Genomic DNA, 57117 nt, shown 5'->3' on the forward strand with positions numbered 1-57117 from the left:
TGGGTCAATTTTCCATCAGCGCCAACAACTGACGGGCAGCAAGTACAGGCCGCTTGCCGAAAAGCAAGCGCCCAGCGGACAGCCGGCCAAGGGGGATTAGCTGCATTGAGCCGTTTCTGATGCCAACGACCTTCAGCCAGACCAACCCTGACCTTGGCTCTGAGCGTCATCGTTATGGGCGGCGCTAGATGTCACGACAGGTAGTTCGGCCAGATGAGCCGGCTTCCACAGTCCGCTTTTGGCCGAAAGCAGCCAAAGCAGATTCGTCAGAGATGTAGCCACGACTGAAGGAGCAAGCCCAGCACAAACGGTCACCAAACGGTCACCAGAAACAGCCTTTTTGAGTTGCGACCAAAATAATCGCCCATAAAAAAATCCAGCCACCGCTAAGTGACTGGATTTTTTAGGGCTTTTTGGTCGGGACGGAGTGATTCGAACACTCGACCCCTTGCACCCCATGCAAGTGCGCTACCAGGCTGCGCTACGCCCCGACATTGCTTTCGTTATGCCCGAAAGCGGATCGCACTATACATTAAGCATCTGAATGTGTGAAGGTTTTTGTCTGTTTCAGCTCAGGTCTTGAGCACCTGAAGAACATCCTCCAATTCAGTGATCATCTGGCGGATGAGTTGCTTGTATTGCGTGGTATCGTCGCGCGCTTCGTCGCCTGACATTCGCTGCCGAGCGCCACCAATGGTAAAGCCTTGCTCGTACAGAAGCGAACGTATCTGCCGGATCATCAGAACGTCCTGACGCTGGTAATAGCGCCGGTTACCGCGACGCTTGACCGGATTCAGCTGCGGAAATTCCTGCTCCCAGTAACGAAGCACGTGGGGCTTCACTGCGCATAACTCGCTAACTTCCCCGATGGTGAAGTAGCGTTTGCCTGGTATCGCGGGCAGCTCGTCGTTATGACTTGGTTCCAGCATAGGCTTCGACTCTGGCTTTAAGTTTTTGCCCTGGCCGGAACGTCACGACGCGACGCGCCGTGATCGGAATTTCCTCGCCGGTTTTCGGGTTGCGTCCGGGGCGCTGACGCTTGTCGCGCAGGTCGAAATTGCCGAAACCGGACAATTTCACCTGCTCGTTGTGCTCGAGCGCCTGCCGAATCTCTTCGAAAAACAGCTCGACCAACTCCTTGGCCTCACGCTTATTCAAGCCTAGCTCTTCATATAGACGTTCCGCCATTTCAGCTTTCGTCAGAGCCCCCATACGCTATTTCCTTAACGTGGCATCGAACCTTTTTTCCAGGGAGGCAAGGATCTGCTGCATTGCAGTGCTTACCTCGTCGTCGTTTAGAGTGCGCGAAGGGTGCTGCCAGGTCAAGCCAACTGCCACACTTTTGCTAAGCGGATCAATACCTTTACCCTGATAAACATCAAAAAGCTTGAGGTCCGTCAGGTGTTCACCTGCAGCTTCGCGAATGCAGCCAAGCACCGCCTCGGCAGAAATCTCCCGAGCAACGAGTATCGCCAGATCCCGGCGAACCTCAGGGAAGCGCGACAGCTCGCAGAATACCGGCAACCGACCTTCTCTAATTTCGGATAGGAGCAGCTCGAACAGGTAGACAGGCTGATCGATACCCAGGTCCGACGCCAGCTGCGGGTGCAGGCTGCCAACGAACCCAACAAGCCGCCCCGCTCGATCGATACGTGCAGACTGCCCTGGATGCAACGCTGAGTGTTCGCCAGCGATGAATCGGTATGCGTTTTTATCTCCAGCGAACCCGAGCAAAGCCTCGACATCCGCTTTCACGTCGTAAAAGTCGACCCCTTCTTTCCCGTTGCCCCATGCCTCGGGAAGCCGACTACCGGTAACCACGCCTGCAAGCATCGGCTCCTGCTTCAAGTCCTCCAGCTGACCTACAAACCGCAGGCCACTCTCGAACAACCGCACTCGATTCTGCTGGCGGTTCAGGTTGTACTGCAGCGCCTTGACCAGGCCAGGCCACAGGGTGGATCGCATGGCCGCCATGTCGGATGAAATCGGGTTGGCCAACTGCAGCGGTTGGACGCCCGGGCTGAATTGCTCGAAAAGTTTGGGATCGATGAAACTGTAGGTGATCGCCTCCTGATAACCACGAGCGACGAGCAAACGGCGCAACGCTGGGAGTTCCGCCCTCGCCTCCGGGTTGGCCTCTGGAGCCAGACGGGCCTGGGGGTAACGCACCGGTAATTGGTCGTAGCCGTAGAGTCGCCCCAACTCCTCGATGAGATCGACTTCCAGACTAATGTCGAAGCGATGGCTGGGCACGGTGACGCACCAGCACCCAGGTCCCTGTTCGGTAACGCCAAGCTCCAGCGCTGACAACAGAGCCACAATCTGCTCGCCGGGCAGGCGCAGCCCGAGCATCTGCTCCACGCGCTCGGCACGCAGCAATATCGGATCAACCGTTGGCAGGCACTTTTCATCGACCGATTCAACAATAGGGCCGGCCTGCCCCCCTACGATTTCAAGCAGTAATGCCGTGGCGCGCTCCATCGCTCGGCGTGCGAGATTCGAATCAACGCCACGCTCATACCGATGCGATGCATCAGTATGCAAACCATAAGACCGAGCCGTCCCCGCCAGAGCGATGGCATCGAAGAAGGCGCTTTCAAGGAACAGATCCTGAGTCGACGCGTTCACGCCACTGTGCTCACCGCCCATGACACCGGCAATCGCCAGCGCCCGGTGATGATCGGCGATGACCAGCGTATCCGGTCGCAAGACCACCTCCTGCCCATCGAGCAGGACGAGCCGCTCCCCTTCCTCGGCCATCCGCACCCGAATGCCGCCCTTGATCTGCGCGAGATCGAATGCGTGCAATGGCTGCCCGAGTTCCAGCATGACGTAGTTGGTGATATCCACTACCGCATCGATGCTGCGAATATCGGAGCGGCGCAGACGCTCCACCATCCATTGCGGTGTCGCGACGGTGAGGTCGACGCCGCGGATGACGCGACCGAGATAACGGGGACAGGCATTCGAAGCCAATACGTCGACGGACCGCACCTCATCGTGCCCAAGTGCGACGGGCTGAACCTCAAGCGCCTTGACTGGGGCGCCATATATTGCACCCACCTCGCGAGCAAGACCAGCGATCGATAAGCAATCGCCGCGATTCGGGGTTAGCCCAATTTCGATGGTCGCATCATCAAGACCAAGACAATCCCGCAGGTCCGATCCCGTTACCGCGTCTGCGGCCAACTCCAGTAGTCCGCTGTCATCATCACTGATCTGTAATTCGGAAGCCGAACAAAGCATGCCGTTCGACTCAACTCCTCGCAGTTTGGCCTTTTTGATCTTGAAGTCGCCCGGCAATTGCGCACCAACCATTGCGAACGGGACCTTCAATCCGGCCCTGACATTCGGCGCACCACAAACGACCTGGAATACCTCGGCGCCGCTGCTCACCTGGCAAACGCGCAGTTTGTCCGCATCGGGATGGGGCTCGGCGCTGAGCACCTCCCCCACCACCACTCCGGAAAATTCGCCGGCCACGGGCGTCACGGCATCGACCTCGAGGCCCACCATCGACAGCCGCGCCACTAATTCGTCACGAGAAACCTGCGGGTTGACCCATGCACGCAACCACTGCTCACTGAACTTCATCCTGCTCTCCTAGAATGCGTTGACTGGACCGGCCTTAGCGAAATTGCGCCAGAAACCGAAGGTCGTTATCGAAGAACAGGCGCAAGTCATTCACACCGTAGCGCAGCATCGCCAGACGCTCAGCGCCCATGCCAAATGCGAACCCTTGGTATTTTTCCGGATCGATTCCGGACATACGCAGCACGTTTGGATGCACCATGCCGCAGCCCATGACCTCTAGCCATCCTGTCTGTTTGCAAACACGGCAGCCTTTGCCACTGCACATGACGCATTGCATATCAACTTCTGCCGATGGCTCGGTGAAAGGAAAGAAAGACGGACGGAAGCGGACACCGAGTGGCTTCTCGAAGAACACCCGCAAGAATTCTTCGATCGTCCCTTTGAGGTCGGCGAAGCTGATGCCTTCGTCGACCAATAGCCCTTCGACCTGATGAAACATCGGAGAATGCGTGATATCCGAGTCACATCGATACACGCGCCCAGGACATACGATCCGGATCGGAGGCTGCTGCGATTCCATGGTGCGCACCTGAACCGGAGAGGTATGGGTACGCAGCAACATGTTTGCGTTGAAATAGAAGGTATCGTGCATCGCACGCGCGGGATGGTGCCCTGGAATATTCAACGCTTCGAAGTTGTGGTAATCGTCCTCAACTTCCGGGCCTTCAGCGACGCGATAACCGATATGACTGAAGAATTGCTCGATGCGCTCAAGGGTACGGGTAACCGGGTGGAGGCCCCCTGAAGTCTCGCCACGCCCTGGCAGAGAGACGTCGATCCGCTCGGCTGTTAGCTTAGCGTCCAGTGCGGCTTTTTCGAGCTCGTTCTTTTTCGCATTCAAGGCGTCCTGAACCTTACCCTTGGCGGCGTTGATCAACGCGCCAGCTCTGGGCCGCTCTTCAGCGGAGAGCTTACCCAAGGTCTGCATGAGAAGGGTCAACTCGCCTTTCTTACCGAGATACTGAACGCGCATCTGCTCGAGCGCATTGACGTCTTGACTATGTTGCACCGCCTCAAGCGCTTGCGAGACCAATGCATCCAGGTTTTCCATGTACAACCTCCAGAGGTTCTTGCAGAACCGCACCCGGCGGGATGTGCCGCTCAGCCAGATGCACTTTTGCAAATGCCCCTTCAGATACGAAATAGGGGAAGAGCACTAGGCTCTTCCCCTATCGGTGACGCTACGAATCCGAAGATTCGATTGTCGATGGGCTTAGGCCAGAGAAGCTTTGGCTTTTTCGACAATCGCAGCGAAAGCTGCTTTTTCGTTCACTGCCAGCTCGGCCAGAACCTTGCGGTCGATCTCGATGGCTGCTTTTTTCAGACCAGCGATCAAACGGCTGTAGGACAGACCGTTTACACGCGCGCCGGCGTTGATACGAGCGATCCACAGAGCGCGGAACTGACGCTTGCGCTGACGGCGGTCACGGTAGGCATACTGGCCAGCCTTGATTACCGCCTGCTTGGCAACACGGAACACGCGCGAACGAGCGCCGTAGTAACCTTTGGCGAGTTTCAGGATTTTCTTGTGACGGCGACGAGCGACGACGCCACGCTTAACACGAGCCATGAGTAATTCCTCTCAATCTTGACCGAATTAACGAACGCGCAGCATGCGCTCTACTTTTGCGTTATCAGACGGGTGCATCAGGGATGTACCACGCAGCTGACGCTTACGCTTGGTAGACATTTTGGTCAGGATGTGGCTCTTGAAGGCGTGCTTATGCTTGTAGCCATTCGCCGTCTTCTTGAAGCGCTTCGCAGCGCCACTTTTGGTTTTCATCTTTGGCATGTTCGGTACTCCACACAGTGGTGATTGCAAATAACCGCAAGGCCTGCCAGTGCCCTGGTGGTTACTTTTTCTTCTTGGGAGCGATGACCATGATCAGCTGGCGTCCTTCCATCTTTGGATGCTGTTCGACCGATCCATATTCTGCGAGGTCAGCTTCGACCCGCTTCAACAGATCCATCCCCAGCTCCTGATGGGCCATCTCACGACCACGGAATCTCAACGACACCTTGGCCCTGTCCCCGTCACTCAGGAAACGTACCAGGTTACGCAGCTTGACCTGGTAGTCGCCCTCTTCCGTCCCTGGACGAAACTTTACTTCTTTGACCTGAACCTGCTTTTGGTTCTTTTTCGCTGCCGCCACCTGCTTCTTCTTCTCGAAGAGGTGCTTGCCGTAATCCATGATCCGGCAAACGGGCGGAACGGCATCGGCGGAGATTTCCACCAGGTCCAATTTGGCTTCTTCAGCTATACGAAGCGCTTCATCAACAGAGACGATGCCAACCTGCTCGCCATCAGCACCAATCAAACGGACCTCACGAGCCGAGATATTCTCGTTGATCGGGGCCTTGGGTGCAGCTCGTTTATCCTGTCTCATTTCACGCTTAATAGTCATTACTCCAATTCTTGGCGACCACGCCGGGAAACCGCCTGTGCCAGCAACTGGGCGAACTCATCCAGGGGCATGGACCCCAAATCAACGCCTTCACGGGTGCGCACAGCAACGGCTCGTGTCTCGACTTCCCGATCTCCAATAACCAGGAGATAAGGAACCTTGAGCAAGGTATGCTCGCGGATTTTAAAGCCGATCTTCTCGTTTCTCAAGTCGCACTTGGCACGGAAGCCGCGCTGATTCAGCGTCCTTTCAACTTCTGATGCGAATTCGGCCTGCTTGTCGGTGATATTCATGATCACCGCCTGGGTCGGCGCAAGCCAAGCAGGGAAGGCTCCCTCGTAGTGTTCGATGAGAATACCGATGAAACGCTCGAACGAACCCAGGATGGCCCGGTGCAGCATCACAGGATGCTGTCGGTCATTGTTTTCGCTGACATATTCGGCACCCAGGCGAATCGGCAAATTGAAGTCGAGTTGCAGCGTACCGCACTGCCAGACGCGACCCAGGCAATCTCTCAACGAAAATTCGATCTTCGGCCCGTAGAACGCGCCTTCGCCCGGCTGCAGCTCGTAGGGAAGCCCAGCACTATCGAGTGCGGCGGCCAGCGCAGCCTCAGCGCGATCCCACAGGTCATCGGAACCGACCCGCTTTTCCGGTCGGGTCGACAGCTTCAGCTCGATGTTGTCGAAACCGAAGTCGGCGTAGACGGCCTGGGTCAGCTTAATGAACGCTGCGGACTCGGACTGCATCTGCTCTTCGGTACAGAAGATGTGCGCGTCATCCTGAGTAAAACCGCGCACACGCATGATGCCGTGCAGCGCGCCAGATGGCTCGTTACGGTGACATGCTCCGAACTCCGCGAGACGCAACGGCAGTTCCCGATAACTCTTGAGCCCCTGGTTGTACACCTGCACATGGCAAGGGCAATTCATGGGCTTGATGGCATAGTCCCGGCTTTCGGACTCGGTGGTGAACATGTTTTCCGCATAGTTCGCCCAGTGGCCCGACTTCTCCCACAGACTACGGTCAACGACTTGCGGCGTACGAATTTCCTGGTAGCCATTGTCTCGTTGCACGCCGCGCATGTACTGCTCGAGCACTTGATACAGCGTCCAGCCGTTGGGGTGCCAGAACACCATGCCGGGCGCCTCTTCCTGCGTATGGAAGAGGTCCAGGCGCTTGCCGATCTTGCGATGGTCGCGCTTTTCCGCCTCTTCGATGCGCTGGATATAGGCAGCCAGCTGCTTCTTGTCCGCCCAGGCGGTGCCATAGATGCGCTGGAGCTGCTCATTCTTTGCATCGCCGCGCCAGTAGGCACCGGAAAGCTTGGTCAATTTGAACGACTTCAGGAAGCGCGTGTTCGGCACGTGCGGCCCGCGACACATATCCACGTATTCCTGATGGTAGTAAAGACCCATGGCCTGCTCATCAGGCATGTCGTCGACCAGACGTAGCTTGTAATCCTCGCCGCGCGAACGGAATACCTCGATGACTTCCGAGCGCGGCGTGACCTTCTTGATCACGTCATATTCGGTATCGATGAGCTCTTTCATCCTCGCTTCGATCGCCGCCATGTCATCCGGCGTAAAGGGGCGCTCGAACGCGATATCGTAATAGAAGCCCTCGGCAATCACCGGGCCGATGACCATCTTGGCCGAGGGATACAGCTGCTTGACGGCGTGCCCCACCAAGTGAGCGCAGGAGTGACGAATGATCTCCAGCCCCTCTTCATCCTTCGGCGTGATGATTTGCAGGCTCGCATCCTTTTCGATCAGGTCGCATGCATCGACCAGGCGACCGTCAATCTTGCCGGCAAGTGTCGCCTTGGCGAGACCAGCGCCAATGGACTGGGCGACTTCGGCTACAGTGACCGGCTGATCAAATGAACGCTGGCTGCCGTCGGGAAGAGTAATGATGGGCATGGCGCCTCCTCTCCTAGTGGTGACCCCTACCAAAGGCCACGTGGGTTGGGATGAGCCAGGAAAGCGACCCGCCGATTGACCCACCGTACGATGGCAGGAGCCCTGAGGCTGATCGACCAGGCCGAAGTCACTGGAAACATGGGAAAGCCCGAAATGCTTTCAGAAAGCCACCGGACTGACAAGCGATGCATAAAAAAAGGGTCGCTATTGCGACCCTTTTCGGAATTGGTAGGCACAATTGGATTCGAACCAACGACCCCCACCATGTCAAGGTGGTGCTCTAACCAACTGAGCTATGTGCCTCCGATGGACGCGCATTCTAGAGATACGACCGGGAGAGTCAAGCACTTTTTTCAGCTAAGCCACTGAATATTTGTAATTTTTGCAAAGCGCACGAATCAAGGTCCGTCGGGCAGTGGTAACGGGACAGGCTGAGCGCTAGCATCTGCGTTGAATATTCAGAACGGATGCCACCGAAATGCCGAACACCTCGTACCCAGCCTCCTATTACGCCGCGTCTGCGACCCCTACGCCAGAACGCCCACCACTTGCGAGCTCGGTCGAGACAGATGTCTGCATCATCGGTGCTGGCTATACCGGCCTATCCACGGGACTCTTCCTGGCTGAGCAGGGTTTTCGGGTCGTGGTGCTGGAAGCCGCCAGGGTCGGCTTTGGTGCATCTGGTCGCAACGGTGGACAAATCGTCAACAGCTACAGCCGTGACATCGACAGTGTCGAGCGCAGCGTTTCCGCCAATGATGCGCAACTGATTGGAGCAATGGCATTCGAGGGTGCCCGCATCATCCGAGAACGGGTATCCCGTTACCACATCGATTGCGACCTCAAGGATGGCGGAGTCTTTGCAGCGTTCAACGACAAGCAGATGCGCCACCTCGAAGCCCAGCGCAGCCTCTGGAACCGCTACGGCTACGATCAGCTTGAGCTGCTTGACGCGACAGGCATTCGCAATGTGGTTGCAAGCGAACGTTATACAGGCGGAATGCTCGACCACGGCGGCGGCCACATCCATCCACTCAACCTTGCATTGGGCGAGGCTGCCGCACTGGAGTCGCTGGGCGGAACCATATACGAACAGAGTCCAGCGATCAGGATCGAGCGCAGCGCCACACCGTGCGTTCATACCGCAGCGGGCCGGGTTACGGCCAAATTTGTCGTTGTAGCCGGTAACGCCTATCTAGGCGATCTCGTACCTGAACTTGCCGCGAAATCCATGCCCTGCGGCACTCAGGTCATCGCCACCGAACCACTGGATGACGCCCTCGCGGCGAGCCTTTTACCGCAAGATTACTGCGTCGAGGATTGCAACTACCTGCTCGACTATTTCCGCCTTTCGGCAGACAAGCGGCTCATCTATGGTGGCGGTGTCGTGTATGGGGCCAGGGACCCGTCCGACATCGAAGCGATCATCCGCCCCAAGATGCTCAAAACCTTTCCCCAGTTGGCAGCGGTGAAGACCGAATTTGCCTGGACAGGTAATTTTCTTCTCACGCTGTCCCGGCTGCCTCAAGTCGGGCGCATCGGTGACAACATCTATTATTCACAAGGCTGTAGCGGGCATGGCGTCACCTACACCCACCTCGCCGGCAAGGTCATCGCCGAAGCCTTGCGAGGGCAGGCCGAGCGCTTCGACGCATTCGCTCACCTCCCCCACTACCCCTTCCCGGGCGGACAGCGTTTCAGTGCGCCACTGAGTGCGCTCGGCGCCCTCTATTACAGCCTGCGGGACAAGATCGGCTTCTAATTCGGACAGGGCGGCAGAGGCCCGCATACACCCGGCGGCTCTCCAGAATCTGGCAGCTCGCCGGAAGCAAACCGAGCATCGCTCGGCGACAAGCGTGCCGCGCAGGCTTTCGCCGCGTGAGCCTGCCGTTTGCAGCCTCGCTCCGCCAGCACATGCGACAGGTTGAACCAGCCTGCCGCAAATTGACCCTCCCGCTCGATGCTCTGCCGCAACGCACGCTCGGCGCCGGCTTTGTCGCCTTGTGCGTAGGCACTGTTACCCAATGCAAACCACGACAGACCACTGGACCAGCGATCGGCCGACGCCTGGTAGGCCCGGTGCGCCGCCTCTACCCGCCCAGTCTGCTCAAGGTCGCTCGCCGCCTTAAGCCAGACCGTTTCTTCCGCCGTGGCGGGAAAGACGTCAGGACGCGTCGTGACGACGGCCCAGCGGTCCGCCTTCATCCAGCTGCGCTCGAACTGGCGAAAGCTGCCAACCCAGCGTCGCGTCGTGCCGGAACGGAGCACGATGGTCTGATCGACCAGGTCATAACCAACCACGACTGCAAAGTGCCATTGAGGCCAACGGTCGAAGGCTAGATTCTGCAACACCAGCACCGGATTGCCCGCCGCCACCTCGGCCAGCACCGACTCGAGCCGAGGCGACACCGGATAAACAAGCAGGTCATGAGCCCGTGCCGCGGCGACCATCTCGACCTGGAGGCTGCCCTTGCGTTTGGGTATGTAGACTCGCTCAACCAGGCGCTCCGGGTCGGTGTCGATGCCGCGCTGGGTGAGCACCGTCGCTAGTGCCGCGGGGCCGCACTGATAGTCTTCTTGCGGAAAGAATGGCGTCTGCTTCAGTTCGACCCTGGCCGGCAGCTGCGCGGACTCCATCGGCACAAGCGGAGACCGCGCACAGGCCCCTAGCAGGGCGCCCAGCAAGAACAGAGCAACTACTCGGATCAACGGTTGATACAGTTGATGAAGTTGAAGATGTTCGTGGCACACAGCATGTCAGTGATAATGAAGATCACCAGAAACAACACGATGATGCCCACGACGCCCGCACCTGCCGGAGCCTGGTCGAGCTGTTGGTTGAACTGCGCGAGCTCGGCCGGCGTCAGGCTGTTGATTCGCTGTTCGACCTGAGCTCGCTCAACCCCCATCGACTCCAGCTTCTTCTGCACATCTTCGTCATCGAGCATCGCCATCAATTGCTGCTGGTCCACCCGCTGCTGCTGTTCGGCGACGATTTCCGGCGTACCGATCATTGCCGCCTGAGCGAAAGGGATCTGAGCGAATAGCATGAAATGAAGCGCTGCCAGCACGCTGGCGACGCGCTTGAGTAGGGAGGAATGGAACATGGCGAAACTCCTTGATTGTTGTCAGCCCTGCTCGGTTGCAAAGGGCCATCACCCCTAAGACGCCGCGGCAGTTCCGCCAGTTCCCTGTTGCGTATCGCTTGATCAGGCGCGGCGCGGCAAACTGCACAGAACACACGGCCCTCGTTATAGTGGCCGAGCCCTTTACGTGAAAGGAGAATCCATGCATCCCTTGAAGATCGTCGCCCCGCTCTTGCTCGCCCTGACCATCGCAGGTTGTCAATCCAGCCCTGATCAGCCGCCCAAGGCAACCAGCGCGACGCCTGAACGCTGTGACGCTGCAGCAGTCCGACAGCTGACCGGGCAGAAAGCGACACCAGAATTGCTTGATGAGGCGCGTGTACAGAGCGGAGCGACCACAGCCCGGATTATTCGCCCGGCAGACGTCGTCACCCTTGAGTACCTGGGTGATCGCCTCACGCTGTATACCGATGAAGCACTGATCATCCAGCGAATCACTTGCGGGTAACCCGCACGCCCTTCCCCGAACGGGGAGCTGAGCGGCGGCGGAGGGATGTTGCGCCCTCCGCCGCCGCGTTTCACCCCTGAGGCACGGCCCGGCGCACATGCAGCCGCGTAGCGGAAAGAGGCTTTGGAGGGGTGAGCAGGAAAGACAGATCGTATCGTTTGATGATCGCCTGCACGACTAGCGGCGCCGCGATCCCGACCAGGGTACCCAGCACGAGGTGCAGCGGTATGTTATCTACACCAAGAAAGCTCGCCAGGACTACTCTCAGCCCACTGCCGGCCAGGATATGCACCAGATAGATCGTCATCGAGGACGCGCCGATGAACAACAGCCACTCGATTCGGACCCGCCCAAGCCACATTGACAGCGCGACCATGAACATAATCGACACTGTCGCAAGCGCCAGGACCGGTAGCCCACCGACCGTCCAGTTCAAGCCGAAGGTTACGTGAAACAGATACTGACCGATCACGAACAAGGCGCCGAATAGCCAGGTCAACCGAACATGACGCGCCAGGAAATATCCCTTGATCTCGTTGAAGGCAACTCCAAGCGTGAAGAACACGGCATTACCTAACACGAATGACGAAATGGTCCCGAACGTAAGGTCCTGCTTGAACACATAAAGCACGCCGAAGCCGAGCAGGATGGGCAGAAACATCCCACGCCCCACTTTTGCATAGATGAATGCGCAGACTACGAAGATGAAGAACAACGCATACAGGAACCAGAACTGTGCGCGTGGTGACCAGAGAAGCGAGAGCACTTCGGTGACCGTCACGTCGCCATTCGTATAGTTCGAAAGCACGACTTCAATGAAGCCCTGCAGCAATGACCAGACGATGAAGGGGTACGCCACCGTATCCACCTTGTTCACTATCAGGCCGGTCGTTCCGCGCTTCATCAACGAGTCATAAAAGAACAGGCCGGACAGAAAAAAGAACAGCGGCATGTGGAAACTGTAGATGATGCTGTCCACGAGCACATAACGCGTCTCGTCCATCGGCAGGCCAGCGTTGAAGACTCCGCGAGCGACATGTCCATAGACGACCAAGATGATGCCGATGGCCTTGGCGTAGTCCACCCAGGCGTTTCTTTCCTGCATTGCATTCTCCTTGTCCAAGCAATACCGGACGGGTACCAGCGAGAACTGGCGCGAGTTGGGCAGCTTTGGACAATGGAAAATGGCATCCGTTTATCGAGCTGGCGGCCACGCGACGAAGCGACACGGTACATCGGCGCACCACGTCGTTCCACTCGCTCTCTCGCAGCGAGCGGAGCCGCCGCTTATCAGTTCAGCAGCTCTGAAAAAGGGATGAACCTCACAGGATCCCCTATGTTCAGCGTGGAATGCTCTCGAACCTCGACCAAACCGTCGGCCCAGGCCGCACTGCGAAGGATCGAAGAGCTCTGGTTCGCATAAGGCACGGCGGCGCCCTTCTCCAACCGCGCACGCAGGTATTCGCGACGACTGCCTGGGCGAGGCCAGTCGAACCCTGCCGGCACCTTGAAACTCATTGGTTCCGCAACAGCGGCGCCCATCCTGCGGAGGATCCAGGGCCGGGCCAACAAGCCGAAGGTGACCAGCGTCGACGCCGGGTTGCCCGGAAGACCCAGAACAGGTGTTCCGTTATACACACCGAAAGTAAGCGGTTTGCCGGGCTTGATCGCGAGCTTCCAGAAGCTCAGCTCTCCACCTTCCCGAAGCGCCTGCCCCAGAAAGTCCGCCTCGCCGACCGAAACACCACCGGTGGACAGGATCAGATCCACCTGCTGCAACGAGCCGAGACACTGACGCACACTGGCCAGGTCATCCGGCAATATCCCCATATCAACGATCTCGCAACCCAGCCGGTGCAACCAGTGGCGCAACAACACTCGGTTGCTGTTATATATCTGGCCCGCCAGCAGTGGCTCGCCCGGCTCGACCAGCTCATCTCCCGTCGAGATCAACGCAACGCGTAGCCGTCGAGTGACCGGCAGCTCGGTCGTACCCAGCGAGGCAGCCAGGCCCAGCTCGACCGGCCCCAACCGGGTACCAGCAGCCAGCACACACTCGCCCTGCCGAATCTCACCCGCTCGCGGGCGGACATGCTGCCCGGCACGGACGGGCTCGATAAAGCTCACACGGCCGTCATCGAGCACCTGAACGTTTTCCTGCATCTCGACGCTGTCGGCACCCTCGGGTATGGGGGCACCGGTAAAAATGCGCGCGCAACAGCCCGGCTGAAGCGGAACCGGCTGTGTGCCGGCAAAAATTTTCTGGCAAACCACGAGAGGGTTGCCCTGCAAATCCCCGGCACGCAACGCATAACCGTCCATCGCACTGTTCGGCCAGGGCGGCAGATCGAGCGGCGCGATCAACGGTGCGGCCAGCACACGCCCCTGTGCTGCATCGAGCGTTAACGATTCGGTGCCCAGCGCAGGGGCCGCTTCGGCCTGCGCGAGAAGCGCTTCGAGCGCTGCCTCGACTGACATCAAGCCCACGGAAGTCACCCGCGAGACTCGCAGGGATTGGCCTGCTTGAGATGTGGCACAAAATTGCAGGGGCGATGACGCGCGTCGAGCTGCTCGGCCAGAATCCCATCCCAGGCCGTGCGGCACGCATTAGTAGAGCCCGGCAAGCAGCACACCAGCGTAGCGTTGGCCAGCCCTGCCAAAGCACGTGATTGAACAGTCGAGGTACCGATATCAGCGACCGATATCTGGCGGAACAACTCACCGAAACCATCGACCTGTTTGTCGAGCAGGCAGCCGACCGCCTCGGGCGTGCTGTCTCGAGCCGTAAACCCCGTACCGCCTGTGATCAGGATGACCTGCACGTCATCGTCGGCGATCCAGGTGGCGACCTGGGCACGGATTCGGTACAGGTCGTCCTTGAGCAGCACGCGCGCCGCAAGCTGATGGCCGGCCGCTTGCAGGCGGTCGACGAACAGCTGTCCCGACGTATCGGTTTCGAGCGAGCGAGTATCGCTCACCGTAAGGACGGCAATATTCAGGGGGACGAACGACTGATCGGCAAGGTGGCTCATATAAGGGGATCCGGTTGTTGCTGAGGTTTGCGGGTGTTATATCACAGGCTTTTGTTGGAGCAGCCCATGAGCCCAGCCACTCTTGCACACTGCTCGATCCTGCTACTTGCGGGAGGTCAAGGAAGCCGCATGGGCGGCCAGGACAAGGGGCTGGTTACCTGGCGAGGCAAACCGATGGTGGCCTGGATCCATCAGGTCGCGCGCCCTCTGACCGATGAGCTGCTGATCTCGTGTAATCGGAATCAGGACAGGTACACGCGCTTTGCGGATCGTGTGGTGAGCGATGCCGAGCCAGGCTTCCTCGGCCCGCTTGCCGGTATCCGGGCCGGCCTGGCGGCTTCCACCGGCCGCTGGACCCTGGTGCTTCCATGTGACGCGCCTCGCGTAGACGAGGCCTTGCTTGTGCAGATGTACGAAGCGGCAAGGGCTGACCCCGATCGGCCCGTGATGATCAGGCAGGGAGATCGCTGGCAGCCACTGTTCTGCGTCATTCCGACACAGCTGGCCTGCCAGCTCGAAGCTGCGTGGCAAGCGGGCGAACGCAGCAACTACCGAGTGCTGGAACGCTTGGGCGCGCGAGCACTGAATCTCGAGCCATACGATCAGCGGTTAGCCAATCTCAACACACCGGAAATCATGGCACAGCACGCCTCTGGCCCGGGAACTTAGGCCGGCGACGCATCGTCACAAACGCAACTAACGACAGGAGAAACGACATGCGCTCAAGAACCGGGTTCGTAATTGCAATGGTTGCCGGATTGTCGTTGCTTGGCGGCTGCTCGAGCCCCACGGTGATAACCCTCAATGACGGTCGCGAAATCCAGACGCTGGACCGGCCGGATTACGACGAAGATTCGGGCTTCTATGAATACGAAGGCCTCGATGGCAAACCGGGCAAGGTCAATAAAGATCAAGTTCGGACGGTCCAGGAACTCTAAGCCCTGCCCCACCAGGCGGCCTTGCGCCGCCGCTTCGAAAATGCCTTTTTCCAACCCCTTGTCGGCGCACATTTTTTCTGTAGAATGCGCGCCAGCTTCGGAGCGTAGCGCAGCTTGGTAGCGCGTCTCGTTCGGGACGAGAAGGTCGCTGGTTCGAATCCAGTCGCTCCGACCAAATACCCGACCTGTATATCTACAGGTAAAAAAAACCGGCCTCGAGCCGGTTTTTTTATGGCCATTCAATTTCTTTCAAAAATTAGCCACTTGTAATGGCTGTACAAGAAATAGCCAAGCGCGCCAAAACTTGCTCAGCTGACGAAACGGACCACCTGCTCCGTCTCGAACGGCCAATCCAACTCAGCCCCGGTGTCAGTACGCCGCAACACCGGGATTCGAAGTCCGTAGGCATCGACCCAATCCGACCTCTCGGCTATATCGACCAACTCGACGAGCAAACCATGTTCAACCAAGGGCATGACTTCTGCTTCGGCCTGCTCGCAGAGATGACATCCAAGCGTTCCGAACAATTGGCACTCAGGCAGCATCAGTGGTACTCAGCAGGTGAAAATCTTATCTTAGCAGCGCCAATCTTCTGGTCGACTTCGCTGCACTTGCCCAGACATGCGAAAGGCCTACAGAAGTGTGATCTCTCCCTCAGTCGAACGACGGTTTGATTTATGGAATCGACGAGCGCCGAGCAAAACGCTAGGATGCGGCAGCCCAAGCAGACACAGAGCTGCAGGGTCGGCCGTGAGAGCTGGCGTATCGTTGGACGGGACTCACTTCGATGGGATTCCTTTACCAGCACGAGCGCAGGACGTCTGAACAGCTAGCACGTCGCCTGGTACGCCGAAAGACTAAGGTCTAAAGGCTTAATCATCTATGTAATGCTTTATTGCATGGCGCCGTTAGAGCGACTTCAGAGCATCATCCAACGAGGAGAAACAAGAAATGCTCAAGACCCCCATCGCGCGTGGCGTGGCACTCGCCACTCTGGGAGCAACACTGGCCATCCCAACCATGGCTCAAGCTGCATTCGTTGACGACAGCAAGGTAAATCTGGAGCTGCGCAACTTCTACTTCAACTCGGACAACCGCTCCGTCCCTTCCACCTCTCAGTCCAAGAGCGAAGAGTGGGCGCAAGGCTTTATTCTGCGAGCTGAGTCGGGTTATACCGAAGGCACGGTAGGCTTCGGCGTTGATGCGCTAGGTTTGCTGGGCGTTAAGCTGTATTCGAGTGAAGACACCGCCGGAACAGGTCTGATGCCAAGCAGCTTCGGCAACGAAGCTCCGGATGATTTCTCTGCACTTGGCCTGACTGCCAAAGCGAAGATTTCCAAGACTATTCTTAAAGTAGGCACGATCGAGCCGAAGAACATGGCTATTTCGCGAAGCGATTCGCGCTTGCTGCCGCAGACGTTCAAGGGTGCCCAGGTCATATCTAACGAAATTGACGGCCTGACCCTGGACGCCGGTTATCTGACCGAAGAAAACGATCGCGATTCCACGAACTATGAAGATCTGAAGTTCAGCGGTAAAGGTGGCAACACTGGCGATGCTCCAGATGACTTCCTTTTCGCCGGCGCGACCTATTCCTTCACGAAGGACTTGAAAGGTGCTTACTACTACAGCAACCTTGAAGAGGTCTACAAGCAGCACTCGTTTAACCTCATCCACGTTCTGCCGCTCGGCGAAGACCAGTCTCTGAAGACTGATCTGCGTTACGCACGATCCTCTGACGACGGCTCTTCCACCGTCGACAACAAGGCCTTCGGCGCAATGGTCACCTACTCCTTGAGCGGTCACAGCTTCGGACTGGGTTATCAGAAGATGAGCGGTGATACTGGCTTTGCCTACACCGGCGCTAGCAGCGATCCATACTTGGTGAACTATGTGATGCTCGCGGCTGACTTCGCGAACGCTGACGAGAAGTCGTGGCAAGCACGTTACGACTATAACTTCGCTGCCATGGGCATCCCCGGTCTGACCTTCATGACCCGTTACGTGACCGGCGATAACTTCGGAACGAACGGCGACAGCAAAGAGTGGGAACGCGATACCGATATCGGTTATGTCTTCCAGGAAGGCTCTTTGAAGAACCTGGGTATCAAATGGCGTAACGGTACCTACCGTAGCAACTCCACCCGTGACATCGATCAGAACCGCCTGATCGTCAGCTACACCATCCCGCTGATGTAAGCGAGACTGGTTAAACGCTGCAGAAGAAACCCGCTTAGGCGGGTTTCTTTTTGCCTATATATCAACGCCCCGCGAATATCCGGCCTCACCGCCCTAACGAAGCGGGAACCTTGAGCGTCGATCAGGCTCTGACCTAGAGGCACCGGGACCTTCCGTCCCTGCGAGACTCAAGAGGAGCTGCAGATGTCTACCGAATCGACCTTCGGCACAAGCGATAACACCCCGATTCCAGACGGAACCACCGAAAGCGCTACCTCGTCGCTGATCGACAAATCCGCGCACCGTCGCAATCTCCAGGCGGCCCAGAACGCACTGATCGAGGAATTCCATACCCTGATTGCCGACACCGAGCGCCTGCTCAAGCATACGCAGGACACCGCAGGCACTCAGACTCAGGAACTGCGCGGCAAGATCAACGAAAATCTCAGCCGTGCACGGCAGATGCTCAAGGAGCAGGAAGGCACCCTAAGGGAGCAGGGGCAGGCTGCGATCCAGTGCACTGAAGAATACGTGCACACGCATCCGTGGCAGTCGATCGGCATTGCCGCCGGGGTTGGCTTTCTCCTGGGGCTGATCACCCGCCGCTGATGGGGGCCGATCCAATGCAAGGCAATCGAAGCGATGAGGCACCAGCGCCCTCTATCAAGAAACTCGGAGGCGCCATTGCCGGGCTGCTGCAGGGCCATCTCGAGCTGATCGGAATCGAGTTTCAGGAGGAGCGTGTCCGCGTATTCAAGCTGTTTCTGCTTGCCAGCATCAGCCTCATTCTCGGCCTGCTGATCCTGGTTGGCCTGTCAGCCGCCGTGGTGATTCTGTTCTGGGATACACACCCCATCGCTGCCATTCTCGTGCTCTGCCTGCTGTACGCCATCGGCATGATCGTCTGTGTCAGCCGCGCCGCTCGGCTGGCCAAGGAGAGCGCCGCGCCCTTCCAGGCTACGGTCGAAGAACTGTCACGCAACCGGGAGCGATTGATGCCATGAGCCTTCCCTTGAGTTCCTCCAGTGATCTGGCGATGCGCAAGGATCTGGTCCGCCTGCGGATGGAGATGAACCGCCAGCAGATTCTCTATCATTCCCAACCGTTGGCTCATCCCTTCCGGCGACTGTCCGGCATCGTAGGCATGGGCAGTCGCCATGATCATTCAGACACCCATCACTCGGGCAAGGGCCCGCTGATGATCGCTGCCACAGTCGCGCTCGCCCTGTTCGGAAAGCGTCTCGGAAAGCTCGGCAAGCTCGCTCGGCTGGGCATTACCCTTTATCCGTTGGCGCGTCGACTACGTCACTGAGCGCAGTCTGGCCTGGAGCCTGGGACGATCATGCATGATCGAAGCGGTGTCGATTCAACGCGCAGTGCGGTACGCTGATGACAAGGATGTACAGCGCTCGGCAATGACGATCGAAGCGCAGCGGAGATTCACAGCCTGAAAGGAGAGGGTTTTGGACTGGCAGACCCTGCTGAATCGTGAACGACTTGGAAAGTCCGTCCACAGCACCGATGAGCTTGGCCGGAGCCCGTTTCACAAGGACCATGACCGCATCATCTTTTCCGGAGCCTTCCGACGCCTGGGTCGCAAGACCCAGGTGCACCCCGTTTCCAGCAATGATCATATCCATACTCGCCTGACCCACTCGCTCGAAGTGAGCTGTGTTGGCCGCTCTCTGGCCATGCGCGTCGGCGAGGTGCTGCGCGAGCGCCTGCCCGAGTGGTGCAGTCCTGCGGACCTGGGGATGATTGTCCAGTCAGCCTGCCTGGCACATGACATCGGCAATCCACCGTTCGGCCATTCAGGCGAAGACGCCATACGCTATTGGTTCCAGCAGGCCGCAAGCCGCGGCTGGCTGGACGACATGAGCGACGCGCAGCGCGGCGACTTTCTCAATTTCGAAGGCAATGCCCAGGGGTTCAGGGTCCTGACCCAGCTCGAATACCATCAGTTCGACGGCGGCACGCGCCTGACCTATGCCACCCTTGGCACCTATCTCAAATATCCCTGGACGTCTCGACACGCCGAGGCGTTGGGCTACAAGAAACACAAGTTCGGCTGTTACCAGAGCGAACTCCCTCTGCTCGAGCAGATCGCCGCCAAGCTGGATCTACCGCAGGTCGATGCACACCGCTGGGCTCGCCATCCCCTCGTTTATCTCATGGAGGCGGCGGATGACATCTGCTACGGGCTGATCGATCTCGAAGACGGGCTGGAAATGGAGTTGCTCGAGTACGCCGAGGTCGAGTCCCTGCTTCTCAATCTGGTGGGTGATGACCTGCCGGAAACCTACCGACAGCTCGGCCCCAACGAATCGCGGCGACGCAAACTGGCGATTCTGCGAGGCAAGGCGATCGAGCATCTGACCAATGCCGCGGCACGCGCCTTCGTCGAACAACAACAGGCGCTGCTCACCGGCCAGCTAGCTGGCGATCTGGTCGAGCACATGCATGGGCCGGCCAAGCAGTGCGTGGTGCAGGCCAAGGCGATCGCCCGGCAGAAGATTTTCCAGGACAAACGCAAGACCTTGCATGAAATTGGCGCCTACACGACGCTGGAAATACTCCTCAACGCCTTTTGCGGTGCGGCGCTCGAACAACACGGCGGGCGGACACCGTCGTTCAAGAATCGTCGGATCCTCGACTTGCTGGGCAGCAACGCACCAAAGCCCGACTGGACGCTTTATCAATCGTTCATGCGAATGATCGACTTCATCGCCGGGATGACCGATAGCTACGCGACGGAAATGGCTGGCGAGATGACCGGACGCTCGAGCCCGACGTGAGCAGCAAATCCTTATGGCGGTATCTTGGCTGGCAACCGGGCCGTCCCGCCTGGGGGCCCGCCATGGTCGCCGGACTGGGCTGCGCCCTTCCGCTGCTGCTGGGATTGTTCAGCGGCCATCCCGGGTTTCTCTGGGCCACCGTAGGGGCCTTTCAGGCTGCCAAGGCCAATCCTCTGCATCGTTTCGGCATGCTGCGCATGCTGCTGTTGATTGCGCTCGGGGCTGCCAGCGCAGGGCTCGGTTTCTGGTCGGCCACCCATCCACTGGTGAGCCTCGGCCTGTTCGCGTTCTATGGCCTTCTGCTCGCCTGGCTGCAGCGCTACGGTACCGAAGCGGGGAAGCTGGGTATCGGCCTGGCGATCTGTCTGTGTCTCGGCCAAGGCCAACATGGCATTGGCGACTTCAACAACCCACAGGCGATTGCCATGCTGTTCGCGTTAGGTGGGCTTTGGGTCACGCTGCTGGCGTTCGGCCTACGCGGCATGCATGGACTGCGCATGTGGCCCTACATGCCCCGGCTGCTGAGTCTGTTGAAGGTCTTGCGCCGCCGTGCCAGGCGCACGCCAATTCGCCAGTGGCGCATGCATGCCCTGACCTACGTACTGGCGGCGGCGTTTGGTGGCCTGATCGTGACGCTCGCCGAGCTGCCGCGCGGTTACTGGCTGACCCTGGCGGTGTTCACGACGTTGCAGATGGACCTGCAACGCAGCGTCGTGCGGGCCATCCAGGCGAGCCTGGGGATTCTCGGCGCCGCTGCCATATTGATTTACATGGGGCATAGCCTGGCAGACCCGCCCATGATGGTGATGATCTTGCTACCCCTGGTAATGCTCAGCAGAGCGTTTCAGGCCCATCACTACGGCCTGTTCGTTCTGCAAACCACGCTGAGCTTCGTCCTGCTGGCCGAAACGCTGGCCCAGGACTGGGGCTTGCCCCAGCTGCGTCTGGTCAATGCCAGCATCGGCGTTGGCGTGGCAGTGGCGACAACCGTGCTGGTCTACCTGCTACGCCGATTGGCGGCCCGGATCGCCTTGCGCAAAGCCGGGCCAGGGGCCGACCGCAACGATTCGGTCACGCCTTGACGTTGATCTCGTTTTCCGGATACCAGACGTCCATCAGCGGGCTGACATTGAACTCAGCGAGCTCGCTGCGCCCCTTCAGCCAGGACTCGACCTGATTGCGCTGCTCCTCGCTGACCGAACCGCGAGTCGCCAGGCAGACGAACCCGTAATCCTCACCGCCGACGTAACCCAGACCATTGGCCTCGATGGCGTCCTTCAGGAAGCGTTCCAGGAAAGCGTCCACCGCCTTCGAGTCAAGGCCATCCTGATAGCTCAGGGTCACTTCGAAGCCCAGCTCCTGGAATTCGTCCACGCAGAGTTTCTTGCGCAGACGACGCGAGCGATTGGTAGCCATGTTGTTCGGTCCTTTTTCTCTTGGGATGACGGCGCGCACTCTATCAGCAACCCAAGGGCAGCGCGATGACAGCGTGGCTTGGCATGACTGTCCGTCTGGAAAGCACGCTTTTGGCTCACGCGCCTTTTGCAGACAGGCGCGCCAGACGGCTACGCTTGTCAACGTGCGATTTACGTCACCCTGGGTAGCGGATCAAGTCCGTGCCCTTCCCTGAACGCTGTAGGGAATTACCATGTCACCCACACTGATCACTGCCCCCCTCGCTCCAATTCACCGGAGCCCGTCATTGCGAAAATTGATTCACCGCCTGGCCGCGCTCACGCTGGCACTGCCCCTGGCCCTTCCAGCCGTGGCCGCCACGGTCAACCAGACGCTGCCGCCGCGGGTGATGGAAGCGCTGAAGGCCAACAAAATAGAAAGCAGTGCGCTGTCCCTGGTGATGCTGCCACTCAACGGAGATGGCGTGCCGACCTTCGTCAATGCCGATGTCTCGGTCAACCCGGCTTCGACCATGAAGCTGGTCACGACCTACGCGGCGCTCGAATTGCTTGGCCCCAACTATCAGTGGAAAACCGAGTTCTACGCCGACGGCCCCGTAGAAAATGGCACACTGAATGGCAATCTGTACCTCAAGGGCGGCGGCGATCCCAAGCTCAACATGGAGAAGCTCTGGTTGCTGCTCCGAGACCTGCGCGCCAATGGTGTCAAAACCGTCACGGGCAACCTGGTGCTCGATCGCAGCCATTTCGTCCAGCCAAACCTGCCCGTGTTCGATGATGACGGCAACGACAGGAACAAACCCTTCCTGGTCGGCCCCGATTCGTTGCTGGTCAACCTGAAAGCGCTACGCTTCATCGCGCGCAACGAGGGCGGCGACGTCCAGGTGCTGGTTGAACCGCCGATCGCCACGGTGCGTATCGACAACCGCATCCAGGCCCTGCCCCGAGCTAAATGCCCCGGCTGGCCTGACGTACGCTACAACCCGATCGAGAACGAGGACGGAAGCGTGACAGTCGTTGCGACCGGCAAGCTGGCTGCCGGGTGCAGCGGCCAGAGCTACCTCGCGCTGCTCGATCATCAGCGCTACGCCGCCGGGGCGGTGCGTGCGATCTGGGCGGAGCTTGGCGGCAGCATCCTCGGTGGCGATAGGGTCTCGCCAGTGCCAGACGACGCGAGGATGATTGCACGCGCCTATTCGCCCGACCTGGTCGAGATCATTCGCGACATCAACAAGTACAGCAACAACACCATGGCGCGGCAGCTGTTCCTCAGCCTTGGGGCCGCAATGCGCAGCGAGGCGGACCAGGACGACGCCCAGGCAGCACAGCGCGTCGTCCGCCAGTGGCTGGCCAAAAAGGGCATCATCTCCCCTCATCTGGTGATGGAAAATGGCTCAGGCCTATCGCGTGCCGAACGCATCAGCGCGCGTGAAATGGCCTCTCTGTTGCAGGCCGCCTGGCGCAGCCCCTATGCAGCCGAGTTCATTTCATCCATGCCACTGGCAGCAGTCGACGGCACCATGCGCAAACGCCTGCGCAATACCGGCGTCGCCGGCAAGGCACACATCAAGACAGGCACTTTGAATACGGTACGCGCAATAGCAGGCTACAGCCGAGACGGCGATGGCAATTCCTGGGCCGTGGTTGCCATCCTCAATCATCCGCGCCCCTGGGGCGCTTCGTCAGTGCTGGATCAGGTGCTGGTGAGCCTGTACAACCGTCCCAAACAGAGCACGGCCCAGCGCTGATCGGGCCGCGCCTTTCCTATCGCGCCTGAATCTTCCAGGCGCGATGGATCTTCGGATTACGTCGGAAGTCCTCGTCCAGTGTCGCGGCGCTGATGTCCTCGACGGCATAGCGCTCGGAAAGCCCGGCATTCAGCACGAACTTGCGGAAATTGTTGGAGAAGTACAAGGTGCCGCCTGCCGCCAGGCGCGCCATTGCCAGGTCCAGTAACGTCACGTGATCACGCTGGATATCGAACACCCCTTCCATTCGTTTTGAGTTGGAGAAGGTCGGCGGGTCGATGAAGATCAGATCGTATTCACCGCGGTCCGCTTCCAGCCAGGCCATGACGTCCCCCTGCTCCAAACGCTGGCGCTCGGACAGGCCGTTGAGCGCCAGATTGCGCCGCGCCCAGTCAAGGTAGGTCTTCGACAGGTCCACGCTGGTGGTGCTGCGTGCCCCGGCCTTGGCCGCATGCACGGTTGCGGTGGCGGTATAGCAGAACAGGTTGAGGAAGCGCTTGCCGGCGACTTCCCGGGCAATGCGCAAGCGCATCGGGCGGTGATCGAGGAACAGGCCTGTGTCGAGGTAGTCGGTGAGGTTGACCAGCAGCCGGACGTCGCCTTCCTTCACCTCGAGGAAGGCCCCTTCGCTGGCCTGCCGCTCGTACTGCCGCGTCCCGCTCTGACGCTCGCGTCGCTTGATCACTACACGATCGCGGCCGATGCCCAGCGCAGGCGGAATGGCGGCAAGCGCGTCCAGCAATCTCGTCTGCGCCTTGTCCGGGTCCACCGAGCGAGGCGGCGCATATTCCTGCACATGCACCCAGTCGCCGTAGATGTCCACCGCCAACGCATATTCGGGCATGTCAGCATCATATAGACGGTAGCACTCGATACCTTGTTTACGGGCCCATTTGCCCAGCTGCCGCAGGTTTTTCTGCAAACGATTGGCAAACATCTGCCCGCCCTCGCTCAGACGCGCCGGCTCGACGACGTCGTCCGCATCGGCCGGCCGTGAGGCATTGCGCTGCCCCGTGACGAACTGCTCAGGCACGACCTTGATCAGCAAAAGCTTGCACGCCAGCGCACCGTTCCAGAACGCATACTGCTTGTGGCTGCGAATGCCCATTCGCTTGCCCAACTCCGGCGCCGAGGTCAGTACGGCCGCTTCCCATCCAAGACAGGCCTGGCGCAGGCGCTCGCCGAGGTTCTGGTAGAGATAGACGAGGCTGGCTTCGTCCCCGAGCCGCTCTCCATAAGGCGGATTGCAGACGACCAGGCCCTTCTGGTTCTGGTCGGTACGCGGCTCGAATGTCGCTACGTCGCCTTGGTAGATCCGTATCCAGTGTCCGAGCCCTGCCCGCTCGACGTTGTTGCGTGCAGGCTGTATCAGCCGCGGGTCGGCCTCGTATCCGCGAATCCACAGAGGGGGCTTCGACAGGCCCTCGCGCGCGCGTAGCTGCGCCTGCTCGAGCAGGCGGGTCCAGATTGCCGGGACGTGTCCCAACCAGGCGGAAAAGCCCCAACGCTCACGCTTCAGGTTCGGTGCGATATCGGCCGCCATCATCACCGCTTCGACCAGAAATGTGCCCACGCCGCACATCGGGTCGGCCAAGGCACCGCCTTCTGCCGCAATGCGAGGCCATCCCGCACGGATCAGCACCGCGGCGGCGAGGTTTTCCTTGAGCGGCGCAGCCCCCTGCTGCAGCCGGTAGCCACGCTGATGAAGGCTGTGACCCGATAGGTCCAGCGACAGCACCGCCTGACCACGATCGAGCCGCAGATGCACCCGAACGTCCGGATTGAGCTTGTCGACGCTGGGTCGCTCACCCGATGCGGTACGTAGCCCATCGACGATGGCGTCCTTCACCTTGAGCGCACCGAAGTGACTGTTGTCGATGCCGGAACCATGCCCGCTGAACTCCACCGCCAGGCTGCCGCTCGGCAGGAGATGCTCGGCCCAATCAACGGCACGCACCCCGTCGTAGAGCGTCTCGGCGTTTGTCGTGGCGAAACGATGCAGTACGAGCAAGACACGATTGGCCAGACGCGACCACAGGCACAACCGGTACGCCACCTCCATCGAACCCGTCCCACGAATGGCAGCGGTCTGCTCGCGCGCCTCCTCGAGCCCAAGCCCCACAGCCTCGTCTAGCAACAGGCCTTCGAGCCCCTTGGGGCAGGTCAGAATAACTTCGTGGCGGTCAGTCATGGCAAATCCAGATGTGTGGTCGGTCGGCAAAGTTGTTCACGGACCGGCTTCGCCGGTTCGAACCAGGAAGCGTGAAAAAGTGTCGGCGCCAGGCGCTCGGTGCGTTTGCGGGCCGCTGTCAGGGCAGACATCGTCAGGCTTATGGGCCTGAGCACGGTTTCATTACCTGCTTATTACAAAACGATCATTCCCGCCTCGAACCCATTGCGTTAGAACTCGACTCAGGCCGACGTCGCAACGACGCACGGTAGAACCCCGCCACGCCGGCAGCGGGGTTCGTCGGCAGTCTACCTGCCTCCGACCTCGCCTTGAGGTTACAGGAACACCAGTCAACCACTGAGGGCAATACCCAATGAGAAGACTCAAGCGTGATCCGATGGAACGAGCGTTCTTGCGCGGTTATCAGCATGGCATTCAAGGCAAATCTCGCGATCTATGTCCCTTTTCCCATACCGAAGTGCGCCAGGCCTGGATGAACGGCTGGCGGGAGGGTCGCGGCGACAACTGGGATGGTCTGACCGGCACCGCCGGTATTCATAGACTCAACGAACTTCACGCGGTCGGCTAACACAGCATCTACCGACTTCGACTGGCACGCCCCACCCGGGCGGCGGGCTTGAAGCCCAGGGGCTCCCAACGGGAGCCCCACCGGGCAATCAGTGACTCTCCTGCTTCCGCGGCGCCAGCGCCGCAATGGCGTCCACAGCCTCACGTATCAACGCCGGTCCCTTGTAGATGAACCCCGTATAGAGCTGCACCAGGCTGGCCCCGGCTTCGATCTTTTCGGCCGCATGGCGGCCTTCGGTAATCCCCCCCACGGCAATGATCGGCAACCGCCCGCGCAGCGTCTCGGCCAGAACCTTCACGGTATGGGTGCTCTTTTCACGAACCGGAGCGCCGGAGAGCCCACCCGCCTCATCGGCATGCGCCAGCCCGGCCACACCCTCGCGTCCCAGTGTTGTATTGGTCGCGATGATCGCATCCATGCCGGCCTCCAGCACTGCCTGGCCGGCCAGCACGATTTCCTCGTCAGTCATGTCAGGTGCGATCTTGATCGCCAGCGGGACGCGCTTGCCGTGCAACACCTCGAGGTCCTCACGCCGCAGGCGAAGCGCGTCCAGCAATTGCTTGAGCTGATCGCCGAACTGCAAACTGCGAAGCCCAGGCGTATTCGGCGAACTGACGTTGACGGTCACGTAACTCGCCTGGTGATAGACCTTGTCCAGCCCCAGCAGATAATCGTCAACGGCCCGCTCGACCGGCGTATCGAAATTCTTGCCGATGTTGATGCCGAGCACGCCCTTGAAGCGGGCCGCATCGACCCGTTCCAGCAGCGCATCGACGCCATGATTGTTGAAGCCCATGCGATTGATGATCGCCTCGGCTTCAGGCAGACGAAAGATCCGAGGTTTCGGATTGCCTGGCTGAGGACGTGGGGTCACGGTGCCAACCTCGATGAAACCGAAACCCAATTGCGACAGACCGTGAATCGCCTCGCCGTTCTTGTCCAATCCTGCCGCCAGGCCGACAGGGTTGGGAAAATCAAGCCCCATGACTCGCACCGGCAACGATGCCGGCGCCTTGTTCAGCATGGCGTTAAGGCCGAGCCGACCGCCAGCCCCGATAAGGTCCAGCGACAGCTCATGGGACGTCTCGGGCGTGAACTTGAACAGCAGCTGGCGGGCCAGGTGATACATACGAAACCGAGTTCCTGAGGAAGGGTGGCGCGGGAGTATAGCAGGCCGGGCGACGATCAAGCGGGCAACCGTGCGGCCTGTGCGGTGCGCCTCCGACTCACTCCAGACGACGCAGACTGACGAGCCGGCCATCGGCGAACTGCAGCTCGAATGAACCAAAAACGCCAGCCGAGGTCAGAAACGGGCGCAGATGATGAGCCGGCAGGCTGACTCTGGTGCCCTCGCGGCTCTTGATCAGGATACGATTAGCGCGCCCTTGATAGACGGCCAACAGCCTGTCGGCAGGCAATGCGATATCCAGTACGAGGTTCGGCATGGAGGCTCCTCAATGACCAGTGCGTCGATTTTGCCACCCCTGCGTAACGTCGAGGATGCGTCCATGGCGCATTCCGACTCGAAAAGGTCAGGTAAAGCCTGTGCGTCGGCTGTCCGGCTCTGCCACACTCCGACCGTAGTCCAACGAGTTCATCCGTGATGATGAGCCTGCCAGAGTCGATGCCGACCGTGACCTCCCGTATCTCCAAGTTCGTCCAGCGCCTGGGCCTGAGCGGCAAAGCGCCCCGGCAGATCCTCGATCATGCGAGCCAGGTGCGACTCCCTTTCGCACCGCTCGAAGAGCCCGCGCCAAGCATCTTCTGGCAGGATGGTCCCAGCCTGCAGAAATTCGTCGATCTGCCACGAGGCGCGCTCTCGGGACCGGTTCAGGAGGACAAGGCCAGGGCCCACGCGGCGCTGACACGCCTGGTACGCAAGGAAGTCAGCATCTACCCGGCACTGGACCTGCGCCAGATCGACGGCCTCGGCGGACAGAGCGTCGACGGCAAACTCTACCCCACCTTCGAAGCCTATGCCGCGACGCCGGCCTGCCGCCAGTTGCGCGTCATCAGTTACAAGGATTTCGTCCGTACCTTGAGCACCGCACTGCCAGGCTTCCAGCGCAACGTCGCGATCGAGCTGCGCCAGGCCAGTTGGCTGGGTGAACGGCTCTATTGGTCAGGCGAGCACCATTCCGAAGCCTTTGCCTGCGCAGTGGCCTATGCGCGCCTCAGAGGGCTCGATGTGCAGTTGCCTTGCGAGCTGACCGACTACCGCCTCGACGCAGCCGGGCTGCAAGCGCTGGATGAGGGATATCACGCCGTTACCATGCCCGCACAGGCCTGGAGCGACCGCGCCTTCATGAGCCTGCTGCTCGAATCCAGAATCCCCTACGCTCGCCTCACGCTGCTACGCAATGCGAGCAACTCGGAACTGCTGCTCCTGGACAAGCGTGATCCGGCCGCCAACGCCCTCGGCGAAGGTCTGAAGTTCGCCGGGGCGCCCGACATGATCCTCTATATGCGGGACCTTCCGCAGATCACCCGCTTTCGCCTGGGCCATCAGGCCGAATCGCTTAACTGATCCCGCCGTCGCGTCAGGGATCGCGAGCGAGCTCTACCGCGTGGGAAACAAAACGCCGGGGCATGGGCCCCGGCGTTTTGCGTTTCGATCCCGGTCGGGTCGGCCGTTCGGCCTTACTGACGCGGGGGTTCTACCGCCAGGTCCTGCAATTCGCGGCTGGCGACTGCATACATGGCGTAATCCACGCTCGTGGCGCCACGCAACTCGACCAACATGCGCCTCCAGCGCTCGACCTGATAGGCGCGCTGATCCAGCCATTGCTGAACGCGTGCATCCAGGTCTTCCGGCGCCCCACCCGTCTGCAACACGGACACGGTGATCGCTCGCTGCTGACTGTCGAGGTCGTCGCGGAAGCTCTCACGTGCCAATCCCTGCCAGTTATTCTCGACCGGCAGCGCGGTGAGTTGCTGCAGGTACCAGGGCAGTTCCAGAGCACCGCCGACCGCAAAGTAGGCTGCGGCCACGTCAGCTGGCGGCTGGCCGGTCTCGTCGGCCGCTTCGAGGATAGGTAGCAAGGTGTAGAGGTGGTTCGTACCGGCCACCATGCGCGCCAGGAGCTCAGGTACGCCCGCCTCGGTGTAGCGTTCATAGCGTGCCTGCCAGAGCTCGCGAGTGCCGCCCTGCAGCAGCGAATCCAGCTTCAGCCCGAGTGCCGCGACACGTGGCCCGAAGTGCCCCACATCCCTCGCGGCGTCCAGTTCGTTGCGACGGTTGCGCAGGAACCAGCGCGTGGCCCGACGACCCAGACGCATCAGTTCCTCCATCAGGTTGAGCTGCAATTCGGCCGGCACCTTGTAGTCGAGCGCCTCGATCTGCCGGAACCAGTGCGGCAGGTGGAAGATGTCGCGAACGATGACATAGGCGCCCGCCACGTTCGCCGCGCTCAGGCCGGTCGCCTCACGCAACCGCTGGACGAAGGTGATGCCCATATTGTTGATGAGGTCATTCGCGATCTGCGTACTCACGATCTCGCGGCGCAGCCGGTGCTGCAGCATCGCATCCCGATAGCGCTCGGCGAGCAACTGCGGGAATGCGCTTTCCATCTCGCGGGCGAGGTAGGTGTCGTCTGGTACGCGCGACTGCAGCAGCGCTTCCTTCAATTCGATCTTGCTGTAGGAGATCAGCACCGACAGTTCGGCACGGGTCAGCCCCTTGCCCAGCTGGGCGCGTTCGGCAAGGGCCTCGTCACTGGGCAGGAACTCGAGCGCACGGTCGAGCAGGCCGACCGACTCGAGCGAGCTGATCAGACGCTTGTATTCCCCGCTGCCTTCGCGAGCGCGGTGCTCGGCCTGGGACAGTGCCTGGGTCTGCTTGTAGTTGTCGTGCAGCACCAGATCGGCCACCGCATCGGTCATGTCGAACAACAACTGGTCGCGCTGCTTTCCGGTCATGTCCCCTGCGCTCACGATCTCGTTGAGCAGGATCTTGATATTGACCTCATGGTCCGAGCAGTTCACGCCGCCGGCATTATCGATGAAGTCGGTGTTCGCCGCGCCACCATGCAGGCAGTATTCGACCCGGCCGAGCTGGGTGATGCCCAGGTTGCCGCCCTCCCCGATGACCTTCGCACGCAGCTCGTTGCCGTTCACGCGCAGCACGTCGTTGGCCTTGTCGCCGACGTCCGCATGGCTTTCGGCAGTGCTCTTCACATAGGTGCCGATGCCGCCATTCCAGAGCAGATCCACCGGCGCCTTGAGCAGCGCATGAATCAGTTCGGCCGGCGTCAGATAATCGGCCTCGATGTCGAAGCGTTCCTTCATCTGCGGCGTGATCGCGATGCGCTTTGCCGAGCGCGGGAACACCCCGCCCCCTTCGGAGATCAGCGAGGCGTCGTAGTCGGTCCAGGCCGAGCGCGGCAGGTCGAACAGGCGCTTGCGCTCGACGAAGCTGCGCGCTGCGTCCGGATTGGGGTCGATGAAGATGTGCATGTGGTTGAAGGCGGCGACCAGCTGCAGCGTCTCGGACATCAGCAAGCCGTTGCCGAACACGTCGCCGGCCATATCACCGATGCCGATCACGCTGATGGTGTCGCGCTGCACGTCGATGCCGCGTTCGCGGAAGTGCCGCTGCACTGACACCCAGGCGCCCTTGGCCGTGATGCCCATCTTCTTGTGGTCGTAGCCTGCCGAGCCGCCGGAGGCAAAGGCGTCACCGAGCCAGAAGTCGTATTCGGCGGCAATCCCGTTGGCAATGTCGGAGAAGGTCGCGGTGCCCTTGTCAGCCGCCACCACCAGATAGGGATCGTCTTCGTCATATCGCAGGACATTGGCCGGCGGCACCACCTGGCCGTCCTTGAGATTGTCGGTGATGTCCAGCAGCCCGCTGATGAAGATTCGGTAGCAGGCAATGCCTTCGGCCAGTATTTCGTCACGCGAGCCGCTGGTCGGCAGGCGACGCGGTACGAACCCGCCTTTGGCACCACCCGGCACGATGATCGCGTTCTTGACCTGCTGCGCCTTGACCAGCCCGAGCACCTCGGTACGGTAATCCTCTTCCCTGTCGGACCAGCGCAAGCCGCCGCGCGCGACCTTGCCACCGCGCAGATGCACACCTTCGACGCGAGGCGAATAGACGAATATTTCGAACTTGGGCGCCGGTCGCGGCATCTCCGGAATCGAGCGGGGGTCGAGCTTGAAGCTGAAGTAGCCCTTGACCTTCCCGTTGGCGTCGGTCTGGTAGAAGTTGGTGCGAAGGGTCGCCTTGATCAGCGCCAGATAGCGCCGAAGGATGCGATCTTCATTGAGCACGGCAACATCATCGAGCGCGGTGATGATGGCTTGCTCCAGCCGCGTCTGCTTGTCGGCCAGGTCCTCTTCACCCAGCTTGCGCGCCAGGTAGAAACGGGTCTTGAACAGCCGCACCAGCTCCCGGGCGATATCGGTGTGGTTGAGCAGCGCGCTGGCAATGTAGCCCAGGTCGAAACCCATGCGGATCTGCTTCAGATAGCGGCCATAAGCACGCAGCAGCGCGACCTCACGCCAGGTCAGCCCGGCAGTAAGAACCAGGCGATTGAAGGCGTCGTTCTCGGCAAGGCCGTTGTGGATGGCGATGAACGCATCCTGCAGCGGCTCGTTGATCTCCATCAGGTCGATTTCCAGACCTTCGGCGTAGGTGAAGGCGAAATCGTGGATCCAGTATTCGCGCCCGTCCTTGTGACGCATGTGGAACGGAAACTCACCCAGCACGCGCAGCCCGAGGTTCTCCAGGATCGGCAGCATGTCCGACAGCGGCAGCGGCGTGTTCATGTGATACAGCTTGCAGTGCAGCCGGTTCTCCACCGCCGTCATCGGCTGGTAGAAGCTCATGACCAGCGGGCGGTCCTCGCTCAGGCTCATCAGGTGCTGCATGTCCACCGCAGCCGACTGGGGCGTGAAACGCTCGCGATAGCCGGCCGGAAAGCCCTTGGGGAAATCGCTGAGGATGCCAGTGCCGCGCGCTTCACCGAAGCGCTCGACGACCACGTTGGAATAATCGTCCTGCCAGGTCCGGCAAGCTTGCACCACCTCGTTCTCCAGCTGGACCGGATCGAACTGGACCTGTTTGTTCGGATCCAGGCGCAGCAGAAACTGCACGCGAATCAGTACCGACTCGGAGAAGTAGGTCGAGAACTCGCAGCCGCTCGCCTCGAGCCGGTCCATCAAGACCTGCTGGATACGCAGGCGCGTTTCGGTCGAGTAGCTGTCGCGTGGCACGTAGGCCAGGCAATAGCAGAAGCGCCCATAGGGATCGGTGCGCAGAAACAGGCGCAGCTTGTTGCGTTCCTGGATCTGCACGATGGCGATAGCGGTATTGAACAGCTGGTCGAGCGTCATCTGGAACAGCTCGTCGCGCGGCAGCACCTCCAGCACCTGAGTCAGTTCCTTGGCCAGATGCGCCGAATCGTCGAAATTGGACCGCTTGACCACCTCCGCCACCTTGCTGCGGATGTAGGGAATGCGGCGCACGCTCTGGGTATAGACCGACGAGGTGAACAGGCCCAGGAAGCGGCACTCGCGGCTGACACGTCCCTGCTCGTCGAACTCGCGGATGGACACGAAGTCCGGATAGGCCGGCCGGTGCACGCGGCTGGGGGTCGCGGCCTTGGCGAACGACAGCAAGAGGGGTTCACGCAGGTAGGCCAGTGCCGGCGGCATGATCAGCTGATCGTCCTCGTCGAGTCCCGTGCGCAGGGTGCGCGAAAGCCCCAGCAGCGATGACTCGTCATAAATGATGCGGCCACCGTCGCCCTGATCGACGACGGTGAATTCCTCGTAGCCGAGGAAGGTGAAATGATCGTCAGCCAGCCAGCGCATGAAATCCTGGATTTCCGCGAGCTGGGGATCGTCGTCCTGCTGCAGAGCGGCCAAGCGGGCGTGATGTTCCTCGGCCTTGGCCTTCATCGCCGGGAAGTCGTTGACGGCCAGACGAACCTCGGCCAGCACACCCTGCAGCGACTGCTCCAGTTCGCGCAAGGCGGCGGCACTGGCGCAGCGGTCGATCTCGACGAAGATCAGCGACTCGGCCGTGCTGTCATCGGAGGCGCTGCCCTTGGGCAACAGTTCGATCAGACTGCCTTCGGCATCGCGCCGCACCTGCAGGACGCTGTTCTGCAGCGTATGGATGGCATACCCGCGCCGGGTCAGCTCCATGCGCACCGAGTCGACCAGAAACGGCATGTCGGGGTGCAGCACCTCGACTACGCTGTGCGTGGACTGCCAGCCATGCTTCTCGTAATCGGGGTTGAACACATGAACTTCCGGACTGCCCGGGTCGAAACGCTCCAGCAGGCGCCAACTGGCGAGGGTCGAACCAACCAGGTCGGTCATGCGCCGCTGGGTAAGCTCGGGTAAGGCGACGATCCCGAAAAATTGTTCGGCAAAAAGTCCCACTTGTGGCAGAAGCTTTTCGTCGACATGCTGCGCCAGCGCTACTTGCAGTTGTTGCTGAAAGTCGGCTTTGCTGGCAGCGGTAAAGAACGCCATTGTTTAGCTCCATTCTGGCTTGGGGTTCGACTAAGGCAGTCGCGGCACCTGACTGGCAACGCAACCGGTAAGTTCAACTTAGTTAAGCAGAAGCGTATGCGGGCACGGCCCACCTTTCTTCTTACGCCGTCGAGTGCGTTGCGGTCACATTTAATTGCCCACCATGACAAGCGATCGCGATCGCATCTGATCGTCATCAAGCGCGCAGCAGCCAACCGCCCCAATCAAGGTCGTCTGGAACGGCTCGAACGCTCGGAGTTGCCGAGCCGCTCATAGCTGGGGCCTGCCAAAATGAATTAAAGTCGTGGGCGTCGGGCAACCGAGCCGACGCCCCTTCAGAAGAGCCCTGCGATGGATCACCGTGACGCCCTGGTCGCCTTGCGACAGTTCCTTTCTTCCCAGATCTTCGGCCAGGAGCGCCTCGTCGAGCGCCTGCTCATCGCCCTGCTCGCCGACGGCCACCTGCTCGTCGAGGGCGCGCCGGGGCTGGCCAAGACGCGCGCCATCAAGGAATTGGCAGGCGGACTGGAGGCCGAGTTCCATCGCATCCAGTTCACCCCGGACCTGCTACCCGCCGATATCACCGGCACCGAGATCTATCGCCCTGAAACCGGCAGTTTCGTTTTCCAACAGGGGCCGATCTTTCACAACCTGGTGCTGGCGGACGAAATCAACCGTGCGCCGGCGAAGGTTCAGTCGGCCCTGCTCGAAGCCATGGCCGAACGCCAGGTGAGCGTCGGGCGCAGCACCTATGACCTGTCGCCGCTGTTCCTGGTCATGGCGACGCAGAACCCCATCGAACAGGAAGGCACCTATCCGCTGCCCGAGGCGCAGCTCGATCGCTTCCTTCTGCACGTCAAGCTTGGTTTCCCCGATGCCTCGGTTGAACGGCGCATCCTTCAGCAGGCCCGCGGCGAAGCCATCCATGGCGAAACCCAGCCTGAGCACCGCGTGTCACAGCAAGCGATTTTCGCCGCACGCAAGGAAATCCTCGGCCTCTACATGGCCGACGCCGTCGAGGAGTATTTGGTGCAATTGGTCATGGCGACCCGCACGCCCGCCAAGTTCGACGCCGAGCTGGCCAGCTGGATCGCCTATGGCGCCAGCCCTCGCGGATCGATCTCGTTGGACCGCTGCGCCCGTGCGCATGCCTGGCTGGCGGGCCGTGACTTCGTCAGCCCGGAAGATATCCAGGCCATGTTCTTCGACGTGCTGCGTCACCGCCTGATCCTGTCGTTCGAGGCCGAAGCGGCCGGCATCGATCAGGACCGCGTACTTCAACGCATTCTCGACGTGGTCGCGGTGGCGTGATGCAACCGGCCCCCTCGGCCCACCCTGACCGGGCGACCCACGGCCCGGATGCCGACCGCCCGGACGCCGGCATTCGCATCTCGCTTGCCGAATTGATCGACATGCGCCACCGCATCCGCGAAGTCCCGCTGTTCTCATCCCCGCACCGCCGCAGCCCGCTGGTCGGCCTGCACCATTCCAAGCTTCGAGGTCGCGGCGTCGACTTCGACCAGGTGCGCATCTACCAGGCCGGTGACGACGTTCGCACCATCGACTGGCGCGTCACGGCGCGCACTCAGGAGCCGCACACCAAGCTGTTCCACGAAGAACGCGAAAGGCCCATCTACATCCTCGTCGAGCAGAGCAGCCGACTGTTCTTCGGCAGCGGCTCGGTGTTCAAGTCGGTGCTCGCGGCCCAGGCCGCAAGCCTGATTGGCTGGGCGGCGTTGAGCCACAACGACCGCGTCGGCGGCCTGGTGTTTGGCCGGGGCGATCATCATGAAATCAAGCCACGCCGCAGCAAGCAAAGCCTGCTGCAATTGCTCGATCGCCTGGCACGAGCCAACGCTCATCTGGAGGCTGACCAGCTGTACGACCCGGACGCGTTCGGCATGGCCTTGCGGCGTGCACGTGAGGTGCTGCGCCCCGGCAGCCTCGCGGTGATCGTCTGCGACGAGCGCACCCTCGGGGACGCCGCGGAACAGCAACTGACCCTGCTCGCGCGGCATGTCGACCTGTTGCTGATCCCTGTCCACGACCCTCTCGACCGTGCGCTGCCGGCGGCTGGCCTGCTGCGTTTTGCCCAGGCCGGTGCTCGACTCGAGTTGGACACGCATGATGCCGCGTTGCGCCAGGCCTATCGACGCCAGGGCGAGGCGCGCCACGCACGCTGGCAGCATCTGGCTGATCGACTTCGCTTACCGCTAATGCCGCTGGATGCCCACTGGGATCTGATCGAACAATTGCGCGAGCACCTCAGCGCACCACGTCCGGGAGCGCCTCGATGAGCCTGGTGGCACGGCTGGATCCGCTGATCCAGCCGGCACCGGTCAGCGCCTGGCCGCCAGCACCCGGCTGGTGGTTTCTGGCCGCGTTTTCACTGACCATCCTGCTTCTGGTCCGAACACGTCCATGGCAACGTCTGGCCCGCAAGCCGCAGGCCGCATCCGAAGCCCCGCTCGATCCGCAACGTCAGATCGCCCTCGACGAGCTGGCCCAACTACGCAAGCCGTACGGCGGCCAGCCAGCCAATCAATGGCTGCAGGAACTCAATGCCCTGCTCAAACGGCTGTGCCGCACCCGCTACCCGGATAACAGCCCGCACACACTGACCGGCCGAGCCTGGCTGGCGTTTCTCGACAGCCGCTGCCCATCCGCGGGGCTGACCCGCTGGATGGTCCTGGTCGAGGGCCTGTACCGCGCCGAGTGCCGCCTGGATGACAAAGCCATCGAAGGGCTCGAGCAGTCGGTGAAGATCTGGATTCGCAAACATGTTTGAGCTGGCCTGGCCGTGGGTGTTTCTGCTGCTGCCGCTGCCCTGGTTGCTGCGCTGGCTGCTCCCGGCTGCCGATAGCGGTGATGCCGCGCTGAAGGTCAGCTTTCTCGGCGAACTCGAAGCGCTGTCAGGCCGTCGAGCGAGCGCGTCCCTGCCCGGCTGGCGCCTGCAGTTGCCTTATGTCCTGATCTGGCTCCTGCTGCTGAGCGCCGCGGCACGGCCACAGTGGCTCGGCGAGCCGCTGCCAATACCCACCAGCGGTCGCGACCTGTTGCTGGCGGTGGACGTTTCCGGCTCGATGGACTTCCCAGACATGCAATGGGAAGGCGAGGACATCAGCCGTCTGGACCTGGTCAAGCATCTGATTGGGGATTTCATCACCGAACGCCACGGCGACCGGGTCGGCCTGATCCTGTTTGGCAGCCAGGCCTACCTGCAGGCTCCATTGACCTTCGATCGACAGACAGTGCGCACCTGGCTCGACGAGGCGGTAATCGGCATCGCCGGCAGCAACACCGCGATTGGCGATGCCATCGGGCTCGGCGTCAAACGCCTGCGCGACCGGCCGGCCGACAGTCGAGTGATGATCCTGATCACCGACGGTGCCAACAACGGCGGCGAGGTCGAGCCTCTGCTCGCAGCCCGCATGGCCGCCAGCGAGCAGGTCCGCGTGCATACCCTGGGTATCGGCGCCGAGGTCGAGCCGGGCGGTACGCTCGATCGCTTCGGCTTCAATCCCGGGGGCGACCTTGACGAAACCACGCTGCGCGCGGTGGCGGAGATCACCGGCGGCGAATACTTCCGTGCCCGTTCAAGCGAGGAGCTGCGCGCCATCGGCAACACGCTCGACCGCATCGAGCCAGCAGCGCAACAGCCGACCCAAGCCCGACTCGCCGATGCGCTCTATGCCTGGCCCTTGGCGGCGGCTCTTCTGCTCAGCGCATGGCTGGTCGTGCGGCGGCTCTGGCCTGTATGGCCCGGTTCCGTACATGACCAAGGGGCTCGGCCGTGAGCGACTGGCTGCCGCATCTGCTACGTCCGTACTGGCTGCTCGCCCTGCCCTTGCTCAGCTGGCTGCTCTGGCGGCTCTGGCATCGGCAACGGCGTATCGGCCGCTGGCAGCGTCTGCTACCACCGAACTTCCATGCCGTGTTGCTCACCCGTGGCAAGCTGCGCAACAGCCGCCTGCCCTGGCTGATCCTCGGCTGCGCCTGGTTGCTGGCCTGCCTGGCGCTGCTCGGACCGAGCTGGCAGAAGGCCGAGCAGCCCGGCATGTCGCGGCTCGATCCGCTGGTGATACTGCTCGACCTGACGCCGACCATGTTGGCGTCGGATGTCAGCCCGACTCGCCTTCAGCAGGCCAAACGCAAGGTGATCGACCTGCTACAGGCGCGACAGGATGCCCAGACCGCCGTGGTCGTGTATGCCGGAAGCGCGCATACGCTGGTTCCCTTGAGCAATGACATGGCGACCGCAGGCAACCTGCTCGAAGTGCTGACGCCTGACCTGATGCCCGAAGCCGGCCACCGCGCGGACCTCGCGGTGGCGCAGGGTATCGAGCTGCTCGAGCACGGCGCCAACGGCCGCGGTCGCCTGCTCTTGATTGGCAGCAGCCTTGACGAACGGGAACGCAGTGGCATCCGCGAACAACTTGAAGACAGCCCGTTGCGGCTACTCATCCTGGGCATCGGCACGGAACAGGGTGCTCCCATTGCCCGGGAAGATGGCAGCTTCGTCAAGGACGAACGCGGCGCGATCCTGATCCCCCGATTGGACAACAACGGCATGCGTCGCTTCGCCACGAGCATCGGCGGACGCTACCAGCAAGCCCGCCTCGACGAACAGGACCTGCACGGCCTGGGCCTGCTGGACAGGCAGGGCAACGTCCGGGCGCAAGAAGACAGCCTCCGTCTGAGCGCCTGGCTGGACCAGGGACACTGGCTGCTGTTGCCGTTGCTGTTGCTCGCGGCCTGCGCCGGGCGCCGTGGCTGGCTGTTCTGCCTGGCGCTGTTCGTCTGGACACCGCAACCGGGCTACGCCGTGACCTTTCAGGATCTGTGGCTCCGGCCCGACCAGCAGGGCGAGCGTCTACTCGAATCGCAGCGACCGGCCGAAGCGGCGGAGCGTTTCGAAGACCCTCGCTGGCAGGGGTTCGCCCGTTTCCTGGCAGGCGACTACGCCGGTGCGGTGGACAGCTTTTCGCATGGGGATCGAGCCGAAGATCATTACAATCGTGGCAATGCCCTGGCCGCCAATGACCAGCTGAACGAGGCGATCGAAGCCTACGATCAGGCGCTGGAACTCGACCCCGACCTTGAGTCGGCACGTCGCAACCGGGCCCTGGTGGAGCAGGCATTGCGCGAGCGTAGCCAGGCCTCGCAGGCCGATGACGATCAAGCGTCGCCCGATGCCGACCCCGAGGCGACCGCGCCGGACGAGCGCCAGACCGAGCAGCCGGCCGCGCAGCGAGCCGCCCCAGAGGGCGACCCCGGCAACGAGGGGACCGATGAACAGGAACCGCCCCCTCCTTCCGCGGAGCCCACCGACGCGACGGTAGACGACGCCAGGCAGGACGAACAACAGCCAGCGATGGCAGAGAACGGGCAGGCGCCCTTGAGCCCCGAAGAGGACCAGGCCATGAATCAATGGCTGCGCAAGATTCCCGACAACCCCGGCGAGTTGCTCCGCCGCAAATTTCTCTACGAGCAACGTAAGCGCCAGGAGCTGGATCGATGATACGTGCAACCCTGCTGGCACTGCTTCTGCTGACAAGCCTCTCGGCCCAGGCGACAGGCTTGACCGCACGGGTCGATCGGACCCAGCTGAGCCTGGACGAGACGGTCGAACTGACGCTCGAGACGGCCGATGCGACCGTCTTCGGCAAGCCGGACCTGCAACCGCTGCACAGCCTGTTCAAGGTATTCGGCACACGTCAGTCGAACAAATTGGCCGGCACGAGTGGCGAAGCACGGGCCATCACCCAGTGGCAGGTCACGCTGCAGCCACGGCAGGCCGGCTACGTGATCATCCCGCCGCTTCAACTGGGTGACTGGCGCAGCGAGCCCATTACGCTGCATGTCAGCGAACCCGGAGAGAACGACGGCGGGCAGCTCGCCCCCATCTTCATCGATGCCAGCCTTGACCAGGACAGCGTCTACGTTCAGGCCCAGGTGGTGCTGACCTTGCGCATTTATCATTCGGTCTCGCTGTATGACGACAGCACCTTGTCGCCGCTGCAGATGCCCGATGCCCTGGTTGAACGCCTTGGTGATCCCAAGACCTATGAAAAGGACATCAACGGCATTCGCCATGGCGTCATCGAGGTGCGCTATGCGCTTTTCCCGCAGAAGAGCGGGGAACTCACCATCCCGGCTCAACTGTTCAGTGCGACCACCGTCGCCCCGGCCGGTGGCGACTACTTTGGCTCGCGTTTCGGCCGCTCGACGCAGGTCAAGTCGCCGACCATCCCGCTACAGGTCAGGCCCAAGCCTGATGGCTATCCCGCAGACGCCGCCTGGCTACCGGCGAGCAGCCTCACGCTGGTCGAGGCCTGGAACCCGGATCCGGGCGATGCGCAGCTTGGCGAGGCGTTGACCCGTAGCCTGCTGGTCAAAGCCGAAGGGCTTTCCAGTTCCCAACTGCCGCCGATCGACGTGCCCAAGGTCAGCGGTTTGCGTGGCTATCCGGACCAGCCGAGTCTCAACGACGAGATCGGCGCCTCAGGCATCACCGGCAGCCGTGAGCAGCGTGAAGCGCTTGTTGCTACCCGCACCGGCGATTTCGTCCTGCCGGCCGTGGAGCTGGTCTGGTGGAACACCCGGGAGGATCGCCTGGAGCGCACGGCGCTGCCCGAGCGCCCATTGCAGATCGCCGACAACCCTGAGTTGCAGCAACCTGCTATCGAGATCGAGCCACCCATGGACGGCGCATCGCAACGGCTTCTCTGGCCCTGGCAGGCAAGCAGCGCCCTCTTCGCCCTGACCACCGTTCTGGGCTTCGGTCTGTGGCTGCGTGCCCGCCGCCAGCCGGCCGTAACACGTACCGCCCAGGCCGGACCGACACCTCGCTCGCTGCTCGAAGACCTCAAGCGCGCCTGCCTGGCCAACGACACACAAGCGACCCGCCATGCGCTCGACGCCTGGGCCCGCCAGCAACCCGAGACCCTCGCCGACATGGCGGCCCGTTTCGTGCCCTTGTCCGATGCACTCGATGGGCTCAACGGCGCGCTCTACAGCGAGACGGGACAGCGTTGGCAAGGCGAGGCGCTCTGGCAGGCCATCCAGAACCTTCCGCCCCGGCAGACTGAGGAAACCCAGCAGGACACCGCCCCGCTGCCGCCGCTCTACCCGCGCTGACCCGACCCGTTGCGCCCTGGCATGTGGCTTGCTTCGTCAGCCTCATCGACAGGACGCGTGCGGCGGGCGCCAGCCCGCGCACGCCGCAAGACAAGGCAGCATTTCCATGACCGAACCACAGACCGCTCCCCGACCCGATCCGCATGCCTGGGTCGCAGGCAGCGACGCGCCCGAAAAGCACGTCGTCAACCTCGGGTTCATGGCCCTCACGGATGCCGCCTCACTGATTGTTGCCGCCACCCAGGGCTTCGCCCAGCCCTACGGCCTGACGTTGAACCTGCATCGGCAGACCTCCTGGTCGAACATTCGCGACAAGCTGATCGAGGGCGAACTGGATGCCGCGCATGGCCTGTATGGCCTGATCTACGCCGTGCATCTGGGCATTGGCGGCAGCGCACCGGTAGATATGGCGGTGCTCATGGGCCTGGCGCAGAACGGCCAGAGCATCAGCCTGTCCAGTACGCTCAAGGCCGCCGGCGTGACCGATCCAGAAGCACTCGGAACCTGCGTGCGCCAAAGCGGTGCAAAGCTGACCCTGGCGCAGACCTTCCCGACTGGCACCCATGCACTCTGGCTCTACTATTGGTTGGCTGCCTACGGTATCCACCCGCTCAGGGACGTGCGCACCCTCGTGGTGCCGCCGTCGCAGATGGTCGCCCATCTGCGGGCACGGCGGATCGACGGCTTCTGTGCGGGCGAACCCTGGGGTGCGCAGGCGATCCAGGAAGACATGGGCTTCACGCTGGCCACCAGCCAGTCGATCTGGCCGGACCACCCCGAGAAGGTGCTCGGCTGCACCCGCGCCTTTGTCGAGCAGTACCCCAACACCGCGCGCGCGCTGGTCATGGCGATCCTCGAAGCCAGTCGCTTCATTGACGAAAGTCAGGAAAACCGCCGTAGCACCGCTCAGCTGATCGCAGGGCAGGAGTACGTCAACGCGCCCCTGTCCGCTATCGAGCCGCGTTTCCTCGGCCAGTACGAGGACGGCCTCGGCCACGCCTGGCTGGACATGCATCCGCTGCGTTTCTTCGGCAACGGAGAGGTGAACATGCCCTACCACTCCGACGGCCTCTGGTTCATGACCCAGCTGCGCCGCTGGGGGCTGCTGCGGGAAGATCCCGACTACCTCGCCGTTGCACAGCGCGTGCAGCAGACCAGCCTCTATCGAGACGCCGCGGCGGCGCTGGCCATTCCGGTGCCCGACTCCACGATGCGTAGCGCGCTGCTGATGGACGGCAGCCGCTGGGATGGCAGCGACCCCGCCGGCTATGCACGCAGCTTCGCGCTGCACGCACTGGCCGATCATGTCGCCTACCCAGAGCCTTGCTGAGGGAAACTGCCATGCTTCGCGTCCTTCTCATCGACGACACACCGCGCAAGGTGGGCCGCCTGCGGGCCGCGCTGATCGAGGCTGGGTTCGAGGTCATCGAGGAATCCGGCCTGACCATCGACCTGCCGGAGCGGGTCGAAGCCGTTCGGCCGGATGTAGTGCTCATTGATACCGACTCCCCGGGACGGGATGTGATGGAACAGGTTGTGATGGTCAGCCGCGACCAGCCCCGCCCCATCGTCATGTTCACCGACGACAGCAACCCCGACGCCATGCGCCAGGCGATCCGCGCCGGCGTTAGCGCCTATATCGTCGAAGGCATTCAGGCCCAACGCCTGAAACCCATCCTCGATGTCGCCATGGCCCGCTTCGAGAGTGACCAGGCCATCCGCGCCCAGCTCCAGGCGCGCGATCAGCAATTGCTCGAACGCAAGCGCATCGAACTGGCCAAGGGCATGCTGATGAAAATGCGCAGCTGCAATGAGGAAGAGGCCTACACCCTCATGCGCCGCCAGGCCATGAGCCGCCAGCAGAAGCTGATCCAGGTTGCCGAGCAGATCATCGCCATGAGCGATCTGCTGGGACAGTGAGCCGCATGGGCGAATAAATTCGCCCCTACATCGCACGGCACCCTTGTAGGGGCGAACTTGTTCGCCCACCCAACCGCGGCATGGGCGAATAAATTCGCCCCTACATCGCACAGCACCCTTGTAGGGGCGAACTTGTTCGCCCCCCCAACCGCGGCATGGGCGAATAAATTCGCCCCTACACCGCACGGCACCGTTTGTATGGGCGAACGTGTTCGCCCACCCCACCGCACCACGGGCGAATGAATTCGCCCCTACCCCGCACGGCACCCTTGTAGGGGCGAACTTGGTCGCCCACCCAACCGCGGCATGGGCGAATAAATTCGCCCCTACACCGCACGGCACCTTTTGTATGGGCGAACGTGTTCGCCCACCCAACCGCACCACGGGCGAATGAATTCGCCCCTACACCGCACGGCACCCTTGTAGGGGCGAACTTGTTCGCCCACCCAACCGCACCATGGGCGAATAAATTCGCCCCTACACCGCACGGCATCTTTGTAGGGGCAAACTTGTTCGCCCACCCAACCGCACCATGGGCGAATGAATTCGCCCCCACACCGCACAGCACGCTTGTAGGGGCGAACTTGTTCGCCCACCCAANGCACGGCACCCTTGTAGGGGCGAACTTGTTCGCCCCCCCCACCGCACCATGGGCGAATGACTTCGCCCCCACACCGCACAGCACGCTTGTAGGGGCGAACTTGTTCGCCCACCCCACCGCACCCTGGGCGAATAAATTCGCCCCTACACCGCACGGCTCCTTTTGTATGGGCGAACGTGTTCGCCCACCCAACCGCACCAGGGGCGAATAAATTCGCCCCTACACCGCACGGCATCTTTGTAGGGGCAAACTTGTTCGCCCACCCAACCGCACCAGGGGCGAATAAATTCGCCCCTACACCGCACGGCATCTTTGTAGGGGCTTACTTGTTCGCCCACCCAACCGCTCCATGGGCGAATGAATTCGCCCCCACACCGCACCGCACGCTTGTAGGGGCGAACTTGTTCGCCCACCCCACCGCACCATGGGCGAATGAATTCGCCCCCACACCGCACAGCACGCTTGTAGGGGCGAACTTGTTCGCCCACCCCACCGCACCATGGGCGAATGAATTCGCCCCTACACCCCACAGCACCTTTGTAGGGGCGAACTTGTTCGCCCACCCCACCGCACCATGGGCGAATGAATTCGCCCCTACACCCCACAGCACCTTTGTAGGGGCGAACTTGTTCGCCCACCCCACCGCACCATGGGCGAATGAATTCGCCCCTACACCACACAGCACCTTTGTAGGGGCGAACTTGTTCGCCCGCCACCCGCGCCATGAACGAATCAATCACCCCAACGCCCGCATGGGCGCCGTCTGATGTCGCTTCGCCATGAACCAAAAACGCGCCGCACGCCTGCGCGCTGCACGAACTTCGCCCCTCGCGTCTCGCCCACCGGCTCAATAGCCGGCCGGCCATCCACACCGAACCATCTTCAATCCTCTGTTTTGAAAGCGTTTTTTCGCCAAAACCACACCCCATAACGATTCTGGCAAGCCCCTTGCAAACACACCGATACCACGTCTTCGGGTCGCCAACGGCGGTGATCGGGACGAATTGACAAAGGCGTCAACGGTGCTCGCTCTGCGCTTGCAGAGGGTGCGTCCGTGACGCCTTTTTTCGTTTCGCGATTGAGGGATGAATCATGCGCAAGACCCGCCGTACGTTGCTCAAAACGCTGCTGACCGGTGTCGGCTGCTCCGCCCTGCTGCAGCTCGCACCGCTGGCCGCCTGGGCTGCCGAACCTGAAAAAGAAGAACTCAAACTAGGCTTCATCAAGCTCACCGACATGGCGCCATTGGCGATCGCCTACGAGAAGGGCTTCTTCGAGGACGAAGGCCTGTACGTCACCCTCGAAGCCCAGGCCAACTGGAAGGTACTGCTGGACCGTGTCATCGACGGCGAGCTGGACGGGGCGCACATGCTCTCCGGCCAGCCGATCGGAGCGACCATCGGCTTCGGCACCAAGGCCGAGATCATCACCGCATTCACCATGGACCTAAACGGCAACGCCATCACCCTGTCCAACGCCGTCTGGGAACAAATGAAGCCCCAGGTGCCGATGGCCGATGGCAAGCCCGTGCACCCGATCAAGGCCGACGCGCTCAAGCCGGTTATCGAACAGTTCCAGGCCAGCGGCAAGCCGTTCAATCTGGGCATGGTGTTCCCCGTCTCGACTCACAACTACGAGCTGCGCTACTGGCTCGCAGCCGGTGGCATCCATCCGGGCTATTACGCGCCCACCAAGGGCGACATCAGCGGCCAGATCGACGCACAGGCATTGCTCTCGGTCACCCCGCCGCCGCAGATGCCTTCGACCATGGAAGCCGGCACCATCCATGGCTACAGCGTCGGCGAGCCCTGGAACCAGCAGGCGGTGTTCAAGGGCATCGGCGTGCCGGTGGTGGCCGACTACGCGATCCGCAAGAACATGTCGGAAAAGGTCTTCGGCGTTTCCAAGGCCTGGGCCGAAGCGAACCCGGAGACCCACAAGCGGCTGGTCAAGGCGCTGATCCGCGCTGGCAAGTGGCTCGATGAAGACAACAACGCCAACCGCCAGGAAGCCGTGGGAATCCTCTCGCGGCCGGAATACGTCGGCGCCGATGCCAAGGTCATCGCGAACTCGATGACCGGCACCTTCGAATTCGAAAAGGGCGACAAGCGCGAAGTACCGGATTTCAACGTCTTCTTCCGCTACCACGCCACCTACCCTTACTACTCCGACGCCATCTGGTACCTGACGCAAATGCGCCGCTGGGGCCAGATCGCTGAAGCCAAGCCGGACAGCTGGTACCTGGAAACCGCCAAGCGCGTCTACCGCCCGGAAATCTACCGCCAGGCCGCCGAAGAGCTGATCGCCGACGGCCTGCTCAGCGCCGAAGACGTACCGCCCGCCGACGAAGACGGCATCCGCGAACCGCTGGCCGACACCATCGACGGCATCACCTACGACGGCCACGCGCCCAACGCTTACCTCGAACAGTTCGCGATCGGCCTGAAAGGCGATACCACGCTCTGATCCCGCGCATGGGAGGCGCAGGCCTCCCAACCCAGGAGGACATGTCGATGAGCAATCCAGCCGTCGTGCAAAACATCAAACAAACCCTCGAGGTGGCCCGTCAGGTCCGCCTCAAGCGCTGGCTCGCCCGGGTCATCATGCCGGTCGTCGGCGTGCTCGCCTTCCTGCTGTTCTGGCAGCTGGTGGCGAGCAACATCCAGACCAGCCTCGGCCAGTTCCCCGGTCCGAGCCAGGTGGCCGAGCAATTCAACGGGCTGGTCGATGCGCACATCCAGTCGCGGGAAAAGGCCGCCGCCTTCTACCAGCGCCAGGAAGAACGCAACGCCGCGACGCTGGCGAAGAACCCCGATGCCACCGTCAAGATTCGCCCTTACACCGGCAAGCCGACCTTCTTCGAGCAGATCTTCACCAGCCTGTACACGGTGATGGCCGGCTTCGCCCTCGCCTCGCTGATCGCCGTGCCGCTGGGCATCGTCTGCGGCCTGAGCAAGCCGGTGTACAACGCCATCAACCCCTTGATCCAGGTGTTCAAGCCGGTCTCACCACTCGCCTGGCTGCCGCTGGTCACCATGGTGGTCAGCGCCGTCTATGTCAGCGAGGACCCGCTGTTCGCCAAGTCCTTCGTCACCTCAGCGTTGACCGTCGCGCTGTGCTGCCTCTGGCCCACGGTCATCAACACCACCGTTGGCGTGGCCAATCTGGACAAGGACCTGACCAACGTCAGCCGCGTGCTGCGCCTGTCGCCGCTCAGCCATGTGCGCCGCATCGTCCTGCCGGCTGCCATTCCGATGATCTTCACCGGCCTGCGACTGTCGCTGGCGACCGGCTGGATGGTGCTGATCGCCGCCGAGATGCTGGCGCAGAACCCGGGCCTCGGGAAGTTCATCTGGGACGAGTTCCAGAACGGCAGCTCCAACTCGCTCGGCCGGATCATGGTCGCGGTGATCGTCATCGGCCTGATCGGCTTCGCCCTGGATCGCATCATGCTGATGCTCCAGCGCCGCGTGAGCTGGGACAAGAACGCAGACCTGCGCTGAGGAAATAACGATGAACCCTACCCATCTCGAACTCACCGGCGTCGGCATCAGCTTTCCCACGGACAAGGGGCTCTACTGCGCGCTGCAGAACGTCAACCTGCGCATCGCCAAGGGCGAGTTCGTCTCGCTGATCGGCCATTCCGGGTGCGGCAAGTCCACGGTGCTCAACATTGTCGCCGGGCTTTACCAGGCCACCACCGGCGGCGTCATCCTCGACGGTCGCGAAGTCAACGAACCGGGCCCGGAGCGCGCGGTGGTGTTCCAGAACCACAGCCTGCTGCCCTGGCTCAGCTGTTACGAGAACGTCGAGCTGGCGGTGCGGGAAGTTTTCAAGGGTCAGAAGAGCAAACGGGAGATGCGCGACTGGATCGAGCACAACCTCGAGCTGGTGCACATGACCCACGCGCGCCACAAACGCCCCAGCGAAATCTCCGGCGGGATGAAACAGCGCATCGGCATCGCCCGCGCGCTGGCCATGCAACCCAAGGTGCTGCTGATGGACGAGCCCTTCGGCGCGCTCGATGCGCTGACCCGCGCGCACCTGCAGGACTCGCTGATGCAGATCCACGCCGACCTCGGCAACACGGTGATCATGATCACCCACGATGTCGACGAAGCCGTGCTGCTCTCGGACCGCATCGTGATGATGACCAACGGGCCGTCCGCGACCATCGGCGACATCCTGCGCGTCGACCTGCCACGCCCGCGGGATCGCATGGCGCTGGCCCATGACGCCGGCTATCACGCCTGCCGCGCGCAGGTGCTGGAATTTCTCTACCAGCGCCAGCAGCGGCCTGCTGCCTGAATGGATCGAGAGGACACGACATGGACAGTGCACTGAATTCGGCGCCGGCCAAGCGGGCCGCCGACCGCCCGCGAGCCCCTCGACTGGACTGGCTGCTGCTCGGAGCCTGGTCCTGCGCCTGCATCGCCGCGCTCTGGCAGCAACAGATCCTCGGCCTCGCGCTTGGCTGCCTGGCCGCGGGTCTGCAGCTCGGCCTGCAACGCCGGCGCCGCGCCCGGCAGCGCCACAGCGATCACCTGCTGGCCTTGCTCGGCCGGCAGCAAGGGCTGGATGGCCCCGCCGAAGATCTGGTCGCCGCCTTTGCCGCGCACGCCTTGCGCGGCGAACGCCTGCGCAGTGAGGTGCAATTCGCCAGCGATGCCCTGGAACGCATGGCCGGCGCGGCCGAGCATGGCAGTCAGGAACAAAGCGAGCGGGTGCTGGCGATCAACCGGGCCAGCGAGGAATCGAACCACCATCTCGAACGCGTCAGTACCCTCGGCCAGCAGGCCATGCAGGCGTTCGCCGAAACCCACCGCGAGAGCCAGGCCGGCCGCGACAGCGCACTGTCCGTCAGCACGCGTATGGCGGCCGTACGAGAAAGCATGCAGCGCACCTCCGACGCCGTCGGCCAACTGCTGCAGGACACCGCCGCCGTGGGCCAGGCGGCGTTGAGCATCCAGACCGTTGCCAAGCAGACGCAACTGCTGGCCCTCAATGCGTCCATCGAGGCGGCACGAGCCGGCGAGCATGGCCGCGGCTTCGCGGTGGTGGCCGACGAGGTACGCCAGCTGGCGTTGACCAGCGACCGCGCCGCACAGGACATCACCGCCGTGGTCGCCGCCACCGACCACGCGGTGCGCCGTGTCGAGGCCGAAGTCGGCCAGCACCGGCACCTGCTCGAGGAGAGTGTCGAGCAGAGCAGCGCACTCGCGGCGGAACTGGACCAGCTGGCCCGCCGCAGCCAGCACAGCCTCGCCGAGCTCGACCAGCTGCATGCCGCTCTGGCGCAGCAACGTCAGGGCAACAGCCTGCTGCGCGAGCAGCTCGAGCGCGTCGAATTCGGCGTGCAACAGCAGCGCGCCCAGGCCGCTCAGCTGCACAGCCTCACCCTCTATCTCACCCGTCTCAGCCGTACGGAAGCCTGACCATGGAAGTATCGATCGCCCTGACCCTGGCCGCCTGCCTGGTGTTGTTCGGCAACCACCTCAGCCGCGTCGCCGCCGATCGGCACCGCAAGCGGATCAGCGCCAAGGACATCCAGGCCCTGCGAATGGCGCTCGAGGTGCTGCAGTTCGTGCAGAAGCACCGCGGCCTGGGCGGCCAGCGTGACGCGGCGGCCGTCGCCCAGCGCCTGGACGTCGCCAACCGCATCGACCGACTCTGGCAGGACTGGCAAGGCGAGGAGAACCGCCCCGCCATGCGCGCCCTCTGGCAACAGATCCGCCAGAACCCGACCGAATTCGAGCCACACTGCATCCTTATCGAGCAATTGCTCGAAAGCATCCACGTGCTCGAGTTGCGCCTGGCCTATCAGGGCAACCCGCAAGTGACCGGCCTGTGCGACGCCTGCCGCGCACTGGAAGACCTCGGCCGGCTGCGCGGCCTGGCGGTGCGCGCAGCCAACTTCGAAACCTGCCCGCTGGATATGCAGGTGCAGATGCGCTACCTGTGCCAGCGCCTCGCCGACCCAATCGGCGGCAATACTCTGACCAAGCTCGTCGAGCACCTGCAACGCAACCTGATCGACGCGCCACGCGTCAGCCTGGCGCCGGCCGAGTGCTACGCGCTGATCACCCCGATCATCGACGAACGCCTGCAAGGCATCCGCCACAGCATCGCCTGAAACCTCGGTTCGCACGGGGTCATCAAGGTGCTGAATCCTGCTTGGCCGTCGAGGGCCGGCACGTAGAATGGGCGTCCGCGCGCGGCCGGCAAACCGGTGATCGACGCCGGCCCCCTGTTTCCAGCCAAACGAGACCTTCATGGCCCGCCTGTCCCTGCAGTTTCCCGAAGACCAGTTCTGTTTCACCACGCAACTGACGGTACGTATCACCGACATCAACGCCGCCAACCACCTGGCGAACGACTCGATGATCTCGATGATTTCCGAAGCCCGGGCACGTTTCCTGTTCGCCTATGGCATCGCCGAGTCTCGCCAGGATGGCAGCGGCATCATCGTTACGGACCTGGCCACCACCTACAAGGCCGAAGCTCACGCTCGGGACGTGCTGTTGTTCGAAGTCGGCGTCATGGATTTCAACAAGTACGGTGGCGACATCACCTTTCGCATCACCCGCCCGGCCGACGGCACGCTGATCGCCATGGCCAAGTCCGGTTTCGTCTTTTACAACCACCTTGAAACCCGGGTCGTGCCGATGCCGGCCGAGTTCGCGGCGAAGTTCCCCAAGGTCAATCGCATCGCCTGACACGCCCCACTTCAATGCACGACGCACCACCGCTGCGCGCGCATTGAGCACATCCAGCCGTAGCCCGGCTCCAAAGGCCCCATGCCGCCCGGTCCTTGCGGTTGGCACATCTTCTGCTTGCTGCAACGGCAAGTAGCCAAAGGCGGTTACTCACAGACATGACAAAGGCGTCGCGTTGCCCCGTCGAGACAGACGGTGGTTCGCGGCGCCTTTTTCGTTTGGCCCCAACGAGCAGGGGCGCGGGCATTCCCGCACGGATTCTGCTGCCGTCCGGCAGCGCGGCATTCCCCGGCAGCCACGAGGCGCGCCGGTACAACTTGTCTAGTGAGGTGTTCGATGAATACGAGTTTCTGGAAAGCCGGCCACACGCCGACACTCTTCTCCGCCTTTCTCTACTTCGACCTGAGTTTCATGGTCTGGTACGTGCTCGGCCCGATGGGCGTGCAGATAGCCGCCGACCTCGGCTTGACCACCCAGCAACGCGCCTTCATGGTGGCGACGCCCATCCTCTCCGGCGCCGTGCTACGCCTGGCGCTGGGCATGCTCGCCGACCGGACCTCGCCAAAAACCGCCGGCCTGTTCGGGCAGATCGTGGTGATCGCGGCGCTCTTCATCGCCTGGCTGAACGGCATCCACAGCTACGAGCAAGCGCTGCTGCTGGGCCTGTTCCTCGGCATGGCGGGCGCGTCCTTTGCCGTCGCGCTGCCGCTCGCCTCGCAGTGGTATCCGCCGCAGCATCAGGGCAAGGCCATGGGCATCGCCGGTGCGGGCAACTCCGGAACGGTCTTCGCGGCCCTTTTCGCGCCCGTTCTGGCGACGATGTTCGGCTGGACCAACGTCTTCGGCCTGGCGCTGATCCCGCTGGTACTCACGCTGATCATCTTCGCCAGTTTCGCCAGGAACGCCCCCAACCGCCCCGCCCCGAAATCCTTTGCCGACTACATGAAGGCCTTGGGCGATCGCGACAGCTGGTGGTTCATGTTCTTCTACAGCGTGACCTTCGGTGGCTTCCTCGGCCTGGCCAGTACCCTGCCCGGATACTTTCATGACCAATACGCCTTCGACCCGGTCAAGGCCGGTTACTACACCGCGGCCTGTGTATTCGCCGGTAGTTTGCTGCGCCCCCTCGGCGGTGCGTTGGCCGACCGCATCGGCGGCATCCGTTCCCTGTTGGTGATGTACACGGTCGCGGCCATCTGCCTTTTCGTGATCGGCTTCAACCTGCCGAGTTCGACCGCCGCTCTGGCGCTATTCGTGGTGGCGATGCTCAGCCTCGGCGCGGGTAATGGCGCGGTATTCCAGCTGGTGCCTCAGCGCTTCAACAAGGAGATCGGCGTCATGACCGGCCTGGTCGGGATGGCCGGCGGGATCGGCGGCTTCCTCCTCACGGCCGGCCTCGGCGCGGTCAAGCAGGCCACCGGCGACTACCAGATAGGCCTCTGGCTGTTCGCCAGTCTCGGCGCACTGGCCTGGTTCGGGCTGCAGGGCGTCAAGCGCCGCTGGAGAACGACCTGGGGCTCGGCGGCCATGACGGCGGCCAGGGTTTGAGAGCCGCTACAAGCCAAAGCCAAGGTGCAGATTCATGCCCCAGAGCATGGCCTGCGACCTCAAGGACCGGTGCCATGCCCCTAACCCTTTCCTTCGGTGAGGCCTCCGCCACCGGGCCGCGTGACGAAAACCAGGATGCACTGCGGATCGTCACACCAACGGCGGGGCTGATGGCGAGCAAGGGCGCCTTGTTCGCCATTGCCGATGGGGTCAGTCAGTGCGCCGATGGCGGTCTCGCCGCACGCGCGACCTTGCAGGCTCTGGCGACCGATTACTACGCCACGCCCGAAACCTGGACGGTGGCGCAATCGCTGGACCGGCTGCTGGTCGCACACAACCGATGGTTGCAGGCCAATGGTGGTGGCCAGCCGCTGCTGACGACCCTCTCCGCGCTGGTGTTGCGTGGCCGTCGCTTCACGCTCGCTCATGTCGGTGATTGCCGCGCGTATCGGTGGTTCGATGGCGTGCTGCAACGGCTGAGCGAGGATCACGTCTGGGAACAGCCGAACATGCAGCACGTGCTCAAGCGCGCCATGGGGCTGGACCAACATCTGGTGGTCGACTACCTCGACGGCGAGCTTCGCCTGGGCGAGTGCTTTCTGCTGCTCAGCGACGGCGTCTGGGCGAGCATCACCGAGGGGGATATCCAGAACATCCTGCGCGCCGAGCCGGACCTGCCGAACGCTGCGCGTGCGCTGGTCAACCTCGCGCACCAGACCGGCAGCCAGGACAATGCCAGCGCCCTGCTGCTGCGGGTCGAGGCGTTGCCCGAAGCGGCCTTGGCCGACTCGCTCGCGCAGCTCGCCGATTGGCCGTTGCCCCCGCGCCTACGCCCCGGACAGGTCTTCGAAGGCTGGACCGTCGAGGCCGTGCTGGCCGAGTCGCGGCAATCGATGCTGTATCGCGTCATCGACGCACATGCCCAACGCTGGCTGCTGAAAACCCTGCCGCCAAGCCGTCATGACGAGCCGGAAGCCGGCCCGGCGCTCCTTCAGGAAGAATGGTTCCTGCGGCGCGTCGCTGGCCGCGCCTTTCCCGAAGTTCATGGGCTGCCTCAGCGCCAGCACCTGTACTACGTGCAACGTGAGTACCGCGGCGAAACCCTCGCCGAGCGGTTCACCCGCCAGGGGCCGATGCCCCTGGCGGGCTGGATGGAACTGGCGCCGCGCCTGATCCGCGCCCTTGGCATGCTGCATCGGCGCAATATCCTGCACCGCGACATCAAGCCGGAGAACCTGCATCTGGATGAGGACGGCGAGCTGCGCCTGCTCGACTTCGGCCTGGCCTATTGCCCCGGGCTGTCCCAGGACTTGCCGCACAACCTGCCCGGCACGCCCAGTTACATTGCACCCGAGGCGTTCGCCGGCGCTGCGCCAAGCCGGGAGCAGGACCTCTACGCCGCCGCCGTCACGCTCTATTACCTGCTCAGCGGCCATTTCCCCTACGGCGAGGTCGAAGCCTTCCAGCGACCGCGCTTCGGCAATGCCGTGCCGGCCAGCCGCTATCGGCCCGACCTGCCGCAATGGCTGGATGAACTGCTCAGGCGAGCCGTCGCGGTCGACCCCCAGCAGCGCTTCGAAACCGCAGAGGAGTGGTTGCTGGCGCTTGAACAGGGTGAGCGGCTGGCCAGCCATGCGCCGCCGCGACCATTGCTCGAGCGCGAACCCTTGAAGGTCTGGCGCGCACTGGCACTGTGCTCGCTGTTGCTGAACCTGGGACTGCTGGTCTGGCTCGCCAAGGGCGGTTGAGGCGCACTCAGCGGCGTACGATCAACCCCTGCCGCGCCACCCGCGTCAGTTCCTGCACGCACGCCTCGAGATGTTCACGAGAGGGGGCCTGAACCACCGCGAGGTCGAAGCTATTCGAGGCGAAATGCTTCAGCGATTCGTCCGCCCCCGTGAACTGGACGAGGAAAGCCCGCGGCTTGCAGCCACGCCGCGACCAGCCGTCCAGATAACGCAACAGCGACGGCTGGTGATTGCCGGCAAGCAGGATTTTCGGATTGCTGCGAACCAGCCCACTGGTGATCGGGGCCAGGCGTAGAGGAGCGCGTTGCAATGCAGTCATGGGAAGGATCCCGCCTCGAGGATTCCGCTGGGCAGCGGTGGGAGGCGACACCGAACCAGCGCTTTAGCGGTATTTCGAAGCCTTCGGCTCCCGGCGCCCCGCAAGTAGCTGACTAAATCGGCGCATGGGGCGAAACGATAAAAAGCCGCACGGCGGCTGTCAACGCCCAGTTACCGCCGAACCGGCTCGCGACTGCACCAGCGGTGCGCGACGCGCTTCATATGAGTGCAGAACAAGGCACGCCCAGGGAAGGTGATTCAGGCCGAGACCGCATGAAATGGGCCCGTCGGCAGCTTGGCACAGCCTCTGCATTGCATTGCGCACATCAAGCCGGACCTTCAACGTGGAGGGTCGGGCTCCGAATACGGAAGGCAAGGACAAAGGCGTCCTCACCGGGTAACCGGTGGGACGCCTTTTTTCGTTGTTGGATTCAGAAGCATGGCCAGGCGGTGACAGGACCTGGCCCGGCGCGGAGAACGGCATGAAGAAACTCAGACTGGTGATGATCGGCAATGGCATGGCCGGGGTACGCACCCTCGAGGAGCTGCTCAAGCTCGCCCCGGAGTTCTACGACATTACGGTATTCGGCGCTGAACCCCATCCGAACTACAACCGCATCCTGCTCTCCCCGGTGCTGGCGGGCGAACAGACCTTCGAGGAAATCGTACTCAACGACCTCGACTGGTACGCCGAACACGGCATCAACCTGCTCCTGAACCGCAAGGTCGTCGAGATCGACCGGGTCAAACGTCGCGTTATCGCCGCGGATGGCACCGAGGCCGAATACGACCGCCTGCTCATCGCCACCGGCTCGAAGCCCTTCATCCTGCCGATTCCTGGCAACGACCTGGACGGCGTCATCGGCTATCGAGACATTGCCAACACCGAAGCAATGATGGAAGCGGCCCGAACTCACAAACACGCGGTGGTCATCGGCGGCGGGTTGCTCGGGCTGGAGGCTGCCAATGGCCTGAAGGTACGCGGCATGGAGGTGACCGTGGTGCACATCGGCGAATGGCCGATGGAGCGCCAGCTCGACAAGACCGCCGGCGCCCTGCTGCAGGGGGCGCTGGAAGAGCGCGGCCTGACCTTCAAGATGAAGAAGCAGACGGCCGAACTGATCGGCAACGACGAAGGAAGGGTCAAGGCCGTGCGCTTCGCCGATGGCGAGATGATCGATGCCGATCTGGTGGTCATGGCAGCCGGTATCCGACCCAACAGCGAGCTGGCGGAGAAGGCCGGACTACCGTGCAACCGCGGCATTCTGGTCAACGACACCTTGCAGACCTACGATCCGCGCATCTACGCAGTAGGCGAATGCGCCAACCACCGTGGCACGGCCTATGGCCTGGTCGCGCCGCTGTTCGAACAGGCCAAGGTCTGCGCCAACCACCTGGCCATGCTCGGCTTCTCCCGATACCTGGGTTCGGTGACCTCGACCAAGCTCAAGGTCACCGGTATCGACCTGTTCTCTGCCGGCGATTTCCTGGGCGGCGAAGGTACCGAGACGATCACCCTCTCCGATCCCATCGGCGGCGTATACAAGAAGCTGGTGATCAAGGACGACGTTCTCGTCGGTGCCTGCCTCTACGGCGACACCGCCGATGGTGGCTGGTATTTCCGCCAGGTACGCGAAGGCCACAACATCAGCGAAATCCGCGATCACCTCATGTTCGGCGAAGGCGCCATTGGCGACACCGGCCACCAGGGCCAGAACAAGGCCATGGCCATGGCCGACGACATGGAGGTCTGCGGCTGCAATGGCGTCTGCAAGGGCACCATCGTCAAGGCGATTCAGGAACACGGCCTGTTCTCCGTGGATGACGTGAAAAAGCACACCAAAGCCGCCAGTTCGTGCGGCTCCTGCGCCGGGCTGGTGGAGCAGATCCTGATGAGCACCGTCGGCGGCGCCGCAGACGTCAAGCCCAAGAGCGAAAAAGCCATTTGCGGCTGCAGCGAGCTCAACCATGGCCAGGTCCGCAAGGCCATCGTCGACCACCACCTGACCAGCATCCCGGCCGCCATGGCCTTCATGGAATGGCGCACACCGAACGGCTGCGCCACCTGCCGCCCGGCCTTGAACTACTACCTGATCTCCTCATGGCCGGGCGAGGCGAAGGACGACCCGCAGTCGCGCTTCATCAACGAGCGGGCCCACGCCAACATCCAGAAAGACGGCACCTACTCGGTGGTGCCGCGCATGTTCGGCGGGGTCACCAATGCGGCCGAGCTGCGCCGCATCGCCGATGTCGTCGACAAATATCAGGTGCCCATGGTCAAGGTCACCGGCGGACAGCGCATCGATCTGCTCGGCATTCGCAAGGACGACCTGCCCAAGGTCTGGCAGGACCTGGCCATGCCGGACGGTCATGCGTACGGCAAGTCCATCCGCACCGTCAAGACCTGCGTCGGCAAGGAATTCTGCCGCTTCGGCACTCAGAATTCGACCCAACTGGGCATCGACCTGGAGAAGGCCCTGTTCGGCATGTACTCGCCGCACAAGGTCAAGCTCGCCGTCTCGGCCTGCCCACGCAACTGCGCCGAATCCGGCATCAAGGACGTCGGCATCATCGGTGTGGATTCAGGCTGGGAGCTCTACATCGGGGGCAACGGCGGCATCAAGACCGAAGCCGGCGAGTTTTTCGTCAAGGTGCAAACGGCCGAAGACGTGGCCGAATACAGCTTCGCCTTTCTGCAGCTCTACCGCGAGGAGGGCTTCTACCTCGAACGCACCGTGCATTACCTGCAGCGCGTCGGCCTGGACTACATCAAGAAGGCGGTTCTGGAAGACGAGCCCCGGCGCAAGGCCCTGGCCCAGCGGTTGATGTTCTCGCTGAGCTTCGAGGGCGACGGCTGGAAGAGAGCCATCGCCGAGCAATCGCTGAGAAAAGAGTACGAAACGATCCAGCTGACTCAGATCGAGCCCGCGTAACGATCCGTGTTGGGGCGAATTTATTCGCCTAATTGAGCTAACGAAGGGCGAATGAATTCGCCCCTACAGAAGCGCTCCGGCGTGGTTGCCAGAAGATGCCATGACCAGATCACGGCCATATAGGGGCGAACCAATTCGCCCGGTATTTCGCAGGGAATACAGCCCGAATGGAACAGCCGCTCGATCAACCGAATTGCGAGAAAACAGCCATGAAATGGTTCGACATCTGCTCACTGGACGACATCAACCCCCTCGGCGCACGTGTCGTCGCCGGCCCGAAGGGTGACATCGCGGTGTTCCGTACCGCCGACGATCAGGTGTTTGC

General features: G+C 62.0%; 51 protein-coding genes and 3 tRNA genes (1 of these 54 only partly in view). 32 read left to right on the forward strand and 22 right to left on the reverse strand.

Annotated features, from left to right (window positions below; all coding sequences use genetic code 11):
- Positions 1-414 precede the first annotated feature (414 nt).
- From MST27_RS21100 to MST27_RS21145, 10 genes are all read right to left on the reverse strand, one after another.
- Positions 415-491: transfer RNA gene (locus MST27_RS21100), tRNA-Pro, on the reverse strand.
- An 81-nt stretch (positions 492-572) separates the two neighbouring features.
- Entirely contained in the window at positions 573-929 is a 357-nt protein-coding gene (locus MST27_RS21105) for a MerR family transcriptional regulator (protein WP_243607856.1), read from the reverse strand.
- Positions 910-1212, reverse strand: coding sequence for an integration host factor subunit alpha (gene ihfA / locus MST27_RS21110; protein ID WP_003282572.1), 303 nt, complete (start codon positions 1210-1212; stop codon positions 910-912). Before ihfA ends, MST27_RS21105 begins: the two co-directional genes overlap by 20 nt.
- 3 nt (positions 1213-1215) lie before the next feature.
- Positions 1216-3594, reverse strand: coding sequence for a phenylalanine--tRNA ligase subunit beta (pheT, locus tag MST27_RS21115; protein WP_243607857.1), 2379 nt, complete (start codon positions 3592-3594; stop codon positions 1216-1218).
- A 34-nt stretch (positions 3595-3628) separates the two neighbouring features.
- Positions 3629-4645: a phenylalanine--tRNA ligase subunit alpha gene (pheS, locus tag MST27_RS21120; RefSeq protein ID WP_243607858.1), complete on the reverse strand. Its 1017-nt coding sequence runs from the start codon at positions 4643-4645 to the stop codon at positions 3629-3631.
- A 162-nt stretch (positions 4646-4807) separates the two neighbouring features.
- Complete coding sequence (rplT, locus tag MST27_RS21125) at positions 4808-5164, reverse strand: 50S ribosomal protein L20 (protein ID WP_131648508.1); 357 nt, start codon at positions 5162-5164, stop codon at positions 4808-4810.
- Between the two features lie 27 nt (positions 5165-5191).
- The gene (gene rpmI / locus MST27_RS21130) at positions 5192-5386 is read right to left on the reverse strand and encodes a 50S ribosomal protein L35 (RefSeq protein ID WP_019339386.1); all 195 of its coding nucleotides are present in this window, start codon (positions 5384-5386) and stop codon (positions 5192-5194) included.
- 61 nt (positions 5387-5447) lie between these two features.
- Complete coding sequence (gene infC / locus MST27_RS21135) at positions 5448-5999, reverse strand: translation initiation factor IF-3 (RefSeq protein WP_243607859.1); 552 nt, start codon at positions 5997-5999, stop codon at positions 5448-5450.
- Entirely contained in the window at positions 5999-7921 is a 1923-nt protein-coding gene (thrS, locus tag MST27_RS21140; protein WP_243607903.1) for a threonine--tRNA ligase, read from the reverse strand. Before thrS ends, infC begins: the two co-directional genes overlap by 1 nt.
- Positions 7922-8147: 226 nt before the next feature.
- Positions 8148-8224 (reverse strand) — tRNA-Val (locus MST27_RS21145).
- Positions 8225-8399: 175 nt separating this feature from the next.
- On the opposite strand from MST27_RS21145, the gene MST27_RS21150 reads away from it, so the two are divergent.
- On the forward strand, positions 8400-9683 hold the full coding sequence (locus MST27_RS21150) for an NAD(P)/FAD-dependent oxidoreductase (RefSeq protein WP_243607860.1): 1284 nt from the start codon (positions 8400-8402) through the stop codon (positions 9681-9683).
- Here MST27_RS21150 and MST27_RS21155 read toward each other — a convergent pair.
- Positions 9680-10558, reverse strand: coding sequence for a PA2778 family cysteine peptidase (locus MST27_RS21155; RefSeq protein WP_420864262.1), 879 nt, complete (start codon positions 10556-10558; stop codon positions 9680-9682). The genes MST27_RS21150 and MST27_RS21155 overlap by 4 nt on opposite strands.
- A 68-nt stretch (positions 10559-10626) precedes the next feature.
- The gene (locus MST27_RS21160) at positions 10627-11028 is read right to left on the reverse strand and encodes a PA2779 family protein (RefSeq protein WP_243607862.1); all 402 of its coding nucleotides are present in this window, start codon (positions 11026-11028) and stop codon (positions 10627-10629) included.
- A 181-nt stretch (positions 11029-11209) separates the two neighbouring features.
- Here MST27_RS21160 and MST27_RS21165 point away from each other — a divergent pair, with 181 nt between their 5' ends.
- Positions 11210-11515 (forward strand): I78 family peptidase inhibitor, encoded by a 306-nt coding sequence (locus MST27_RS21165; protein WP_243607863.1) that lies wholly within the window; start codon positions 11210-11212, stop codon positions 11513-11515.
- Between the two features lie 70 nt (positions 11516-11585).
- Here the strand turns inward: MST27_RS21165 and MST27_RS21170 are convergent, their stop codons facing one another.
- The 3 genes from MST27_RS21170 to moaB form a co-directional block, all read right to left on the reverse strand.
- The gene (locus tag MST27_RS21170) at positions 11586-12620 is read right to left on the reverse strand and encodes an acyltransferase family protein (protein ID WP_243607864.1); all 1035 of its coding nucleotides are present in this window, start codon (positions 12618-12620) and stop codon (positions 11586-11588) included.
- A 185-nt stretch (positions 12621-12805) separates the two neighbouring features.
- The gene (locus tag MST27_RS21175) at positions 12806-13993 is read right to left on the reverse strand and encodes a molybdopterin molybdotransferase MoeA (protein WP_243607904.1); all 1188 of its coding nucleotides are present in this window, start codon (positions 13991-13993) and stop codon (positions 12806-12808) included.
- A 14-nt stretch (positions 13994-14007) separates the two neighbouring features.
- Positions 14008-14547 carry a molybdenum cofactor biosynthesis protein B gene (moaB, locus tag MST27_RS21180; protein ID WP_243607865.1) on the reverse strand — a complete coding sequence of 180 codons (540 nt, stop codon included), beginning with the start codon at positions 14545-14547 and terminating at the stop codon, positions 14008-14010.
- A gap of 66 nt (positions 14548-14613) precedes the next feature.
- Between moaB and mobA the strand changes: the two genes are divergently transcribed.
- From mobA to MST27_RS21195, 3 genes are all read left to right on the forward strand, one after another.
- A complete protein-coding gene (gene mobA, locus MST27_RS21185; RefSeq protein WP_243607866.1) occupies positions 14614-15216 on the forward strand; it encodes a molybdenum cofactor guanylyltransferase MobA in 603 nt (200 codons plus the stop codon).
- 47 nt (positions 15217-15263) lie between these two features.
- Entirely contained in the window at positions 15264-15485 is a 222-nt protein-coding gene (locus tag MST27_RS21190) for a YgdI/YgdR family lipoprotein (protein ID WP_243607867.1), read from the forward strand.
- A 98-nt stretch (positions 15486-15583) separates the two neighbouring features.
- Positions 15584-15660: transfer RNA gene (locus tag MST27_RS21195), tRNA-Pro, on the forward strand.
- A gap of 133 nt (positions 15661-15793) precedes the next feature.
- Here MST27_RS21195 and MST27_RS21200 read toward each other — a convergent pair.
- Positions 15794-16030 carry a glutaredoxin family protein gene (locus MST27_RS21200; RefSeq protein WP_243607868.1) on the reverse strand — a complete coding sequence of 79 codons (237 nt, stop codon included), beginning with the start codon at positions 16028-16030 and terminating at the stop codon, positions 15794-15796.
- A 406-nt stretch (positions 16031-16436) separates the two neighbouring features.
- Between MST27_RS21200 and MST27_RS21205 the strand changes: the two genes are divergently transcribed.
- From MST27_RS21205 to MST27_RS21230, 6 genes are all read left to right on the forward strand, one after another.
- Positions 16437-17684, forward strand: a complete 1248-nt coding sequence (locus tag MST27_RS21205) for an OprD family porin (protein WP_243607869.1) — start codon at positions 16437-16439, stop codon at positions 17682-17684.
- Between the two features lie 183 nt (positions 17685-17867).
- Complete coding sequence (locus MST27_RS21210) at positions 17868-18272, forward strand: ElaB/YgaM/YqjD family protein (RefSeq protein ID WP_243607870.1); 405 nt, start codon at positions 17868-17870, stop codon at positions 18270-18272.
- 14 nt (positions 18273-18286) lie between these two features.
- Entirely contained in the window at positions 18287-18667 is a 381-nt protein-coding gene (locus MST27_RS21215; RefSeq protein ID WP_243607871.1) for a phage holin family protein, read from the forward strand.
- Positions 18664-18975 (forward strand): hypothetical protein, encoded by a 312-nt coding sequence (locus MST27_RS21220; protein ID WP_243607872.1) that lies wholly within the window; start codon positions 18664-18666, stop codon positions 18973-18975. Before MST27_RS21215 ends, MST27_RS21220 begins: the two co-directional genes overlap by 4 nt.
- Positions 18976-19126: 151 nt before the next feature.
- Positions 19127-20458 carry a deoxyguanosinetriphosphate triphosphohydrolase gene (locus MST27_RS21225; RefSeq protein WP_243607873.1) on the forward strand — a complete coding sequence of 444 codons (1332 nt, stop codon included), beginning with the start codon at positions 19127-19129 and terminating at the stop codon, positions 20456-20458.
- Positions 20459-20520: 62 nt separating this feature from the next.
- Positions 20521-21540, forward strand: coding sequence for an FUSC family protein (locus MST27_RS21230; RefSeq protein WP_243607905.1), 1020 nt, complete (start codon positions 20521-20523; stop codon positions 21538-21540).
- Here MST27_RS21230 and MST27_RS21235 read toward each other — a convergent pair.
- Positions 21530-21874 carry a YggL 50S ribosome-binding family protein gene (locus tag MST27_RS21235; protein WP_243607874.1) on the reverse strand — a complete coding sequence of 115 codons (345 nt, stop codon included), beginning with the start codon at positions 21872-21874 and terminating at the stop codon, positions 21530-21532. The genes MST27_RS21230 and MST27_RS21235 overlap by 11 nt on opposite strands.
- A 286-nt stretch (positions 21875-22160) precedes the next feature.
- Between MST27_RS21235 and dacB the strand changes: the two genes are divergently transcribed.
- Entirely contained in the window at positions 22161-23621 is a 1461-nt protein-coding gene (gene dacB / locus MST27_RS21240; protein ID WP_243607875.1) for a D-alanyl-D-alanine carboxypeptidase/D-alanyl-D-alanine endopeptidase, read from the forward strand.
- A gap of 16 nt (positions 23622-23637) precedes the next feature.
- On the opposite strand, the gene rlmKL is transcribed toward dacB, so the two are convergent.
- Entirely contained in the window at positions 23638-25812 is a 2175-nt protein-coding gene (rlmKL, locus tag MST27_RS21245; RefSeq protein WP_243607876.1) for a bifunctional 23S rRNA (guanine(2069)-N(7))-methyltransferase RlmK/23S rRNA (guanine(2445)-N(2))-methyltransferase RlmL, read from the reverse strand.
- 352 nt (positions 25813-26164) lie between these two features.
- On the opposite strand from rlmKL, the gene rmf reads away from it, so the two are divergent.
- Positions 26165-26380, forward strand: a complete 216-nt coding sequence (gene rmf, locus MST27_RS21250) for a ribosome modulation factor (protein WP_243607877.1) — start codon at positions 26165-26167, stop codon at positions 26378-26380.
- Between the two features lie 88 nt (positions 26381-26468).
- Here rmf and MST27_RS21255 read toward each other — a convergent pair whose 3' ends face one another.
- Positions 26469-27509: a quinone-dependent dihydroorotate dehydrogenase gene (locus tag MST27_RS21255; RefSeq protein WP_243607878.1), complete on the reverse strand. Its 1041-nt coding sequence runs from the start codon at positions 27507-27509 to the stop codon at positions 26469-26471.
- Between the two features lie 97 nt (positions 27510-27606).
- Positions 27607-27825, reverse strand: coding sequence for a DUF2835 domain-containing protein (locus MST27_RS21260; protein ID WP_243607879.1), 219 nt, complete (start codon positions 27823-27825; stop codon positions 27607-27609).
- Positions 27826-27983: 158 nt separating this feature from the next.
- On the opposite strand from MST27_RS21260, the gene MST27_RS21265 reads away from it, so the two are divergent.
- Positions 27984-28907, forward strand: coding sequence for a DUF6685 family protein (locus MST27_RS21265; protein ID WP_243607880.1), 924 nt, complete (start codon positions 27984-27986; stop codon positions 28905-28907).
- A gap of 113 nt (positions 28908-29020) precedes the next feature.
- Here MST27_RS21265 and MST27_RS21270 read toward each other — a convergent pair whose 3' ends face one another.
- Positions 29021-33868 (reverse strand): NAD-glutamate dehydrogenase, encoded by a 4848-nt coding sequence (locus MST27_RS21270; RefSeq protein WP_243607881.1) that lies wholly within the window; start codon positions 33866-33868, stop codon positions 29021-29023.
- Positions 33869-34219: 351 nt separating this feature from the next.
- Here MST27_RS21270 and MST27_RS21275 point away from each other — a divergent pair, with 351 nt between their 5' ends.
- The 16 genes from MST27_RS21275 (at position 34220) to MST27_RS21350 (ending at position 53541) form a co-directional block, all read left to right on the forward strand.
- Positions 34220-35179: an AAA family ATPase gene (locus tag MST27_RS21275; protein WP_243607882.1), complete on the forward strand. Its 960-nt coding sequence runs from the start codon at positions 34220-34222 to the stop codon at positions 35177-35179.
- Entirely contained in the window at positions 35179-36165 is a 987-nt protein-coding gene (locus MST27_RS21280) for a DUF58 domain-containing protein (RefSeq protein ID WP_243607883.1), read from the forward strand. The genes MST27_RS21275 and MST27_RS21280 overlap by 1 nt, the downstream gene beginning before the upstream one ends.
- The gene (locus tag MST27_RS21285; protein ID WP_243607884.1) at positions 36162-36656 is read left to right on the forward strand and encodes a DUF4381 domain-containing protein; all 495 of its coding nucleotides are present in this window, start codon (positions 36162-36164) and stop codon (positions 36654-36656) included. The genes MST27_RS21280 and MST27_RS21285 overlap by 4 nt, the downstream gene beginning before the upstream one ends.
- Positions 36649-37665, forward strand: coding sequence for a VWA domain-containing protein (locus MST27_RS21290; RefSeq protein ID WP_243607885.1), 1017 nt, complete (start codon positions 36649-36651; stop codon positions 37663-37665). Before MST27_RS21285 ends, MST27_RS21290 begins: the two co-directional genes overlap by 8 nt.
- A complete protein-coding gene (locus tag MST27_RS21295) occupies positions 37662-39389 on the forward strand; it encodes a VWA domain-containing protein (RefSeq protein WP_243607886.1) in 1728 nt (575 codons plus the stop codon). The genes MST27_RS21290 and MST27_RS21295 overlap by 4 nt, the downstream gene beginning before the upstream one ends.
- Complete coding sequence (locus tag MST27_RS21300) at positions 39386-41008, forward strand: BatD family protein (RefSeq protein ID WP_243607887.1); 1623 nt, start codon at positions 39386-39388, stop codon at positions 41006-41008. The genes MST27_RS21295 and MST27_RS21300 overlap by 4 nt, the downstream gene beginning before the upstream one ends.
- Positions 41009-41114: 106 nt before the next feature.
- Complete coding sequence (locus MST27_RS21305; RefSeq protein ID WP_243607888.1) at positions 41115-42338, forward strand: CmpA/NrtA family ABC transporter substrate-binding protein; 1224 nt, start codon at positions 41115-41117, stop codon at positions 42336-42338.
- A gap of 11 nt (positions 42339-42349) precedes the next feature.
- Positions 42350-42928, forward strand: coding sequence for an ANTAR domain-containing response regulator (locus MST27_RS21310; protein WP_243607889.1), 579 nt, complete (start codon positions 42350-42352; stop codon positions 42926-42928).
- Positions 42929-44621: 1693 nt separating this feature from the next.
- A complete protein-coding gene (locus MST27_RS21315; RefSeq protein ID WP_243607890.1) occupies positions 44622-45995 on the forward strand; it encodes a CmpA/NrtA family ABC transporter substrate-binding protein in 1374 nt (457 codons plus the stop codon).
- A 47-nt stretch (positions 45996-46042) separates the two neighbouring features.
- Positions 46043-47032: an ABC transporter permease gene (locus MST27_RS21320; protein ID WP_338052466.1), complete on the forward strand. Its 990-nt coding sequence runs from the start codon at positions 46043-46045 to the stop codon at positions 47030-47032.
- A 10-nt stretch (positions 47033-47042) separates the two neighbouring features.
- Positions 47043-47837, forward strand: coding sequence for an ABC transporter ATP-binding protein (locus MST27_RS21325; RefSeq protein ID WP_243607892.1), 795 nt, complete (start codon positions 47043-47045; stop codon positions 47835-47837).
- Between the two features lie 20 nt (positions 47838-47857).
- Entirely contained in the window at positions 47858-48964 is a 1107-nt protein-coding gene (locus MST27_RS22825; protein WP_243607893.1) for a methyl-accepting chemotaxis protein, read from the forward strand.
- A gap of 2 nt (positions 48965-48966) precedes the next feature.
- Entirely contained in the window at positions 48967-49662 is a 696-nt protein-coding gene (locus tag MST27_RS21335; RefSeq protein ID WP_243607894.1) for a hypothetical protein, read from the forward strand.
- A gap of 139 nt (positions 49663-49801) precedes the next feature.
- Positions 49802-50245, forward strand: a complete 444-nt coding sequence (locus tag MST27_RS21340; RefSeq protein WP_243607895.1) for a thioesterase family protein — start codon at positions 49802-49804, stop codon at positions 50243-50245.
- Positions 50246-50581: 336 nt separating this feature from the next.
- Entirely contained in the window at positions 50582-51793 is a 1212-nt protein-coding gene (locus MST27_RS21345; RefSeq protein WP_243607896.1) for a nitrate/nitrite transporter, read from the forward strand.
- A gap of 74 nt (positions 51794-51867) precedes the next feature.
- Positions 51868-53541, forward strand: coding sequence for a bifunctional protein-serine/threonine kinase/phosphatase (locus tag MST27_RS21350; protein ID WP_243607897.1), 1674 nt, complete (start codon positions 51868-51870; stop codon positions 53539-53541).
- Between the two features lie 7 nt (positions 53542-53548).
- On the opposite strand, the gene MST27_RS21355 is transcribed toward MST27_RS21350, so the two are convergent.
- Positions 53549-53860, reverse strand: a complete 312-nt coding sequence (locus tag MST27_RS21355; RefSeq protein WP_243607898.1) for a class I SAM-dependent methyltransferase — start codon at positions 53858-53860, stop codon at positions 53549-53551.
- 481 nt (positions 53861-54341) lie between these two features.
- Between MST27_RS21355 and nirB the strand changes: the two genes are divergently transcribed.
- Positions 54342-56792: a nitrite reductase large subunit NirB gene (gene nirB, locus MST27_RS21360; protein ID WP_243607899.1), complete on the forward strand. Its 2451-nt coding sequence runs from the start codon at positions 54342-54344 to the stop codon at positions 56790-56792.
- Between the two features lie 209 nt (positions 56793-57001).
- Positions 57002-57117: the 5' portion of a nitrite reductase small subunit NirD gene (gene nirD / locus MST27_RS21365; protein WP_243607900.1), read on the forward strand. Its footprint extends 211 nt past the window's final position; only the first 116 of its 327 coding nucleotides appear in the window; its start codon is at positions 57002-57004; the stop codon falls past the right edge of the window.

Origin of the sequence: Stutzerimonas marianensis (assembly GCF_022810315.1) — a bacterium.
Classification (GTDB): domain Bacteria; phylum Pseudomonadota; class Gammaproteobacteria; order Pseudomonadales; family Pseudomonadaceae; genus Stutzerimonas; species Stutzerimonas marianensis.

What these genes read in the sequence shown, in the direction of transcription:
- MST27_RS21105 (WP_243607856.1), bottom strand. Translation starts at nt 929, where the DNA reads ATGCTGGAACCAAGTCATAACGACGAGCTGCCCGCGATACCAGGCAAA.
- ihfA (WP_003282572.1), bottom strand. Translation starts at nt 1,212, where the DNA reads ATGGGGGCTCTGACGAAAGCTGAAATGGCGGAACGTCTATATGAAGAG.
- pheT (WP_243607857.1), bottom strand. Translation starts at nt 3,594, where the DNA reads ATGAAGTTCAGTGAGCAGTGGTTGCGTGCATGGGTCAACCCGCAGGTT.
- pheS (WP_243607858.1), bottom strand. Translation starts at nt 4,645, where the DNA reads ATGGAAAACCTGGATGCATTGGTCTCGCAAGCGCTTGAGGCGGTGCAA.
- rplT (WP_131648508.1), bottom strand. Translation starts at nt 5,164, where the DNA reads ATGGCTCGTGTTAAGCGTGGCGTCGTCGCTCGTCGCCGTCACAAGAAA.
- rpmI (WP_019339386.1), bottom strand. Translation starts at nt 5,386, where the DNA reads ATGCCAAAGATGAAAACCAAAAGTGGCGCTGCGAAGCGCTTCAAGAAG.
- infC (WP_243607859.1), bottom strand. Translation starts at nt 5,999, where the DNA reads ATGACTATTAAGCGTGAAATGAGACAGGATAAACGAGCTGCACCCAAG.
- thrS (WP_243607903.1), bottom strand. Translation starts at nt 7,921, where the DNA reads ATGCCCATCATTACTCTTCCCGACGGCAGCCAGCGTTCATTTGATCAG.
- MST27_RS21150 (WP_243607860.1), top strand. Translation starts at nt 8,400, where the DNA reads ATGCCGAACACCTCGTACCCAGCCTCCTATTACGCCGCGTCTGCGACC.
- MST27_RS21155 (WP_420864262.1), bottom strand. Translation starts at nt 10,558, where the DNA reads ATGGAGTCCGCGCAGCTGCCGGCCAGGGTCGAACTGAAGCAGACGCCA.
- MST27_RS21160 (WP_243607862.1), bottom strand. Translation starts at nt 11,028, where the DNA reads ATGTTCCATTCCTCCCTACTCAAGCGCGTCGCCAGCGTGCTGGCAGCG.
- MST27_RS21165 (WP_243607863.1), top strand. Translation starts at nt 11,210, where the DNA reads ATGCATCCCTTGAAGATCGTCGCCCCGCTCTTGCTCGCCCTGACCATC.
- MST27_RS21170 (WP_243607864.1), bottom strand. Translation starts at nt 12,620, where the DNA reads ATGCAGGAAAGAAACGCCTGGGTGGACTACGCCAAGGCCATCGGCATC.
- MST27_RS21175 (WP_243607904.1), bottom strand. Translation starts at nt 13,993, where the DNA reads ATGTCAGTCGAGGCAGCGCTCGAAGCGCTTCTCGCGCAGGCCGAAGCG.
- moaB (WP_243607865.1), bottom strand. Translation starts at nt 14,547, where the DNA reads ATGAGCCACCTTGCCGATCAGTCGTTCGTCCCCCTGAATATTGCCGTC.
- mobA (WP_243607866.1), top strand. Translation starts at nt 14,614, where the DNA reads ATGAGCCCAGCCACTCTTGCACACTGCTCGATCCTGCTACTTGCGGGA.
- MST27_RS21190 (WP_243607867.1), top strand. Translation starts at nt 15,264, where the DNA reads ATGCGCTCAAGAACCGGGTTCGTAATTGCAATGGTTGCCGGATTGTCG.
- MST27_RS21200 (WP_243607868.1), bottom strand. Translation starts at nt 16,030, where the DNA reads ATGCTGCCTGAGTGCCAATTGTTCGGAACGCTTGGATGTCATCTCTGC.
- MST27_RS21205 (WP_243607869.1), top strand. Translation starts at nt 16,437, where the DNA reads ATGCTCAAGACCCCCATCGCGCGTGGCGTGGCACTCGCCACTCTGGGA.
- MST27_RS21210 (WP_243607870.1), top strand. Translation starts at nt 17,868, where the DNA reads ATGTCTACCGAATCGACCTTCGGCACAAGCGATAACACCCCGATTCCA.
- MST27_RS21215 (WP_243607871.1), top strand. Translation starts at nt 18,287, where the DNA reads ATGCAAGGCAATCGAAGCGATGAGGCACCAGCGCCCTCTATCAAGAAA.
- MST27_RS21220 (WP_243607872.1), top strand. Translation starts at nt 18,664, where the DNA reads ATGAGCCTTCCCTTGAGTTCCTCCAGTGATCTGGCGATGCGCAAGGAT.
- MST27_RS21230 (WP_243607905.1), top strand. Translation starts at nt 20,521, where the DNA reads ATGGTCGCCGGACTGGGCTGCGCCCTTCCGCTGCTGCTGGGATTGTTC.
- MST27_RS21235 (WP_243607874.1), bottom strand. Translation starts at nt 21,874, where the DNA reads ATGGCTACCAATCGCTCGCGTCGTCTGCGCAAGAAACTCTGCGTGGAC.
- rlmKL (WP_243607876.1), bottom strand. Translation starts at nt 25,812, where the DNA reads ATGACTGACCGCCACGAAGTTATTCTGACCTGCCCCAAGGGGCTCGAA.
- rmf (WP_243607877.1), top strand. Translation starts at nt 26,165, where the DNA reads ATGAGAAGACTCAAGCGTGATCCGATGGAACGAGCGTTCTTGCGCGGT.
- MST27_RS21255 (WP_243607878.1), bottom strand. Translation starts at nt 27,509, where the DNA reads ATGTATCACCTGGCCCGCCAGCTGCTGTTCAAGTTCACGCCCGAGACG.
- MST27_RS21260 (WP_243607879.1), bottom strand. Translation starts at nt 27,825, where the DNA reads ATGCCGAACCTCGTACTGGATATCGCATTGCCTGCCGACAGGCTGTTG.
- MST27_RS21265 (WP_243607880.1), top strand. Translation starts at nt 27,984, where the DNA reads ATGATGAGCCTGCCAGAGTCGATGCCGACCGTGACCTCCCGTATCTCC.
- MST27_RS21270 (WP_243607881.1), bottom strand. Translation starts at nt 33,868, where the DNA reads ATGGCGTTCTTTACCGCTGCCAGCAAAGCCGACTTTCAGCAACAACTG.
- MST27_RS21275 (WP_243607882.1), top strand. Translation starts at nt 34,220, where the DNA reads ATGGATCACCGTGACGCCCTGGTCGCCTTGCGACAGTTCCTTTCTTCC.
- MST27_RS21280 (WP_243607883.1), top strand. Translation starts at nt 35,179, where the DNA reads ATGCAACCGGCCCCCTCGGCCCACCCTGACCGGGCGACCCACGGCCCG.
- MST27_RS21285 (WP_243607884.1), top strand. Translation starts at nt 36,162, where the DNA reads ATGAGCCTGGTGGCACGGCTGGATCCGCTGATCCAGCCGGCACCGGTC.
- MST27_RS21290 (WP_243607885.1), top strand. Translation starts at nt 36,649, where the DNA reads ATGTTTGAGCTGGCCTGGCCGTGGGTGTTTCTGCTGCTGCCGCTGCCC.
- MST27_RS21300 (WP_243607887.1), top strand. Translation starts at nt 39,386, where the DNA reads ATGATACGTGCAACCCTGCTGGCACTGCTTCTGCTGACAAGCCTCTCG.
- MST27_RS21305 (WP_243607888.1), top strand. Translation starts at nt 41,115, where the DNA reads ATGACCGAACCACAGACCGCTCCCCGACCCGATCCGCATGCCTGGGTC.
- MST27_RS21310 (WP_243607889.1), top strand. Translation starts at nt 42,350, where the DNA reads ATGCTTCGCGTCCTTCTCATCGACGACACACCGCGCAAGGTGGGCCGC.
- MST27_RS21315 (WP_243607890.1), top strand. Translation starts at nt 44,622, where the DNA reads ATGCGCAAGACCCGCCGTACGTTGCTCAAAACGCTGCTGACCGGTGTC.
- MST27_RS21320 (WP_338052466.1), top strand. Translation starts at nt 46,043, where the DNA reads ATGAGCAATCCAGCCGTCGTGCAAAACATCAAACAAACCCTCGAGGTG.
- MST27_RS21325 (WP_243607892.1), top strand. Translation starts at nt 47,043, where the DNA reads ATGAACCCTACCCATCTCGAACTCACCGGCGTCGGCATCAGCTTTCCC.
- MST27_RS22825 (WP_243607893.1), top strand. Translation starts at nt 47,858, where the DNA reads ATGGACAGTGCACTGAATTCGGCGCCGGCCAAGCGGGCCGCCGACCGC.
- MST27_RS21335 (WP_243607894.1), top strand. Translation starts at nt 48,967, where the DNA reads ATGGAAGTATCGATCGCCCTGACCCTGGCCGCCTGCCTGGTGTTGTTC.
- MST27_RS21340 (WP_243607895.1), top strand. Translation starts at nt 49,802, where the DNA reads ATGGCCCGCCTGTCCCTGCAGTTTCCCGAAGACCAGTTCTGTTTCACC.
- MST27_RS21345 (WP_243607896.1), top strand. Translation starts at nt 50,582, where the DNA reads ATGAATACGAGTTTCTGGAAAGCCGGCCACACGCCGACACTCTTCTCC.
- MST27_RS21350 (WP_243607897.1), top strand. Translation starts at nt 51,868, where the DNA reads ATGCCCCTAACCCTTTCCTTCGGTGAGGCCTCCGCCACCGGGCCGCGT.
- MST27_RS21355 (WP_243607898.1), bottom strand. Translation starts at nt 53,860, where the DNA reads ATGACTGCATTGCAACGCGCTCCTCTACGCCTGGCCCCGATCACCAGT.
- nirB (WP_243607899.1), top strand. Translation starts at nt 54,342, where the DNA reads ATGAAGAAACTCAGACTGGTGATGATCGGCAATGGCATGGCCGGGGTA.